A 55,762-nucleotide genomic window follows, 5' to 3' on the forward strand; every position below is an offset into this window, starting at 1 on the left:
GTCGGGATGTGCCGGTTGGCCAGGGCGCCGAAGCCGGTGGAGATGCCGTAGGCGGGGGTCTCGCTGTGCGCGAGGCCGTCGATGTGGGCGCGGACCTTCGCGACGGCGTCGAGGGCGTCCTGGGCGATGGTCACCTGGGCGTCGTGGCGGGCGACGGCGACGACGTCCTCCGGGGTGACGCCGCTGGAGCCGAGGGTGACGGTGAGCGGCGAGTGGGTGGTGAGAGTCATTGCGGTGTTCCTAAATCTGGGGTCTGAGCCGGGCTCCCCCGTCGATTGCTCCGTAACGGCCCTTTTCAGGGCTCAAAACGGCGTTTACGGAGCAATCGACGGGGATTTCGGGGTCTTGGCTAGCGGGTTTCCGTCATGGGGATGCGGACGCCGCGTTCCTTGGCGACCTCGACGGCGCGTTCGTAGCCGGCGTCGGCGTGGCGGATGACGCCCATGCCGGGGTCGTTGGTGAGCAGGCGTTCGAGCTTCTGCGCCGCGAGGTCCGTGCCGTCCGCGACCGAGACCTGGCCGGCGTGGATGGAGCGGCCGATGCCGACGCCGCCGCCGTGGTGCAGGGAGACCCAGGTGGCGCCGGAGGCGGTGTTGAGCAGGGCGTTGAGCAGCGGCCAGTCGGCGATCGCGTCGGAGCCGTCGGCCATCGCCTCGGTCTCGCGGTACGGGGAGGCGACGGAGCCGGAGTCGAGGTGGTCGCGGCCGATCACGATGGGCGCCTTGACCTTGCCCTCCTTGACGAGCTGGTTGAACAGCAGGCCGGCCTTGGCGCGTTCGCCGTAGCCCAGCCAGCAGATCCGCGCCGGCAGGCCCTCGAATTCGACGCGCTCGGCGGCGGCGTCGATCCAGCGGTGCAGGTGCTTGTTCTCCGGGAAAAGCTCCTTGATGGCCGCATCCGTGACCGCGATGTCCTCCGGGTCACCGGACAGGGCCACCCAGCGGAACGGGCCCAGGCCCTCGCAGAACAGCGGCCGGATGTACGCCGGGACGAAGCCGGGGAACTCGAAGGCGCGCTCGTAACCGCCCTTGCGGGCCTCGTCGCGGATGGAGTTGCCGTAGTCGAAGACCTCGGCGCCCGCGTCCTGGAACTCGACCATGGCCTGGACGTGCTTGGCCATCGAGGCCTGGGCCTTCTTGGTGAAGCCTTCCGGGTCGGCCTCGGCTTCGCGGTGCCATTCCTGCACCGTGATGCCCTCCGGCAGGTAGCTCAGGGGGTCGTGGGCGGAGGTCTGGTCCGTGACGATGTCCACGGTGAGCTCGCCGGCGTTGTGGCGGCGGAGGATCTCCGGGAAGACCTCGGCGGCGTTGCCGACGTAGCCCACGGACCAGCCGCGGCGCTCCTCCTTGGCCTTCAGGACCTTGGCGATGGCGGCGTCGAGGTCGGTCTCGACCTCGTCGAGGTAGCGCTTGCCGGCGCGGCGGCGCAGCCGGGTCTCGTCGACGTCGACGATCAGGCAGGCGCCGTCGTTGAGGGTCACGGCGAGCGGCTGAGCGCCGCCCATGCCGCCGCAGCCGCCGGTGAGGGTCAGGGTGCCGGCGAGGGTGCCGTTCTCGTCCCCGGTGAGCTTGCGGGCGATCGCGGCGAAGGTCTCGAAGGTGCCCTGCAGGATGCCCTGGGTGCCGATGTAGATCCAGGACCCGGCGGTCATCTGGCCGTACATCATCAGGCCCTCGGCCTCGAGCCGGCGGAATTCGGGCCAGTTGGCCCAGTCACCGACGAGGTTGGAGTTGGCCAGCAGCACGCGCGGCGCCCACTCGTTGGTGCGGAAGACGCCCACCGGCTTGCCGGACTGGACCAGCAGGGTTTCGTCCTTTTCCATGGTTTCCAGGGTGCGGGTGATGGCGTCAAACGCGGCCCAGGACCGGACGGCGCGGCCGGTGCCGCCGTAGACCACCAGGTCGTCCGGGCGTTCGGCGACCTCGGGATCCAGATTGTTCATCAGCATGCGCAGCGGGGCTTCGGTCTGCCAGCTCTTGGCGGTGAGCTCGGTGCCGCGGGCTGCTTTGACCGGGCGGGCACCGGTGGTGAAATCGGCGGGTGCCATGGTGGCTCCTTCGTTGTCTTGGATGGTTCGCGGGAAGAGGTTCTGTATCAACTAAAGCCTGTCCGGAGCCCCGGATACAGAGGGTTTTGGAGGGCACTGTCCGGGATGCCAGACCCAACTGACTGGCAATAGTTGTCGCTTTGGAGCCCCAAAACGACAACTATTGCTAGCTAGTTGGGCTGGGGCGTCCGTAGATCCGGACCGAGAGATCGTCGGCGACCTTCTTGACCCTCGCGGCCAGCACCGGCCACTGGTCCGCGGGCAGTTTGTCCTCCAGGAATGTCACGGCGACGGCGGCCGTCGGCCAGCCCGCGTGGTCCGTGACGGCGGCCGCGATCGAGCCGAAGCCCGGCGTCACCTCGCCGTGTTCGGTGGCGTAACCGCGCTGCCGGACCTGGTCCAGGTGCGCAGAGAGCGTGGAGTACTTGGTGATCGGCGACTCAGTCTCATGCCGGGCGCTGAAAGCCGCGGCGTTCGGGTAGAGGGCCCGGACCTGGGACTTCGGCAGTGCGGCCAGGATCGCCCGGCCACTCGCCGTGAGGTGGCTGGGCAGCCGGACGCCGACGTCGGTCACGAGCGAGGGGCGGTTCTTGGCCCGCTCCTCGACGATGTAGAGCACGTCCCGGCCGTGCAGCACGGCCAGGTGGGCGCTCTCGCCGATCACGTCCACGAGCGTGGCGAGCATCGGCCGGCCGAGCCGGGACAGCGGTTCCTGGCGGGAATAGGCGGAGCTGAGCTCGAAGGCGCTGATGCCGAGCCCGTAGCGCTGCTCCTCATGCAGGTGCAGCACAAAGCCGTTCGCTTCCATGACGCCGAGCAGGTGGTAGACGCTGGAGCGCGGCAGGCCAAGCGAAGTGGCAATGTTCGACGCCGCCATGGGCCCGCGCTTGGACGCCAGCAGTTTCAGGATGCGCAGCGTGTTCTCCGCCGCCGGCACCTTGGAGGCCGGCCTGCCGGCTGCCGGTTTGGCGGCGGCGGGCTTGGCGGAGACGGGCTTGGCGGCGGCGGCCGGAGCCGCCTGCGGGACGGCAGGGCTGGCTCCCGCGGGCGGGGTGATGGTGCTGGCGGCTGGCATGTGTTCCTCTTCGTGTCGGGGGTGTCCGGTATCCCGTACTTAAGCATGCGCCCGGCGTTCGGGGTCCGGGGCCGCCCGTCAGTGCCCGATGTCTGGAATACCAGACATTAATGCCAAGTGCCGCGCGGGACTTCCGCCCCTAGCCCGGCCGTAGCGGCGGTGTTTCGCTGAATGAAGCCGTCGGAACACCAGGAGGACCGCCGTGCGCTGGATCGCAGGACTCTTCTTGATCGCCCACGGCCTGGTGCACCTCGCGATCTGGCTGCCGCGGCCGGACGCGAAGGCACCGTTCGACGTCGGCCGGTCCCCCTTTGCCGGGGAGGTGCGCCGGCTGGCTGTTGGGCTGGCCCTCGCCGCCGCCGCGGTGCTAGGGCTGGCCGGCCTGGGACTCTTGGTGGCGGCGCCATGGTGGGTGCCGGTAACCGTAGCCGGTGCAGGGATCTCGGCCGCCCTGCTGGTGCTCACCTTCAACCTGTGGTGGCTGATCGGGCTGGGCATCAACGCAGCCATCGTCGTCCTCGCCGTGCAGCAGACCGGGTGAGGGGCGTGGATACCCGGCGTCCGAACCTTCAGGGGGCGGGCCTGAAAGCGGTCAAGGCGGTCCATACCCTGGCGTGGTTCACGATCGAGGCGGCCATGGTCTACGTCCTCTACTCCGGCCTCCGGGGTCGCTCGGACCGGAGGGCGGCCGCCGCCGGGGCCGTGGTCTTCGCAGAAACCGCGGTCTTTGCGGGCAACGGCTTCCATTGCCCTCTGACTGCGGTGGCTCAACGGCTGGGAGACAGCACCGGCTCCGTCACGGACATCTACTTGCCGAAGTGGTTTGCCCACAACCTCCCGGCAATCCACGTCCCGCTGATTGCGCTGGCGGTGGCAGTCCACTGGCGAAACCTCCGCGGCCACGTCCGGCGCAGCCGGACGGGTTCAGCCGGGCAGCCGCTGACCGGGTATCCCCGCCAGCCATCCAAGTGGTTCCCGGCGAGGATGGGGTAAGTGTTACTCGTGTTGCTAGTGGGATGAGTTCGTAGAGTGGGCGGACGGGGGCGCCGGAACGAAGACGGTAAGGCTGGGGAGGCCGTCCACCGCGTTCCGGTCCCCCGCGAATAATCGTCGTTCGTAGGCAAGGATTCGCAGGCAAGGAGCAGCCCGATGCGCATTTCTCCAGCACAACCCATCGGCGCACAGCCCGCGCACCGGCAGCCGGCGCACCGAATTGCCCGGGTTTTGCGGCAGGCCGCACATCGCATCTACGAGGGACGCGTCCCGTTCCGGATCGGCCAGCTTGTGGTGGGCGACGACCCGTTCAACGGGCGGCGGGAGGGGACGGTCGAAGTCATCCGGGCCCCGTTCGTCGGGCTGCGCATCCCGGGAACGCCCGCCGGGACGCTGATGTTCTTCGACCACCGGAACGTACGGCACCCCGAATAGATCCGGGTTCGGACGGCCGGCAACAGGCGCCGGAACGCCGGCCCGAGCCCCGGCGCGGCTCATGCCTCCCGTTCGTCCCTCGGCCGGAAGTCGCCCGGCCAGTCGGACCTCCGGATCCGGCCGAGCTCCTGAACCGGCCCCAGATGCCCCCACTCGTCCCGGCCGAGCCGGGCCAGCGGCCCCAGCAGGTCAACCCGCGGGTGGCTGCCCTCCAGGACCTCGGCAGAGATTGCGGCGTGGGTGACTTCGCCGAACACCAGGACGCAGTCGCCGATCTCCAGCACGGAATGCAGCCGGCACTCCAGGGCCGCCGGCGACTCCGCCACCCGCGGCACGCTGACCGTCAGTCCGGCCTCCCGGGTGACGTGGGCGGCGTCGAACTCGCTGACGTCCGGCGGGAAATTGGTGCCGGTGGCGTTGACCTCGGAGAGGAAATCGGCTGGCGCAAGATTGACCACAAATTCGCCCCGCTCCGAGATGTTCCGCAACGTGTCCTTCCGGCCCACGGAGGTGAACTGGATGATCGGCGGGGTCACCGACGCGACTGTGAAGAAGGAATGCGGGGCGAGGTTGTCCACCCCGTCGGCGGAAGTGCTGGACACCCAGGCAATGGGACGGGGGACGACGACGGCGGTCAGCAGCCGATAAAACTCTGCGGAGGGCAATTCGGCGGGGCTGAAATCCTTGCGCATGCCCCCAGCCTAGTGGCACGCTCGGGCGGCCTCCCGGCGGCGCTAACGACTGACCCGCCCCGGACAGTCGAGTCCGGGGCGGGTCAGTGGTCTGACGGTCAGTCGTCAGCAGGCGGGCCGGCGGCCTAGCGGGCGGACCAGCCGCCGTCCATGGTGTAGCTGGCGCCGGTGACCATGCCGGCGTCGTTCGAGGCGAGCCACGCCACCAGCGAGGCCACCTCCTCGGGCTCGACAAGGCGCTTCACAGCCGCCTCGGTGAGCATGATCTTCGCCAGCACCTCGGACTCCGGGATGCCGTGCACCTTGGCCTGGTCCGCAATCTGCGATTCGACCAGCGGGGTACGGACATAGCCGGGGTTGATGCAGTTGGACGTGACACCGTGGGCACCGCCCTCCAGCGCCGTCACCTTGCTCAGCCCTTCCAGGCCGTGCTTGGCGGAGACGTAGGCGCTCTTGAACGGCGAGGCGCGGAGCCCGTGAACCGAGGACAGGTTGATGATCCGGCCGAAGCCGTTGGCGTACATGTGCGGCAGCGCGGCCCGGATCAGCAGGAACGGGGCCTCCAGCATGAGCGTGACAATGCGCCGGAAATCTGCCGGATCAAAGTCCTCGATCGGGCTGATCCGCTGGATCCCGGCGTTATTGACCAGAATGTCGCAATCCAGGCTGAGCGTCTGCAGCGCTTCGACGTCGAGTAGGTTCACCGCCCACGCGGTGCCCCCGACCTCGTCGGCCAGGGCGGTGGCGGCGGCTTCGTCGACGTCGGCAACCACCACCTTCGCACCCCGCGCGGCGAGGGCGCGGACGCTGGCTGCGCCGATCCCGCCCGCACCGCCGGTGACCAGTGCCTTGCGGCCGTTGAGCGTATTTTCCATTTCCCAGCCCTCCAGTTCAGAAATTCACGGTGATCAGATTCAAGCAGGTCGGAGCCGGATCAGCGCCCGGCCACAACCAGGCCCTCACGCTCGGCGTCGGCCCGGTCCACTTCCTCGAGGGCGATGCCCTTGGTTTCCTTGAGGCTGAGCACTGCCACCGTGGTGATGGCGCAGGCCACCACGAGGTAGATGGCGGTGGGCAGCCAGGAACCGGTGTCCTTGAGCCAGGCGGTGGCGAGCAGGGGCGCGAGGGAGCCGGCGAAAATCGAGGTGACCTGCGAGCCCAGCGAGACACCGGCGTAACGCATCCGGGTCGGGAACAGCTCCGACATCAGGGCCGGCTGGCCGGCGTACATGAACGCGTGCAGGCACAGGCCGATCGTCACGGCGAGCACGATGACCACCGGGTTGCGGGTGTCGAACATCGGGAAGGCGAAGAACGGCCAGGTGGCGCCGGTGATGGCGCCAACCAGGTAAACCGGCTTGCGGCCCCAGCTGTCCACGAGCCGACCCACCTGCGGGATGACCAGGAAGTGGATGAGGTGCGCGATCAGCAGGGCCAGCAGCAGGGAGGAAGTGTCGTACTTCTGGACGCTCTTGAGGTAGACAATCGCGAAGCTCACCACGAGGTAGTACATGATGTTTTCGGCGAAGCGGAGGCCCATTGCCTGCAGGATGCCCTTGGGGTACTTGCGGATGACTTCGCGGACGCCGTAGCTGGCGGCCTGCTCCTGCTCCAGCTGTGCCTTGGCTTCGAGGAAGATCGGGGACTCGGAGACGTTGGTGCGGATGTAGTAGCCGACGAACACGATCACGGCGGAGAGCCAGAACGCCACGCGCCAGCCCCAGCCGAGGAAATCCGCGGCGCTGAGCACGTTGGACATGATGAACAGGACGAGGGTGGCCAGCAGGTTGCCGACCGGAACGGCGGCCTGGGGCCAGCTGGACCAGAAGCCGCGGGACTCGTTCGGGCTGTGTTCGGCAACGAGCAGCACGGCGCCGCCCCATTCACCGCCCAGCGCGAAGCCCTGGATGAAGCGCAGCGCAACCAGCAGGGCCGGCGCGAGGTAGCCGAGGTCGGCGAAGCCCGGGAGGCAGCCCATCAGGAAGGTGGACACGCCGATGATGACGATGGTCAGCTGCAGGGTGGGCTTGCGGCCCAGCTTGTCGCCGATCTGGCCGAAGACGATGCCGCCGAGCGGGCGGGCGACGAAGCCCACGGCGTAGGTCAGGAACGCCTGGATGATGCCGTCCAGATCGTTGCCGGTGGCGGGGAAGAAGTACTTGCCGAACACCAGGGTGGCGGCGGTGGCGTAGAGGAAGAATTCGTACCACTCTACGACGGTGCCGACCATTGAAGCGGCGACGATTTTCTTGAGGCCTGCACCCTTGGTGGCTGCGGCGGGGGGTGTTGCGGAGCGTTGGTCTACGCTCATTTAGATCTCCTTAGTGTCCACGATGACACGCGCTGTGATGCACGGCACTGAAAATGGGCCTCATCGAGTATTGCCGCACATTTTGCGGGGTTCAATGGCCAAAGCGGCACGATGTATGTGCAGAATTGCAGATATGAATGCAAACCCCGATGACCTTCTAGTGCTGCTGGCGGTCTCGCGCTCGGCCAAATTCACGACGGCGGCCCAGGTCCTGGGCTTGAACCACACCACGGTTTCCCGCCGGATCGCGGCCTTGGAGAAGGCCCTCGGCGGCCGCGTGCTGTCCCGGGCCTCGGGCGGCTGGGAACTGACGGAACTTGGCGCCGCGGCGGTCGCCGTCGCCGAGCAGGTGGAGGGTGCGGTGCGCTCGCTCGAAAAGCCAGGGACGACGCCGGATCCCGTCACCGGCGTGGTGCGGATGACGGCCACCGACGGCTTCAGCGCCTACATCGCGGCCCCTGCGGTAGCCCGGCTGCGCCGCGACCACCCCGGGCTCAGCGTGGAGATCATCACGGTGACCCGGCGGGCTCTGCAGCAGCGCTCGGGGCTGGACATCGAGGTGGTGGTGGGCGAGCCGCAGGTCCACCGGGCCGAGGCGGCACGGCTCGGCGACTACATGCTGGGCATGTACGCCTCCCGGAGCTACCTGGCCGAGTACGGGACCCCGCAGTCGGTGGATGAACTGAAGGAGCATCCGCTGGTCTACTTCGTGGACTCCATGCTCCAGGTTGATGACCTCGACGCGCCCCGCCGGCTGGTTCCGACCATGCGGGACGGGCTGAGCTCCACCAACGTCTTTGTGCACGTGGAGGCCACCCGCGCGGGGGCCGGAATCGGCTTCCTGCCCTGCTTCGCCGCGGACCTGCATCCGGACCTGGTCAGGCTGCTGCCGGGTGAGTTTGCCGAACTGCTCCCCTACTGGATGGTCCTGCGGCCGGACTCGATGCGCCGGCCCGCCGTCGCCGCCGTCGTACAGGCCCTGCGTGAGCAGACCGACGCGCACCGCGAGGCACTCATGGGCCGAGCCGGCTACGCATCGGTTGCTCCGTAGACGCCGTTTTGGGCCCGCAAAAGGGCGTCTACGGAGCAGCCGACGGCGATGGGGCGTCCGGCGACGTTGGGGCGTCCGGCGCAGGCGGGTCGTGGCGGACCGCGGCGCCGGCCGCGAAGGCCCGCACCTTGGAGTCATGCCAGATGTGGGCCGGCACCGCACCACCCAGCAGGCGCCGCGCGAGGCCGGGGTCGTCCTCGAACGGAACGTCGCTGCCGGCGATGATCATGTTGCCGTAGCGCCGGCCTTTGAGCATGGCCGGGTCGGCGATGATCACGGTGTGCGCGAAGGCCGCCGCAATGGTGGCCGCATCCTCGCGCGCGTTGGCCAGGGCGGGGGCGTCGCCGGAGTTCACCAAGTAGATCCCGCCGTCCGCCAGGACCCGCTTGGCGTGGGCGGTGAACTCGGCGGTGGTCAGCGGCCGCGGGGTGACGGATCCGGCGAAGACGTCCCGGATGATGAGGTCCCGCGTCTGCGGCGTGAGGCTCTCGGTGACCTCGCGGGCCTCCCCCACCCGCAGGCGCAGCAGCGGCGCCTTGGGCAGGTCGAACCAGCCGCGGACGTACTCGGCGAGTTTGCCGTCCAGCTCCACCACCACCTGGCGGGCGTCCGGATAGGCAGCGTGGAAGTAGCGCGCCAGCGAGCAGGCCCCGCCGCCAAGGTGCAGGGCGCGCAGCTTGGGCCCGGCCGCGGGCGGCCAACGGGACTCCACCAGCGCGGCGATCCAGCGCATGTACTCAAAGTCGAGGAAGAGCGGGTCTGCGAGGTCGATGTGGGAGCTCATGACGCCGTTGATCCGCAGCAGCCAGCCGGTCGAATTGTCCTGGTCGGGGATCAGCTCGCAGTCGCCGGTGTCGATGTAGTACACGCCTGCGGCAGGGCCGTCGGGGCGGCTGCCCTTCGGCACTTCCACCACTCCGGGCGCTGCATTCGCGGCATTTCGGCCTGCCGCCCTGCCCCGCTTTGCCATCAGCCGTCCGCCGTTCCGCTCATGCTTCAACCCTAGCGGGGCGCCGGCGATCGGATTTCAGAATCTCCTTGCAATCAATTTGGAAGCGTGCTTAGTATCGGATAGTAATCATGCTTACTATTCGCGTTCGGCGCGGCTGGTTTTACTTACCGGCCGCAGATCTACAAGGAAAGAGAGCGACGATGACAGAGAACCAGTGGCCCCAGGACGGCAGCTACGGTACCCCGACGGCGACGCAGCGCACCGCGTACGACGCAGAGCCGGAACTGCGCCAGAGCTCGACGTTCCCGCCCGCGTCCACCGAGGCGCCCTCGAAGACGGATGCCGCCAAGGGCGAAGCCGTCGAAGTCAAGCAGCAGGCCGCGGAATCGGCCCAGAACGTCACCGAGACCGCGAAGGCCGAAGCGGCCAACGTGGCCGGCGAGGTCAAGAGCAACGCCAGGGATCTCCTGCACCAGGCACGCACCGACCTCACCGCGCAGGCCGGCACGCAGCAGCAGAAGGCTGCCGAAGGCCTGCGTTCGATCTCCAGCGAGCTGCACACCATGGCGGCCGCCTCGGATCAGCCGGGCGTCGCGACGGATCTGATCCGGCAGGCCGCCGAGCGCTCCTCCTCCGTGGCGACCTGGCTCGATAACCGCGACCCCGGATCCCTGCTCAACGAGGTCAAGTCCTTTGCCCGCCAGCGCCCCGGCACCTTCCTGCTGGCCGCTGCCGGCGCCGGCATCCTGGCCGGCCGCCTCAGCCGCAGCCTTAGCGCCGGGGCACCGGAGACGACGTCCACCGGTTCCGCCGTCACCGCCGGGACACCCGCGCAGTACACGCCCCCGGTGACCCGGGTGCCCGATGCCGGCGTCGCGGTCCCCCCGCCGCCGGTCACCTACCCGGAGACCACGACGGCGGGTGTTGCGGACACGTACCCGCCCAGCCCCCTGGAGGGTTCCGGTGTCCAGGCCGACCCGTGGTCCAACGATCCGCTCGCAGCCGGCTCATTCACGGACGAACCGGCAGCCAACGACCCGCTCGCGGCCGACCCGTACCGCATTGACCCGGCCATCGACCCCGACCGTAAGGATCCGTTCGACGGAGGCCGTCGATGAGCAACGAGATGCCCATGGGCGCCCCGATGCCTCCCACCGAGGCCCATGTGAAAGCCGAGACCAACTCCCTGGGCGACCTGCTCGGCGACGTCACGCGGGACATGTCCACCCTGATGCGTCAGGAAGTGGAGCTCGCCAAGGCCGAACTGAAGCAGACCGCCGGCCGGGCCGGCAAGGGCAGCGGAATGTTCGCTGGCGCCGGCGTCGCGGGCCACTTCGTCCTGCTGTTCCTCTCCCTCGCCCTCTGGTGGGGCCTCGGAACCCTGATGGGACTGGGCTGGTCCGGCGTCGTCGTCGCGATCCTCTGGGGCATCATCGGCGCCGTCCTGGCCTCGATGGGCCGCAAGGAACTCAAGGCTGTCAAGGGCATGCCGCAGACCGCGGAAACCCTTCAGGAAATCCCCCCGACCCTCAAGCCCAGCCACTAGAGCGAGGAAAACACAATGAGTGAAAACCCGGATGCCATCCGCGCCGACATTGAAGCAACCCGCGCCAGGCTCGGCACGAACGTCGACGCCGTGGCCGACAAGGTGACCCCGTCGCACATCGTCCAGCGCCAGACTGACAAAGTGAAAGACGCCGTCTTCGGAGTGAAGGAGAAAGTTATGGGAGCAGCCGACCACACCGCCGGCAACGTCCATTCCGCCGGCGGCAGCGCCGCCTCGCACCTGAACGACGCCGGCTCCGCCGTCGCCGACGCACCGCACCTGGCCAAGACCAAAACGCAGGGCAACCCGCTCGCCGCGGGCCTGATCGCCTTCGGCGCGGGCCTGCTGGTGTCCTCGCTGATCCCGGCGAGCACCAAGGAACGGGAAGCAGCGGACGCCCTGAAGTCAGCTGCCGAGCCGCTCACCACCGAGCTCACCGACGCCGCCAAGCACGTGGCCGAGGGACTCAAGGAGCCGGCCCAGGAAGCCATGGAGAACGTCAAGGCCACGGCCACCGACGCCGCCCAGAACGTCAAGGGCGAAGGCCAGAGCGCCGTCGCCGATGTGAAGGACCGTGCGGCCGACGCCAAGGACAACGTCCAGCAGGCCTAGCCCCACCCGCAAGACGGCCGGTTGCCCTCGCTGACGCGCTGGGCGGCCGGCCGCTGCGCTTAACCACGAAAGAAGATTCCGATGGCCAAGAACCTCACCCGGGCGGAAACTGGCTCCATGGACGACGCCGAAACCCCCGAGAGCAGCACTGCCAAGGCCCGCACCGCGCCCGCCTCTGACGACGCACGCAAGCCGGACCGCCCCACCGATGTCACCAAACCTTCCTGGAAATACATCGCCAAGAAGACCGTGCGGGAATTCACCAAGGACCAGTGCCCCGACCTCGCCGCGTCGCTGACCTACTACGCCGTGCTCTCAATCTTCCCCGCACTGCTGGCGCTGGTGTCCCTGCTGGGTATCTTCGGGGACGCCCAAAAGACCACCTCCGCCCTGCTCGACGTCGTCAAGGGGTTCGCCCCGGGCGACACCGTCAAGACCATCGGCCCGGTGGTTAGCGAACTGGCAAGCTCTTCGGCTGCCGGCATCACGCTGGTCATCGGCCTCCTCACCGCCCTCTGGTCGGCATCCGGCTACGTGGGCGCCTTCGGTCGGGCCATGAACCGGGTGTACGAGATCGACGAGGGCCGGCCCTTCCTTAAGCTCCGCGGCACCATGCTCGGCGTTACGGTCGTCAACCTGCTGATCGTCGTCGTACTGGCCGCGATGCTCGTGCTGAGTGGCCCGGTAGCGGAGTCGGTCGGAAACATCATCGGCCTCGGCGGAGCGTTCCTGGCTGTCTGGAACATCGCCAAATGGCCGGTCATGCTAGCGCTCGTCATTGTGGCGATTGCGGTCCTCTACTACGCCACCCCCAACGTCAAGCAGCCCAAGTTCCGCTGGATGAGCATGGGATCGGCCATCGCCCTGGTGGTCTTCCTGCTGGCTTCCCTCGCCTTTGGCTTCTACGTGGCCAACTACAGCAGCTACAACAAGACCTACGGTGCGATCGGCGGCGTCATCATCGCGCTGCTCTGGCTGTGGATCCTGAACATGTCGCTGCTGTTCGGCGCCGAGTTCGACGCCGAGACCGAGCGCGGACGCCAGCTCCAGGCCGGCATCGAGGCCGAGGAAACCATCCAGCTGCCGCCGCGCGACACGAAGAAAAGCGACAAACTGCAGGCCAAGGAAGAAGAGGACATCCGCCGCGGACGGGAGCTACGGGAAGAACACGCCGCAGCCGAGCGGGCAGGGGACCAAAGCCCCTAGCCGTCCCGACCCCCACCGGCTCTACTGGGGGGACGCACCGCTGGGGGGTGCTACGTCCGCCTAACCGGGAGGATCCATGCCGGCACCCGCAGCAGGTTCCGGGAGCGCCGCAGTCGCAGTGGGCTACGACGGCTCCGAGGCCTCTCAACTCGCCGTCCGCTGGGCCGCCGACCATGCCGCCATCCGGGGCCTCCCCCTGCGGGTGGTCCACGCCTGGGTCTGGCCGATGTTCACCAAGGACCTGGGACCGGTCAGGGGTGTGGCCGGCAGCGGGCTGCGGCATTCCGCCGAGACCATCCTCGCCGAGGGCGTGGGGCTGGTGCACGGCGTCGACCCCGGACTCGCCGTCGACGGCGTCATGGAAGCCGGCCTGCCCGCACAGGTCCTGCGCCAGGCCGCCGCGGGTGCCTCCCTGCTCGTGGTGGGGAGCCGCGGCATCGGCGGCGTGCTCGGGCATCTGGCCGGGTCGGTCTGCCTGGACCTGGCCGGCGCCGCCCCGTGCCCGCTCATGGTGGTCCGCCGCCCGCATCTGCCCGGCCGGCCCGTCGTCGTCGGCGTCGACGCCGCAACGCCCACCTCGTCGCTGCTCGCGGACGCCGCCCGCCTCGCCGCCGCGGTGGAGGCGGAGCTGCAACTGGTCCACGTGGATCCGGACCCCGGCGGGAGCCCGGCGGAGCATGGACGGCATGCACCGCTCCACGGAGCGGAACTGTTGGAATACCTCCTCGGCGAGGCAGCCAGGCTCGCGCCCGGGCTGGCACTCTCCGGCACCTTGAAGGAGGGCCGTGCAGCGGCCAAGGAACTGGTGGATGCCGCCGAAGACGCGGATGTGCTGGTGCTCGGCACCCACAACCGCGGCGGAGGCATCGGCAATACCGTCTCCGCGGTGCTGCACAAGGCGGCCTGCAACGTCATGATCACGCGCTGATTCCGACCCGGGGATCGCTGCCTCCACGGCCCGGTCCGGAAGAGCAGCCAGAAAGGGGGCTCCGTGCGAGCCTGGTGGGTAGCGCATCCGGGGCCAATCGCGTCAGGCCCGCTGGTGTCCGGCGAGCGCCCGGCCCCCGTCCCCGGCCGCGGCGAAATCCTGCTCCGGGTGCGGGTGTGCGGGGTATGCCGCACGGACCTGCACCTGGCCGAAGGAGAGCTGGCACCCCGGCGGTCCGGCGTCGTTCCCGGGCACGAAGTTATCGGCGAGGTGATCAGCGCGGGCCAGGGCGCGGACCGCTTCCGCCCCGGCGAGCGGGCCGGGGTGGCGTGGCTCGGCGGCACCTGCCGCTCCTGCCGGTTCTGCCTGCGCGGGCAGGAAAACCTGTGCCTGTCGCCCACCTTCACTGGCTGGGACCGCGACGGCGGCTATGCCGAACTCATTACCGTCGCCGAGGACTTCGCCTACCGGGTTCCCGAGGTCTTCTCGGATGAGCAGGCGGCCCCCCTGCTTTGTGCCGGCATCATCGGCTACCGGGCACTCCTTCGAGCGGAACTGCCCATCGGCGGCCGGCTGGGCATCTACGGCTTCGGCGCCTCGGCCCACCTCGCCGCGCAGCTTGCGCTCTACCAGGGCGCCCGGGTCTACGTCATGACGCGGTCGCCGGAAGCACGCCGCCTCGCCCTGGAGCTCGGGGCCACCTTTGCCGGCGGCGCGGACGAGGAGCCACCGGACCCGCTCGACGCCGCCATCCTTTTCGCCCCCGCCGGGGAGCTGGTTCCGCCGGCGCTGAGGGCCCTGGACCGGGGCGGGACCCTCGCCGTCGCCGGCATCCACCTCAGCGACATCCCGCCCCTGAACTACGCCGCCGAGCTTTTCCAGGAACGCCAGCTGCGCAGCGTCACCGCCAACACCAGGGCCGACGGGGAGGAATTCTTCCGCCTCGCCGCGGAGATCCCCCTCCGCCCGACCACCGTGGCCTACCCCTTCGACGCCGCTGACCAGGCGCTGCGGGACCTGGCCGGGGACCGGGTGACCGGCGCCGCCGTCATCCGCGTGGCCCCCTAGGCAGTCCCCGCCCAACTGGCTCGCAGTTGTTGTCGTTTTGAGGGCGCAAAACGACAACAAGTGCCAGCTAGTTGGGTGCGGAATCGGCGCGGCGGAACTCGTGCTGCTCGCCGGCCCGCAGCAGCACCTTCCGGGTGCCCACCCGGACCAGCACGGGGGCTGCGTCCCCGGGGGCCGCGGAGACCAGCAGCCGGTCCGTCTCCAGATGCACCGCCAGCAACTGGTCGCGATAGCGGACCTGGAAGTCGACCCGGCGGAGTTCGGCCGGGAGCCGGGGCGTGAAGTCGAGGGCATCCCGGGTGATCCGCAGGCCGGCGAAGCTGCGCTGGACGACGTCGATCGAACCGGCCATGGCGCCGAGGTGGATGCCCGAGCTCGTGGTGCCGCCCTGGGTGTCGTCCAGGTCCGCGTCCAGGGCTTCGCGGAACGTAGCCCAGGCCTGCTCCGGGTCCCGCTGCGCGAGCACCGAGGCGTGCGCCACCCGGCTGAGCGTGGAGCCGTGGGCGGTCCGGGCCAGGTAGAAGTCCACGGTCGCGGCCATCTGGGCTGCGGTGACGGTGTAGCCCATCCGGCCCAGGAACCCCAGGAGCTGGTCCTCGCCCAGGACGTAGAGCAGCATCAGGACGTCGGCCTGTTTGGCCAGCCGGTAGTGGTTGGTGCTGTCGCCTTCGGCTTCCAGGATGAGGTCCAGCCGCTCGATGTTGCGGTAGCTGCGGCGGTAGTGGTTCCAGTCCAGTTCCCGGAGCGCGCCGTAGCCGGCGAACTGGCTGATGATCCCGTCCCCGTGGAAAGGCACGAACATGCGCCGGCTCAGCCGCGCCCAGCCGGCGATCTCCGCGGCCGTGATGCCGAGCCGGGCCCGGAGATCCTCCATGTCGAACCCCTGGACGGACTGCATGATCCATTCGGCCTGGTCGAACACCCAGGCGGCCATGATGTTGGTGTAGGCGTTGTCGTCCAGGCCGCCGCCCGGGTTGGCCTGGGTTCCGGTGTGATACTCGTCCGGGCCCATGACGCCCCTGAGGTGGAACCGGTCGTCGGTGGGGTCGTAGTCCGCCATCGAGGCGAACAGGCGCGCGACGTCGACAATGAGTTCCGCGCCGTGCTGGGTCAGCCAGCCGCGGTCCTGCGTGGCCTCGAAGTACTGCCAGGCGTTGTAGGCCACGGCCAGGCCGACGTGGCGCTGGAGGTGGGAGTAGTCCGGCATCCAGTGGCCGGAGAGCTTGTTGTAAAGCAGTTTGGGCGTCTGCTCCGTGCCGTCGCTGCCGCTCTGCCAGGGGAACAGCGCGCCCCGCAGACCCGCAGCCCGCGCGGCGTCGCGGGCGGTGCCGAGCCGTCGCCAGCGGTAGTCGATCAGCTCCCGGGCCAGCGAGGGCAGCCGGGAGTTCAGCACCGGCAGCACGAACAGCTCATCCCAGAAGACGTGCCCCCGGTAGCCCTCCCCGTGCAGTCCGCGGGCCGGTACGCCCGCGTCCAGCTCCGCGGTGTGCGTGGTCAGCGTCTGCAGCAGGTGGAAGACGTGCAGGTTCAGGATCAGCTGCGCCTGCGACGGCGCGTCGGATTCGATGATGAACGGTGCCAGCAGCAAGGCCCAGGCCTTCTCGTGCCCCGCCAGCAACGTCTCGAAGCTGCCCGTACGCGCGAGCACCGCTTCCGCCCCCGTCAGCGGGGAGGAGACGGCGTGGTCACGCGAGCTGGCGACCCCCACGGTCTTGGTCACGGTGATCGCCGTCCCGTCCGCCGCCGGCACGTCGAAGCGGTGCGTGTACAGGCCGCCGAGCTGCTCGAAGACGGAGTTGGCCGGGCCGGACACGTCGGTGCGCAGCGCCAGGGCGATGCCGATCCGGCTCTGGCTGGTCTGCACCTGGACCTTGAGCACGACGGCGTCTTGGCCGCCGGCGTCTTGCCCGCCGGCGGACTCGGTCACCCGCACCGCCGTCAGGTGCCGGCTGGATAACTGTGCGTCCTCCGGGACGTTGGAATTGGTCACGTCGGTGTCGCAGCCGCTGCGGACGCTGATGCTGCCGCTCCAGCCGTCGGCGGTCAGCACCGTTTCCAGCGCGGCGAGGTGCGGCTCCGCCATCGAAACGAGCCGGCGCTGCACCAGCTTCAGCCGCCGCCCGGCGTCGTCCTCCAGCAAGGCCTCCCGGGTGAGCAGGGCGCGTTTGAGGTCCAGCGTGCGGCGTTCCTGCCGGAGCGCCAGGCCGCCGTCGGACCACCAGGCGCCGTCCTCGATCCGCAAGTCCAGGTGCAGCCAGTCCGGGATATTGACCATGTGCTCGTCCACCGTCGCTTGCCCCTCGACAACGCTGGCCAGCCTGTTGTAGACCCCCGCCAGGTAGCTTCCGGGATAGTGGATTTCGCCGCCGCGGTGTTCCGGAGCCGCACCCCGGGTGGCCATGTATCCATTGCCCAGCGTGGTGAGGGCTTCGCGGTGGCCTTCATGGGCCGGGTCGAAACCCTCGTAGACGAGCAGCCAGGGGTGGGTGATGACTAGGCCGATGTCCAGTTCGCTGACGTCTTCGACCACAATGTCCGCGCCGGCAGCCTCCAATTCGGCCCGCCGGCCGGTCCGGTCGATCCCGACGACCAGCCCGAAGCCGCCACGGCTGCCCGCTTCCACCCCGGCGACCGTCCCTTCGATGACCATGGCCCGGCCGGGCGGGATGTCCAGCCGCCGGACCGCTTCCAAGGCCAGGGCCGGTGACGGCTTACCGGGAATGGCCTGCCGCAGTGCCGCCTGCCCGTCCGCGACATGGTCGAAAAAGTCTTCCAGTCCGACGGTGGCGAGCAGCGCGGCCGCGTTTGGGGCGGACGTAGCCAGCAGCACCGGAATCCGGCCGGCCCGGAGCCGTTCCAGCAGGGCCAGGGTCCCCGGGAAGGCCCGCGGCGGTTGGCCGCGCAGCAGTTGCCTGAACAGTTCGTCCTGGCGTTTCCCGAGGCCGAACGCCGTCCAGTCGTCCGGACCGTCGGCGGGCGAACCGGGCGGAAGCGGCACGCCTCGCGAGGCCAGGAACGCCGAGGCACCGTCGTCGGCTGTCCGGCCTTCGATGTACCGCCGGTAGTCGGCGTCGGTGAGCGGGGCCCGGCGGGCGCGCGGCGGCAGCCGGTGGTCCCGGAAGACATCCTCGAGGAGCCGCTTCCAGGCGGCGGCGCGGAGCTCGGCGGTGTCGAGCACCACCCCGTCCAGTTCGAAGACCACCGCGTCGACGGGCGCCAGCGCAGCTGCAACTGTGGGCGACTCCGTCATGCGTCATTCGTACCAGTCATCCCGGTCCCAGAACAGTGGCGCCCGGCCCGGTTTCCGGCGATCAGCCAAGGAGCGCGTCGAGGGTCGTGAAGCCGTAGCCAGCCTGGCGGATCCGGTTGATGAGTTGCGGCAGCGCGTCGGCGTCCAGGGTGCTGCCGTCGTCGGGGTTGGAGCCGATATGCATCAGGACGATCTCCCCCGGTTGCAGCCCGGCGAGCGTGCGGTCGATGACGAGCTGTGCCGTGACGCCGCCGCTGGTGCCTTTCCAGCCGAGCGTGTCCACGGTCCAGCGGACCGCCAGATAGCCCCGCGCGTTCACGGCCGCGATGGTCCGTGCGTCGCGTTCGCCGAACGGGAAGCGGAACAGCGGCCGGGAATCCGCTCCCCCGGCAGCGATGGCGGCCTGCGCTCCGGAGAGTTGCTGGGCGATCTGGGCATCGCTAAGGGTGGTGAACCCCGGATGCGTCATCGAGTGGTTGCCCACCCGGTGGCCCGCCGCCACGATCGAGGCGACGCCCGCGGGGTTGGCGCTGGCCCAGTTGCCGGTGAGGAAGAAGGTTGCCCGCACTCCGGTGTTGCCGAGGGTGCGCAGGATGCTGGGCAGGCCCGCCGAGTTGGCCCCGGCGTCGAAAGTCAGGGCAACCACGGGTCCGGCGCCGGGGATGACCTCGACGTCGGCGCCCCTCAGGGAGGCGGGGAACGGGGCCGGTGGCGGTACGGGTGGCGGGGCTGGCGGTGGCACCGGGACCACGGGCGCCGTCGTGGCCGGCGGCGGGGCGGGAGCCGCGCTCGACGACGGGAGCGGCGTGGACGGCCTGGCGGGCGTGGTGCTGCGCGTAGCGCTGGGCGAGGGACGCGGCGTGGTGCTTGGCGCCGTTGTTGCCGTAGCTGGGGTGGAGGCGCTGGCAGCGGGAGTCGTAGGCGGAGCGGCGCCCGGCGGTTCCCGGGACAGGAGCAGCGCGGTCACGACGGCGGCGGCCAGCAGCAGCGCCGCCGCCAGCAGCACCGCCAGCCGGCGCCGGTCACCGGCGAAGATCGACCACATGCTTCACCGTGGCACCACAGGTCCCAGCGGGGTAGGGCTGAAAGACCCCGCGGACGACCTTCCCTGGCGCGAACGGACTTGGCGCCGTAACTCCGCGGGGCGGGACTCGCAAGGGCCCGTTGGGCCCCGGGGAGCGGCGGGCTGCGCAGTAGGATGCAAGTAGTCGCAGACGACAGGTCCTGCGCGAGGAACGAGGCGGGACAGCCGTGAAAATTGCGCTCCGGTATCCGCTTGTCGCGGGCACGGTGGTTGCCCTCCTGGCGGTGGTATTGCTGCTTGCCGCCGGGCAGGAAGATGTCGCGCGGATCGCCGCCAGCATCTACGCGCTGGCTGTGGCGGCGTACCTCGCCTTCGGCATGGTCCGTCGGCTGCTCGGCGGCCAGTGGGGCATCGACATCCTGGCCGTCACCGCCATTGTCAGCACCGTGCTGGTGGGCGAATTTGTCGCCTCCATGATCATCGTGCTCATGATGGCCGGCGGCACCGCCCTCGAGGACTACGCCGCCGGCCGGGCCAAGAAGGAACTGACGTCCCTTCTGGAACGCGTCCCGCAGACGGCCCACCGGGAGCGCAACGGCGACGCCGCCGGGACCCGCGCCGCCGACACCGATGGCCAGCACGAGGACGTGGCGGCCACCGACGTCGAGGTCGGCGACATCCTGCTGGTGCGCCCCGGCGAGGTAGTGCCGCTGGACGGCATCCTGCTCTCCGAGTCCGGGACTTTCGACGAATCCTCGCTTACCGGGGAGAGCCTGCCGGTGGAGCGCGCCGCCGGGGAGGGCCTGATGAGCGGGGCCCTGAACGGCGAAGCGGCCATCCGGATGCAGGTCACAGCGCGGATGGAGGATTCGCAGTACAGCCGGATCGTCGCGCTGGTGAAGGAGGCGGCCGAGAGCAAGGCTCCGATGGTCCGGCTGGCCGACCGCTATGCCGTCCCGTTCACCGCCCTCGCCTACCTGCTGGGAGCCCTGGGCTGGATCATCAGCGGCAGCCCGGTCCGCTTCGCCGAGGTGCTGGTGGTGGCAACGCCCTGCCCGCTGCTGATCGCCGCGCCGGTGGCCTTCCTCGGCGGCATGAGCCGCGCCGCGCGTGGCGGCATCATCGTCAAATACGCCGGCGTCCTGGAGCAGCTGAGCCGGATCAAAACGGTCGCCTTCGACAAGACCGGCACCCTCACCCACGGCCGGCCGTCCCTCGTGGCGGTCCGGACCGCGGGCTCCTTCACCGAGGCCGGCGTCCTTGGGCTGGCCGCGTCCGCCGAACAATATTCCTCCCACGTGCTGGCCGCCTCCGTTATGGACGCGGCCCGGGCCCGCGGGCTGGTCTTCGAGACCGCCACGGAGGCCAACGAATTCGCCACCCACGGCGTCCGGGCGCGCTTCGACGGCCGGGACGTCGTGGTCGGGAAACCCAATTTCGTGGCGGAATCGGCCTCCGGCGTCCTGGAAACCGAGCTGGCCAGCGGCGAACTCGCCATCTACGTGGGCGTGGCCGGGGAGTTCGCGGGTGCCCTCGTGATGAGCGATCCGATCCGCGGCGAAACCCGCCGCACCCTGGCCGAGCTCCGGGACCTCGGCGTCACCGAGACGGTAATGCTGACCGGCGACGCCCTCGCCACCGCCGAGCACATCGCGGCCGAAGCCGGGCTGACCGATATCCGGGCCGAGTGCCTGCCGCCGGACAAGGTCGAGGCGGTGCGCGCCCTCCCCCTCCGTCCGGTCATGATGGTCGGCGACGGCGTCAACGACGCCCCCGTCCTGGCCGTCGCCGACGTCGGGATCGCGATGGGGGCGCGGGGATCGACGGCGGCCGGCGAGTCAGCCGACATCGTGATCATCCTGGACGACCTGTCCAAGGTGGCGTCGGCCGTGCGGATCGGCCAGCGCACGGTGAAGGTGGCGCTGCAGAGCATCTGGATCGGCATCGCACTGAGCGTGGCGCTGATGCTGGCGGCCGCCGCGGGGTATGTCCCTGCCATCGCCGGCGCCCTCTCCCAGGAAGTGGTGGACCTCGCCACCATCCTGAATGCGCTCCGAGCCCTGCGCTCCGGGGCGCCAAGGGGCGCGGGCCGGGCAGCCGGGGCTATCCCCCGGACGCCAGCCTCTCGGCTTCCGCGATCCGCGGGACGGTCCTGAGGTAGCTGTCCGGGTTCAGCGAGATCGAGTCGATACCCTCGCCCACCAGGAACGCCGCGAACTCCGGGTGGTTGCTGGGGCCCTGGCCGCAGATGCCAATCTTGATCCCGGCCGCGTGCGCCTTCCGGATCGCCTCGCTGATCATCGCCATCACGGCCTCGTCGCGTTCGTCGAACAACGCTGCCAGCTGCGCCGAATCCCGGTCCACGCCGAGGACCAGCTGGGTGAGGTCGTTTGAGCCGATCGAGAAGCCATCGAAGCGGGTGGCAAACCGCTCGGCCAGAACCACGTTGGAGGGGATCTCGCACATCATGTAGACCTGCAGGCCGTTTTCGCCGCGGACCAGGCCGTTTTCCGCCATCACGGCCAGCACCTTGTCCGCCTCCTGCGGTGTCCGGCAGAACGGGACCATCACGATGATGTTGCTGAAGCCGAGCCGCTCCCGGACCCGTTTCAGGGCCATGCATTCGAGCGCGAAGCCCTCGCGGTACCGCTCGTCGTAGTACCGGGAGGCGCCGCGGAAGCCGAGCATCGGGTTCTCCTCGGCCTCCTCGAAGGCGGCGCCGCCGATCAGGTGCGCGTACTCGTTGGTCTTGAAGTCGCTGAGCCGCACGATCACCGGGTGCGGGTGGTAGGGCGCGGCGATCTTCGCAATGCCCAGTGCCAGGGTGTCCACGAAATAGTCCTTCGGATCGGCGTAGCCGGCCGTGAGTTCGCTGATCTGCGCGGCCTCCTGCGGATCCGTGACACGGTCCGGGTGCACGAGCGCCATCGGATGGACCCGAATCAGGGCGCTGATAATGAATTCCATCCGGGCCAGCCCGACGCCGTCCGCCGGCAGCCGCCACCACTGGAAGGCGGCCGCGGGGCTGGCGATGTTGACCATGACTTTGGTGCGCGTCTCCGGCAGGTTCCCCAGGTCCACGTCCTCGGTTTCGAACGCGAGGCTGCCGGCATAGACGCGGCCCGTATCGCCCTCGGCGCAGGACAGGGTGACGGCCTGGTCCTCGGCCAGGACACCGGTGGCGTTGCCCGTCCCGACGACGGCGGGCACCCCCAGTTCCCGGCTCACGATTGCCGCGTGGCTGGTGGGGCCGCCGTGGTCGGTGACGATCCCGGCCGCCCGCTTCATGATGGGCACCCAGTCCGGATCAGTCATTTCGGTGACCAGGATGGCGCCGTCACGGAACTTGTCGATGTCGGCGGCGCTGCGGATCACGCAGGCGCTCCCCTGCGCGATCGAGTCGCCGATCGCCGCCCCGCTCACCAGCACCGTTCCGGTTTCCAGCAGGTGGTGCAGGGTGAAGCGGGAACCGGTCTTCTGAGACTGCACCGTCTCCGGCCGCGCCTGGACCATGAAGAGTTCGCCGGTCTCGCCGTCCTTGGCCCATTCCATGTCCATCGGCCGGCGGTAGTGCTCCTCGACGCTGACGGCCCAGCGCGCCAGGGTGAGGATCTCGGCGTCGGCGAGGACGAAGGCACGGCGTTCCGCGGCCGAGGTGTCGACGGTGCGGGTGCGGGCGTGGCCGCCGCGGCTGTAGACCATCTTCTGCGCCTTGGAGCCAAGGCTCTTCTCGATGATCGGGCTGACTTCCGCCGCTGGTGCCGCTTCTCCCGTCGCTTCCGTCGCCTCAGCCAGGAGAGGCTTGAAGACGAGGTATTTGTCCGGGTTGATCGTGCCTTGGACCACGGTCTCGCCGAGGCCCCAGGCCGCGCTGATCACGGCCGCGCGCGGGAAGCCGGAGTCCGTGTCGATCGAGAACATCACCCCGGAGGCGCCGACGTCGGAGCGCACCATCCGCTGGACCCCGATGGAGAGCGCGACGTCGAGGTGGTCGAAGCCCTTGACCTCCCGGTAGCTGATCGCCCGGTCCGTAAACAGCGAGGCGTAGCAGCGCCGGCAGGCGTCCAGCAGTTCCCGCTCGCCGGCGACGTTCAAGAAAGTCTCCTGCTGCCCGGCGAAGCTGGCATCGGGCAGGTCCTCGGCGGTGGCGCTGCTGCGTACCGCGACGGACAGCCGCTCGGACCCGGCGCGCTGGCCCAGCTCATGGTAGTGCGAGCGGATGGAGTCGGCGATGTCCCGGGGAAAATCGCTGGCCAGGAACAGTTCCCGGATGGCCTCCCCGGTTTCGCGCAGCGTCGCGTCGCCGGAGCGGTAGGCCAGGATCCGCGAGCGCATCGCCGGTTCAATCCCGTTCGCCGCGACGAAGGTCCGGTATGCCGCGGCGGTGGTGGCGAAGCCGTCCGGGACCCGGACGCCCCGGGCCTTGAGGGACTGGATGAGTTCGCCCAATGACGCGTTCTTGCCGCCGACCTGCGGGACGTCGCCCATGCCGATCTCTTCAAACCACTTCACGTGTTCGGGCATGCGGGGCTCCTTGGTCGTTTGTCTACCAATGCCCTGATCCTGCGTCCCGGCGGCGTGCGGGGTCAGAGGCTTTGGACCTTTAGGCGGTGCGTTGGGCGGAAGGGGCGGACTTGCGGTGCCGGGCCAGCTTGTAGAGCCAGTCGGCGAGCAGCACCGCCGGGATGGCGGCAAGGGCCACGGCCAGTCCGCCGGGCGTCGGAGGGGCATGGCCCAGCAGGGCGGCGAGCGGGCCGAGGAACAGGAAGACCGAGAGCAGGCCCAGCTCTGCCAGCACGGCCCACAGCAGCAGCCGGTTGGTGAACCAGCCCAGCCGCCAGGGCGGGGAGGTGGCGCTGCGGCAGGCGAAGGCGTTGGCGAGTTGCGCCAGCACCACGGTGCTGAACGCGGCGCCCGAGGCTGCCATCAGCGCATCCGACGGCGGCAGTTCGGCCCCGGGGGTCCAGCCGGCGTCCAGGAGCACGGCCGTGTAGGCGGTCATCTCCATCAGCGCCTCCACCGGGCCCAGCAGCCCGAAGACCCGGAACATCAGGGCCCGGTCCATCAGGTGCCGGCGCTCCGGCGGACGTTTCAGGGCCCCCTTGCTGGGCGCTTCGCTGCCGAGCGCCAAGGCCGGCAGCAGGTCGGTGCCAATGTCCAGGGCGAGGATCTGCAGCACGCTCAGCGCCAGCGGGAACCGGCCGCCGGACAGGGCCCAGAACACGAATGGCGTCAGTTCCGCGACGTTGTCCGTGAGATGGTAGGTCAGGAAGCGGCGGATGTTCGCGTAGGTGGCGCGGCCCTGCTCCACCGCCGCGATGATCGTCGCGAAGTCGTCATCGAGCAGCACCAGGTCCGCCGCTTCGCGGGCCACATCGGTGCCGCTGAGGCCCATCGCGACGCCGATGTCCGCCTGCTGCAGCGCAGGCCCGTCGTTGACGCCGTCGCCGGTCATGGCCAGCACGTGGCCGCGGTGCTGCAGCAACCGGGCCACCCGGAGCTTTTGTTCGGGCGTCACGCGGCTGACCACGACGCCGTCGCGGTCCAGCAGCGCCGCCAGCACCTCGTCGTCCTCCGGCAGGGTGTGGCCCTCCAGCACCAGCTCCGGGGAGCCGATCAGACCGGTTTCCCGGGCAATGGCTGCGGCCGTGAAGGCGTGGTCGCCGGTGACCATGCCCACCTTGATGCCGGCGTCGCGGGCCGCCTGCAGCGAGAGCCGCACCTCGGCGCGGGGCGGATCGTGCAGGCCGATCAGCCCCAGCAGCGTCAGCCCGGTCTCAACCTCCTCGAGCTTAAAGCGGGCGCCGGGCAGTCCCGGCAGGCTCCGCTGCGCGACCGCGAGGACCCTGAGCCCGTGCGAGGCCATCTCGTCCACCATCTGCAGGGCACGGTCGTCGCCGTCCTCGCCGCTGCCGTCGCCTTCCTCGCCGCCGCCCCGGCATAAGGGGATCACGGACTCCGGGGCGCCTTTGACGAAGAGCGTGGTGCCGACGATGGCGGACTCGCGCAGCCGGCGGGGATCGAAGGCAAACCGGTGCGACGGCGTCGACTCCTCCGGCCGGCCGCCGGGGCCGGCCAGCCGGGTGGCCAGCGCGTCGATGGCGGCTTCCATCGGGTCTCCCTCGGCGATCCACTGCCCGTCGTGCGGCACCGCCCGGCCCACCGAGGCGGCACGGGCGGCGGCGCTGAGCCGCTGCCCCGCCCGGAAAGCCTCTGCCCCGGCGTCCGCGCCGCCCTCACGGGTGACCTGAGCTTCCGGCCCATAGCCCGCGCCGGTGATGCCCAGCAGTCCGGAGGGCGTCCAGACCTCGACGGCGTTCATCCGGTTCTGCGTGAGGGTTCCTGTCTTGTCGGTGCAGATGAAAGTCGTTGAGCCGAGCGTCTCGACCGCCTGCAGGTTCCGCACCAGGGCGTTGCGCGCTGCCATCCGCTGGGCTCCGATGGCGAGCGAGAGGGTGACGGTGGGGAGCAGGCCCTCGGGCACCAGCGCCACCGCCACGCCGATCGCGAAGAGGAACGCGTCCCGCCACGAGATGCCCACCAGCAGCGAGAGGACGAAAAACAAGGCGCCGATGCCGAGGGCCACGCCGGCCACAATCCGGACAATCCGCTGCAACTCCAGGGCCAGCGGGCTCGGCGGTGCCTCGACCTTGCCGGTCAACGACGCGATCTCCGCCAGCCTGGTCTGTCCCCCGGTGCTGGCCACCACGCCTTCGGCCGTGCCGACGACCAGGAAGGTTCCGCCGAAGACGGTGTCGCCGGCGGCCTTGCTGACCGCCTCGCTTTCGCCGGTGAGCATCGATTCGTCCACCGTGCAGCCCGCAGCCCGCGCCAGCCGGAGATCCGCCGGGACCCGGTCGCCGGCCACCAGTACGACGGCGTCGCCGGGCACCAGCTCGGTGGTGTGCACCTTGACGATGCGGTTGTCCCGGCGGACGGAGACCATGGCGGGCAGCAGCTCCCGTAGCTTGGCGGCCGCGTGCTGAGCGCGCTCCTGCTGGATGTAGGCGAATACCCCGTTGACTACGATCACCACGACGATGGCGACGCCCAGTTGCGGCATGCCGGCGACGAAGGCGAGGGCGGCCGCCACCCAGAGCATGACGGCAAAAAAGTGGGTCAGCTCTGCCAGCAGCCGCCGCCAGCCCGGCACTGTGCGGGCCTCGGGCAGCCGGTTCGGCCCGGCACGCGCCAGCCGCAGGGCAGCCTCCGCCGAGCTCAGTCCGGAGAGCACGGACAGCGGCCCGGCCGCGGCAGGGTTCACCCTCCGCCGCCCGTCATGCGCAGCACCTAACCCCGGCACTGCCCAGGTCCATCATGCTTCCGAGGATGCTCCGGCGCGGCACCCCGGGTTAGGGCCAAAGGTCACCCGGGGTTGCGCGCGGCTACGTCGCTCCGGGGCTTCGAGGGTCGCGGCCTGGAGGCATCGCCTCGGCGAACGCGCCGGCCCCTTAGCTGCCGGTTGCCGCGGGAGGCCGCTGCCGTCCCAGCGAGCGCAGGTAGGCGCCGAAGCCTTGCGGAGCGCGTGCATGGATCCGGCCGGAGGTCAGCACCCGCATGCTGTCCGTGGCGAGGACGGTGAAGGCGAGGCTGCGCAGGCTGTGCACCAGGGTGCGGTCCTCGTGCGTTTCCAGGTGGGAGAAGCCGCCCGCAGCCAGGTAGGCGGAGGCCCGGACGCCGAAGTTGGCGCCGTAGATGTGCGGGTGGTTTTCCTCGAAGGGGTGGCGGTCCAGCCAGCGGCGCAGCAGTTCCGGGTCCATCCCCACGGGGTCCGGTTCCACCGAGCCCAGTACCGCGTCGGCGCCGGCCTCGGCGAATTCGAGCTGCCGGACCAGCCAGTTCACCGGGACCTGCGAGTCGGCGTCGGTGTTCGCCAGCCAGGTCCGTCCCGGCCACGGCAGCGGAGTGGAGCGGTGGCCCGGGGCGCGCCGGTGCGGACCGAGCACCGCAGCGCGGACGCCTGCCGCCCGGCTCGCGCCGGCGCTGTGCAGCCTGACCTCCAGCGCACTGAAGCGCGGGTCGGCGTCAACGTACCCCGCGGCGATCTCGGCGGAGCGGTCGGTGCAGCTGTCCAGGACCACTTTCACCCGGACAGCGACGCCGGGCCTCTGCCGCTGGAGCTCGTCTGCGGCGCGCTGCACGGCCCGCAGGGCCCGGTCGAGGTGCTGGTCCTCGTTGTGGGCCGGCATCACGACGGCGATGGCGTCGATGCCGGGGCGTCCTTGCGGGGGCCGGGCGGGGGCTGCCGCAGTGCTCACGCGAGCGGCTCCGGGGCGCGGAGGATCTCCAGGACGAAGTCGCGCTCCCGGTAGAGGCCTGCGTCGGTCCAGCGGAGCTGGCTGCGGGCGGCGGCGTGGACGGCGTCGCCGTCGAGCTCCCAACCATCGATCGGGTGACGCCAGTGGCAGAGCGCCAGCGTGCCGCCGGGCAACAGCGTGGCCTCGACGCGTTCAAACAGTGCCGCCAGCTCCTCCGGCGAGAGGTAGTAGCCCACCTCCGACACCACGATCAGGTCGAAGGCGCCTTCCGGCCAGTCCTGCGGGACCGTGAGGTGGCGGGTCTGCGCGGCCGGCAGGTGCGAAAGCCGCCGGGCGGCGTGGGCCAGCGCCGCGCTGCTCGCATCGACGGCCAGGAAGGTGCCGCAGCGCTCCGCGAGTTCTACGCTCAGGGTTCCGATGGAACAGCCGATTTCCAGGCCGGCGGTGTAGTTCCGGCCGGGGAGCGCCGCGAGGGTCAGCGCGCGTTTGCGGTGTTCGTACCAGCTGCTGGTGTAATCCCACGGATCTTCGCTCCGGGCGTGGACGGTGTCGAAGAGCCCTTCCGCGTCCGCCGCGGCGTAGGGCGCGTCGGCGCCGGTTGCCGCCGCTCCGGCCGTTCCGGCCGGCGCGGCGGGCCGCTGCCACGCGAAGGTCTCCCAGTGCCGGGAGAAATGCTGCAGGAAGGCCGGCGGGAGCAGCACTTCGTCCCCCGGCTGCTCCGAGAGCGCCCGGACCTGCGAGGTGTGCGCCGCCATGGCCTGGGCCTTGGCCAGTTCCTCGGCCGGCGTCAACGGGAGGCGCAGCCAGGACTGCCAGGCCGGGTCCTCCGGGCCGGCCCAAAGCCAGTACCAGACCGGGTATTCCAGCAGCCCGTGGCCCGACGCGGCGGCCGCCTCGGCGGCGACAGAGCCGAGGGTGTCATGGTCGGTGTGGCCGTCGTTCCGGTAGGGCGCCACGAGCACGATGCGGTCGCCCGTCCGCCCGGTGGCGGCCGCGGCCTCGCCGATCGCGGCCAGGATTTGGTCCCGGTGGGCGGCGAGCTTCCCGTCCGGCAGCCCGAGATACCGCCAGCCTGCGGCCGGAACGAGCCGCCCGAGCGCGCCGGCAAACTCCCGCAGCCGCAGGCCGGCAAGCTGTTCCGGTGTGGTGCTGGGCGAGCCGGGGTGGGAGGCCTCCCCGGCCGTGCACAGCAGGACCTGGACCTGCGCGCCAAGTCCGTGCAGCCGGGCCATCAGGCCGCCGGCACCCAGCGATTCGTCGTCAGGGTGCGCGGCCAGGACGATGAACGCCGTGCCGGCCAGCGCCTCGGCGTCGAGCGGGAGTTCCGGCAGGGTGGCGACGCCGCTGCGCGCCCAGTCCTCTTCGCTGGTCCCGGCGTCGTTGTGCGTGAAGCTCACCATGGGTGGTCCCCCTTGAACGTCAGGGCGCCGAGTTGCGCGTCGTCGCGCATGGCGTGGTGCTGCCGGATATAGAGCGAGAGATCGGCCATCCGTTTGCCGTAGCGTGCGTCGAAAGCCAGCGGGGCGGGCCCCAGGTTTTGGCCTACCAGCGACTGGATGCGTTCCACGGCCGCGGCCACGCTGCCGCGGACGCGCAGCGCCTCGCTCCACGCGCCGGGTCCGGATAGCTCCCCGGCGTCGATCCGGGCCGCGGTCCGGGCGAGGTATTGGACGAGGCCGGTCAGGGTGCGGTCGATTTCGCCGAGGTGGGCGAGGGCCAGCTGGTCCGGTTCGCGGCCGCCGTCGGCCGCTTTCTGCAGGGAGTCCACGTAGCTGCGGGCCACGGCGACAGCGCCGCCGAACCAGCAGGCGGCAACCCCCATGCCGCCCCAGGCGAAGCCGGGGCGCTGGTAGTACCAGCCGGCTGCGCCCAGCGGCACGGCCGGAACAGCGTCGAAGTGCACGGTGCCGCTGGGAACTTCCCGCAGGCCCAGGCTGGTCCATTCCGGGTCCGCGAAGCTAACCCCGGCGGCGTGCAGGTCGACGGCGAACGCCGCGCGGCCGCCGCCCTCGAGATGCGCGGTCAGCACGGCGTGATCCAGTTGCGCGGCGATGGAGCACCAAGGCTTCGAGCCGTTCAGTACGACGCCGCCGCCGGCCGCGTCCTTGGCTTCCAGCCGCTGACCGGGGGCTTCTGCGGCGAAGACGCCCCAGGCGCCGTCGAAGGGGACGCCTGCCAGGGCGCCGGCGGGGTCGGCCGCGCCGGCCTGGCCGAGGATAGCGGCAGCGTCGAGGTGGGGTTCCAGGATGCGCCCGGCGGCGACGTCGACGGCGGTGACCGAGGCGAGGATCTCCCAGAGGAAGGCGGTGTTGCCCTCGCCGGGCCTCGGGGCGGCCTCCCCCAAGTCCTTGGCGAGTGACAGCAGGGCCGGGACGTCCCCGACGCCGGCCGCGGCGGCGTCCAACAGCGGTGCGATTCCGGCGAGTTCGCCCGGCGTGGAGCTGATCCGCACGGGCTGGGGAGGGCGGGCTTCCTGGGTCGCGTTCATTGCCTCGTCCGTGTCCTTTGCGATGTGCGCCTGGTGTTGTCCGTGCCTGTAGCGGCCGGCCGAAGCCGCCGCTGGGTAAATCTAAGCATACTTAGTACTTCGCTTGCCCGTGTCAGGGACCGCGCCGGCGTCGGCCGTGCGCCCCTGCACCGCCCTGCTCTCCCGCACAGCGCGCACCGCTACCGCACGAGGGCCAGCGCGAAGCCGTCCCAGCCCTTCGACCCCACCGTCTGGATCACCGTGGCGTCCAGCCGCGGGTCCTCCCCCATCATCTGCAGCGCCGCGACGATGCCCGGGGCGTTGACGGGATCCAGGTCGGGGTCCAGCACGGCCCCTTCCCACACCACGTTGTCCATCACCACCGTGGTGCCGGGCCGGCCGAGCCGGATGGCCCAGTCCAGGTAGTGCGGGTTGTTTTCCTTGTCCGCGTCGATGAAGACGAAGTCGAAGGGCCCTGCACCCTCGCTCTCCAGCGCGGGGAGCGTGTCCAGTGCCGCGCCCACCCGGATCTCGACGAGGTGGCCCAGCCCGGCCTGATCGAGGTTGGCGCGCGCCACCTCGGCGTGCCGGGGCAGGTATTCGCAGGAGACAAGCGTGCCGCCCTCCGGCAGGCCCTGCGCCATCCAGATGGTGCTGAAACCGGCCAGGGTCCCGATCTCAAGGACCCTCCGGGCGCCGGACAACTGGACCAGCAGCTTCAAGAGCTTGCCGGCATTCGGGGCCACCTCGATGGCCGGCATCCCGGCGGCCGCGGCGGCTTCCACCGCATGCCGCAGTGATTGATCGGGCCGGACCACAACCCCGGAGAGGTACTCCTCGACGGCGATCCAGCGGGACGTGGGCTGATGCTCGACCATGCGGCCCAGTCTTACAGCTTGGGCCGGCCGGAGGCTAGGGCCACCGGCCACAGCTCGGTCCGCCGGAGTCGCCCCGGGCTAGTCGCCCAGGGCCTGCTCCAGTCGTTCGAGTTTGCCCGTCAGTTCGCCGGTGTAGCCCGGGCGGATGTCGGCCTTGATCACGAGGGAGACGCGGCTGCCGTAGCGGCCCACCGCCTCCGTGGCGCGCTTGACGACGTCGAACACCTCGTCCCATTCGCCCTCGATCGTGGTGAACATCGAGTCCGTGTGGTTCGGCAGCCCGGATTCGCGCACGATCCGCACCGCCTCGGCGACGGCGTGGTGGACCGAGGCGTCGTCCGGATCGGAGCCGGCGGGAGCGCCAGCGGGACGGCCGGAGGGTGCGACAGAAAATGCAAGCAACATGGCTCCAGTCTGCCACGCGGCTACGCGCATGCCGGGGCGCGGAATGTCCGGCCGACACGTCATAATCAGGCGTACCCACCGGTAACAGGTTTCCTCCACCTCCTCGTTGCTACCCTGAGCAAATGAACCGGGCAGTAGACCGCCGGCCGCTCCGTGCGGACGCAGCACGCAACGTCAACAAGATCATTGCCGCGGCCCGCCAGTGCTTCCGGGAGCACGGCCCCGAAGTCCCGCTGCAGACCATCGCCGTCACCGCCGGAGTGGGCCCCGCGACGCTGTTCCGGAACTTCGCCGATAAGGAAGAGCTCGTGCTGGCGGCGCTGCACCAGCAGTTGAAGCTGCTGGTCAATCCGGTCATTGAAGAGGCGCTGGCCGGCAAGGACGCTGCGGAGGGCCTGTTCCGGGTGATCGACGCCCTGATGGGTGTGGCCAGCGACGAAGCCAACCTCCTCGGCGCCGTGGCCGGCCGCCGCGGCGTGCTGACCGGAATCACAGGCGACCTGATCGAATCGGTCGCCGTGCTGCTGGGCCGCGGCCAGGGCCAGGGCACCCTCCGCAGCGACATCTCGATGGCAGACATGATCCGGCTGCTGGCCATGCTGATCGGCGTGGTGGACACCATGGAGGCCGGGTCAGACGCCTGGCGCCGTCCGGCCGCCCTGCTCGAGGACGCCATCCGCGCAGAACGGCCGGACCGTCCGCTGCCGCCCCAATCGCTGACACCGGGAACCACGTATGGCACCGCGTTCAGTGTCGGGTTCGGGTCCACCCACGGAACCCCGTACCGTTGACCCCATGACGTGGGAAACCGTCGCCGGCGTGCTCGGCGGCCAGTTGCTGGTGTATGCCGCATTGCTGGTGCTGATCTGGGGCTACGCGCGGCGGCACCCGGAAACGGTCACCATGAAGGACGCCCTGCGGCTGCTGCCGGACCTGCTCCGGCTGATCCGGCGCCTGCTTGCGGACCGCACCGTCGCGGTGGGCGTGCGCGTCCGGCTGGCACTGCTCCTGGTGTACCTGCTCTCGCCGATCGACCTGGTCCCGGACTTCCTGCCGGTGATCGGATACGCGGACGACGTCGTCATCGTTGCCCTGGTGCTGCGCTCCGTGGTGGCCCGGGCCGGGGCGGACGCCGTGGAGCGGCACTGGCCCGGCACGCCTGAGGGCCTGCAGCTGATGCTCAAACTGGCAGGACTTGGCACCGCCCGGTGAGCTGACACACTTCTTGGCGGCACGCGGAATAGCGCCCCGGAAGCAGCCGTTGAAGCCTGCATGAAGGCAATAACTTACAGCGAATATGGCAATCCGGATGTCCTTGAGTTGGCCGAGCGCCCAATGCCCAAGGTCGGTCCGGGCATGGTCCTGGTCAAGGTCAAGGCAGCGTCGGTAAATCCGGTCGACTGGAAGATCATGGCCGGCTACCTGGACGAAGTCATGGACCTGCAGTTCCCGGCAATCCCGGGGTGGGACGTGGCTGGCGTCGTGGAGTCGGTCGGCATCGACGTCCAGCATTTCCAGGCCGGCGACGAAGTCATTTCCTACGGCCGGAAAGACTACGTCCATGGCGGAAGCTTCGCTGAATATATCGCCCTGCCGGAACGGCTTCTAGCCCGCAAACCCGCCTCGCTGGATTGGAATGAGTCCGCTGGCCTTCCCTTGGCGGGCCTGACGGCTTTCCAGGTCCTCAACCGGCTGGGCCTCAAGGCCGGCGAGACCGTGCTGATCCATGGCGGCGCCGGCGGCGTTGGTTCCCTTGGAATCCAGATCGCCGCCGCGCTCGGGGCCCGGGTGATCGCGACCGCGTCAGAAAAGAACCACGACTTCCTGCGCTCCCTCGGGGCCGAGCCTGTCAGCTATGGCGAAGGCCTCGCGGACCGGGTGCGGGCGCTTCGCCCCGACGGGGTCGAGGTCGTGGCGGACTTCGCAGGTGGGAACCTCGACGCCACCCTGGCGGTGCTGGCCGACGGCGGCCGGCACGCCTCCATCGCGGACAGCGAGGTCGAGCAGCATGGCGGCACCTGGATGTGGGTAAATCCCGTGGGCGCCGAGCTACAGGAACTCGCGGAGCTGGTCGACGAGGGCAAGCTCAAGGTTGAGGTGGCCAAAACCTTCCCGCTGGCGGAGTCGGCGGATGCGTTCCGGCTCAGCATGGAAGGGCACACCCGCGGCAAGATCGTCGTCACGGTCGACGGCGCTTAGGCCCGGGCGCCCCGGGCCAGGTCCGGGGGTTGTCTGCCCGGGCGGGGCGGGTTAGCATCGCGGATGTTCCAGCCGGGAGTTGATCCACGCGGAGGAGAAGCGCAGACATGGCCGAAGTACTCCTGTACCACCACATCCAGGGCCTGACCGCGGGGGTGCGGGAGTTTGCCGACGAGTTGCGGGAGGCCGGGCACACCGTGCATGTCCCCGACCTGTTCGACGGCCATACCTTCGCGAGCATCGAGGAGGGCTTCGGCTACGCGGGCCGGACCGGCTTCGACGTCATCCGGGCCCGCGGCGCCGCCGCTGCCGACGAGCTCGGCCCGGGGCTCGTCTACGCCGGGTTCTCCTTTGGCGTAACCATCGCCCAACGGCTGGCACAGACGCGGCCCGGCGCCCGCGGTGCCCTGCTGATGTATTCCTGCCTGCCGGTCACCGAGTTTGGGGACGCGTGGCCGCCGGACGTGCCGGTGCAGATCCACGGCAAGCAGGAGGATGAGTTCTTCGACGAGGACCTGCCGGCCGCACGTGAACTTGCCGGGTCCGCAGCGGCCGCGGAGCTCTTCGTTTATCCCGGCACCCAGCACCTCTTCGCAGACTCCTCGCTCGACGCCTTCGACCCGGAGGCGTCAGCGCTGCTGAAGGACCGGGTGCTGTCGTTCCTCGCCACCGTCTGAGCTGCCCCGCGCGGCCGGCGGCGCCCGCCGGCACCGGGCCGACTGCGGTGGCGGGTCAGTTCGCAGGGGGCGTTTCCTGGTCAGGTTTGTCCGCCTGCTGCTCCTCGGTGGACTTCCCCGGCGCCGGCTTTTCCCTGTCATCGTGCAATCGATGCGCTTCCTGCAGGTGGTGCTGCAGTTTTTCCTCGGCCTCGCGCCGGCGTCGGGCCATTTCGCGCAGTTCCCGGGTGGACTCGGCCCCGGGCGAGACGAAGTGCTCGTGCACTTTGGCCGGCTTGGCTTCGGGGATGTCAGGGCCGGGGGCAGCGGCAGGCTGAGCGTCGTTGTCGGTCATGCTCGAATGCTCCCACCGGGGCCCGGTCACAACAAGGGGCTAAAGACCGCCCGGGCGCCTACCCCCAGCCGAGCAGCCGCAGCCCGGCAGCGGCGCCGGCACCGGCCAGGACCACCACGAGGAACGGCGCCCGCAGCCACAGGGCAAGCGCAGCCGCGGCGAGGGCCCCGAGCCGTGCGTCCAGCGCCAGCGACTGCCCGGACGCCACCGTGTTCACGACCGTCAGCGAAGCCAGCAGGCCGATTGTCATGGTCCCGGCGATCCGGGACATTCGCGGATTGCGCAGCAGGCTGGCCGGCACCAGGTACCCCACGAGTTTCCAGGCGTAGGCCAGCACGCAGGAAAGCAGGAGCCAGAGCCACAGCGTCATGAGGTCTCCCCCTGGCCGTGTACGGCACGCCGGGCCGCCTCATGCTCCTCGGCGTACGGGTCGACGTCGGGCTCGAGCCCCTCGTCGCTGCGGCCGTGACTGAACCAGCCGAACACCGCCGCCACGAAGGCGGCCACAAGGATGGGCACCCCCGCCGGGACGAACGGCACGGCCAGTACTGTCGCCACGGCGCAGACGACGGCGATCGCGACGGGTTCGCGGCCCTTGAGCCGGGGCCAGAGCAGTCCCAGGAACGCCGCGACCGCGGCGCCGTCGAGGCCCCACTGCTTGGGGTCGCCCAGGGCGCCTCCGGCCAGCGCCCCCACGGCCGTGAACACGTTCCACAGCACGAAGATGCCCAGGCCCGCCGTCCAGAAACCCCGGCGCTGCTCCGCGGGGTCGGTCTGGCCGGTGCTGGTGGCGGTCGATTCGTCGATAGTGACATGGGCGGCGGCGAACCGGCGCCAGCCGCGTGGTTGCAGCAGGGCGTTGAGCTGCATGCCGTAGATTCCGTTGCGCATGCCCAACAGGGTGGCTGCACTCATTGCAGCGACGCCGGAACCGCCGCCGGCCACGACGCCGATGAAGGCGAACTGCGAGCCGCCGCTGAAGAGCAGCAGGCTCAGCGCCATGGTTTGCCAGAAATCGAGCCCCGACGTCACGGACAGGGCACCGAACGAAACCCCGTAGAGTCCGGTGGCGATGCTGATCGAGAGCCCGACACGGACGGCCGGGGATTGCGCGAGCTTCACCGCCGCCGCCGTTTCGGGACCGGCTTCGACAGGCTCCACGCCCACGCGATGAGGGGCGCCTGCAGCGGCAGCCGCAGGCTGTGGATCCGGCGTTGCGCCGGCGTCCCCTCCGGCCCGTACGCCGTGCGGAGCGCGTCCAGGTGTCCGGCAAGGAAGGCCGTGAACATGGCAGTGACGCACACGGCGGCCCCGCGCCGGACCGGTGGGACCAGCAGTCCGACGGCGGCGCCGGCCTCCAGCAGCCCGCTCGCGGCCACCCACTCCTCCTGGGACAGCACGGCGAGGGGCCCGTTACGCCGGCTGCCGGTGTCATCGCGGCAAAGGAACTCCGGGATCACCGGTGCGAAGAAGGCCGGATCGCGGAAGTGTTTGGCCGCGCTGGCCAGCAGCAGCCCGCTCAGGGCCACCGCGGAAAGCGTCTGGGTTGCCCCGGGGGACCAGCGGAAAGGCATGGAACCATGCAACCACAGCCGCGCGACGCCCGGTAACCGGAGCCGTAACCTGCGCCGGGGCGCAGGTTACCGTGCACTGTTCGGGCGCAGTTCCGGCGCAGTTCCGGCGATTCGGGCCGGGACCTCCGGCGCTGCGGACCCTCCCGGTGCCGCCGCCAAGGCAGGACTTTCCGCAGGGGTCCGGGGAGGACAGCCGGGAGTACCTTGTTGACTATGAGCAGTGTCGTGCAGATGAGCGGCGTCGTTAAGCGCTTCGGGGCCGTGACGGCCCTCAACGGCCTGGACTTTGAAGTGGCCGCCGGCGAAGTACATGGCTTCCTCGGTCCCAACGGGTCCGGCAAATCCACCACCTTGCGGCTGCTGCTGGGCATGCTGCGGTCCAACGCCGGATCCATCCGGGTGCTGGGACTGGATCCCTGGCGCGACGTCGCGACGCTGCACCGCCGGCTGGCCTACGTTCCCGGTGACGTGGCCCTGTGGCCCAACCTGACCGGCGGCGAGGTGATCCAGCTCTTGGGCAAACTGCAGGGCGGGCAGGACCGGGCGCGGCGGGACTCGCTGCTGGAACTGTTCGAGCTGGATCCGACCAAGAAGGCCCGCACCTACTCCAAGGGCAACCGGCAGAAGGTCGCCCTCGTCGCCGCTTTGGCCTCGGACGCCGAATTGTTCCTGCTGGACGAACCCACGAGCGGACTGGATCCGCTGATGGAGGACGCCTTCCGCGGCTGCGTCCGCGAACTCCGAAACCAGGGACGCACCGTACTGCTGAGCAGCCACATCCTCAGCGAGGCCGAAGCCCTTTCCGACCGGGTCAGCATCATCCGCGCGGGACGGGTGGTGGAGACCGGTCCGCTCGAGCAGTTGCGGCACCTGACCCGGACCGCCGTCACCGCCGACGTCGTCGCGGTGCCGCCGGGGCTGGAACTGCTGCCGGGCGTGCACGATGTGGTGGTGGCCAACCACCGGGTCAGCGCGCAGCTGGACCCGGCCGGACTCGCCCCGTTCCTGCAGGCCCTGACCGCCGCCGGGCTGCGGACGCTGACCAGCCAGCCGCCGACGCTGGAGGACCTGTTCCTGCGGCACTACGGTTCCGGGAACGGCGGCTCCGAGAGGGGTTCCGGCAGGGGTTCCGGGACCGGGCCGGGCCCGCGGGACCCCGGGTCCGACGCCGCGGGCACCCCCGCTGCGGGCTCTGCTGCGACCGGCTCTGCCGGGACGGGGCTCGGCAATGCCTGAGACCCTGGCGGGCACCGGGACCCTGCTTCGGCTGGGGCTCCGGCGGGACCGCTGGCTGCTGCCGATCTGGGTGCTTGGATTCGCCGTCGTCGCGTATTCGACGGCGGTGGCCGGCTCGGACCTCTACCCGGACGTGCGGAGCCGCGTCGAAGCGGCCAATGCCTTGAATGCCACCGCCTCGATGGTGGCGATGTTCGGGCGCATCTACGATCCTGCGTCCCTCGGGGCGCTCTCGCTGATCAAGTACACCGCGTTCATGACCGCCATCCTCGCGGTCCTGATGGCCATCCTGATCATCCGCCACACCCGGGCCGACGAGGAGAGCGGGCGCCTCGAACTGCTCGGCGGCGGCCGGCTGGGACGCGACGCCGCGCTGGCTGCCGCCCTGATCATTGGCCTCGGTGCCAGCCTGGGCGTGGGGCTGCTGTCCGCCGCCGCCCTGGCCGCCGGGGGCCTGCCTGCTGCAGGTTCGCTGGCCTTCGGACTCGGCTGGGCTGCCACCGGGATGGCGTTCAGCGCCGTTGCCGGCGTCGCCGCGCAGCTGACCGCGAGCGCCCGGGCCGCCACCGGCCTGAGCGTGGGCGTCATCGCCGTCACTTACGGCCTACGCGCAGTCGGGGACCTCGCCGAACCGGGGCCGTCATTCCTTTCCTGGCTTTCGCCGATCGGCTGGAACCAGCAGATCAGGGCTTTCGCCGGGGACCGGTGGTGGGTGCTGGCGCTGCCGGTGGCGCTCTGCGTTCTCCTCGTCCCGGTCGCCTTTGTCCTCCGGGCGCGCCGGGACCTGGGCGCGGGGCTGCGCGACGAACGCCCCGGCCCCGCCGTCGGCTCGCTTACCGGGGTCTGGGCCCTGGCCGTGCGCCTGCAGCACCGGGTGTGGCTGGCCTGGGCCGCGGCGTTCGTCGTTTTCGGCGTCGTCATCGGATCCCTGGTCAGCAACGTCGAGCAGATGCTGAGTTCCCCGAACGCCCAGGACCTGATCAAACTCATCGGCGGCGCCCCTGCCTTGCGGGATGCCTTCCTGGCAGCGGAGATCAGCATCATGGGCCTGCTCGCGGCGGCCTACGGCGTTTCGGCAGCCAACCACTTGCGCTCCGAGGAGTCCGCGGGGCACGCCGAAGCCCTGCTCGGGACGGCCACCACCCGCAGCCGCTGGGCGAGCAGCCACTACCTCTTCGCGCTGGCCGGGGTCGCGGTGCTGATGGCGCTGGCCGGCGTCTCAATCGGCGTCGGAGCCTCCCTCGCCGTCGAAGACGCCGGACTGGTGGGCCGCGCTACGGTCGGCTCGCTCGCCCAGATTCCTGCCGCCTGGTTGCTGACCAGTGTGGCCCTGCTGGTCTTTGGCTGGACGCCCCGGCTGGCCGGGGCGGTGTGGGGCGTCCTCCTTGGCTTCGTGGCGCTCGGAGAGTTCGGCGTGCTCTGGAACGCCCCCGAATGGCTGATGGACCTCTCGCCGTTCCGGCACTCGCCGCTGCTGCCGGTTGGTGCGGACGCGGTGCCCGCGCTGGTGGCCCTCACCGCCGTCGCCGCCGGGCTGGGGGCGCTCGGCTACCTCGGCTGGCGACGGCGGGACCTGGCCGCCTAGCCGGAAGCGGTGCCGCTGAGCGGCTCCACTCGTGAGTAACGGGACAGTGCCTAGAGCCTGGCCAGCAGCTGGGCCCGGACCTCGGCGGGCCGGTTGGTGGTGATCTCCTGGATGCCCAGTTCCCGGCAGAGCGCCACGTCCTCCGCCGAATCCACAGTCCAGACCCGGAAGCGGCGGCCCGAGTCGAGCCAGCGCTGAACGGTCCGGGAATGCCCGCGGACGTAGCCGATCCCCGGCCCGGCGAGCCCCACCTCGCAGTCGTCCAGGATGCGCTCCCCCTCGGTCTGCGCCGCTTTCATGACGTTGGCGAGGGCGCCGCCGGTGACGGGGCCCAGGCCCAGTTCCTCGCGGATCTCCTCAACGTTCACATCGTCCACCAGTTGGCAGATGGCCGCGGCGGGCACGGACCGAAGCAGGTGCTTGACCGAGTCCGGGCTGAAACTCATGAACGAGATCCGGATGTTTTCCAGCATCGAGGTGGCACGGTCCCAGCCCTCGGCTTCCAGGACCTCCAGGACCCGGTCCTCGAGCTTGAGCTGGTAGGGGCTGGGGTGCTTGAGCTCGATCGCCAGCCCGATTTCGCGGCCGGCCAGGCGCAGGATGTCCAGCAGTTCCGGCAGCGTGAGGAACTGCTCGGACCGGGCGCCGTACTCCTCCGGGATCCGCGCGCCCTTCCAGGAGCAGAAGTCCAGCTCCCGGAGCTCCGCCAGGGTGCGGTCCGCGACCGGGCCGGTGCCATCGGAGGTGCGGTCCAGGTTGGCGTCGTGGAGCAGGACCGCGTGCTGGTCGCGGGTGAGGTGGATGTCGCACTCGACGCCGTCGGCGCCGTCGGCGATCGCTTGCAGGTAGGCGGCACGGGTGTGCTCGGCAAACGCTTCGCTGGCGCCCCGGTGGGCATAGACCAGCGGGCGGGCGGCGGCGGACTCCTCGGTAATCATGCTGACACGTTAGCGGACGTCGGTGACGGATGCGCGGCTAGGCTGGGCACATGCAGGTGAACACTGAACGACCAGCCCGTACCGCCGTCCCCCCGGCCGGCGTCGAACACCGGCTCTCTCCCGCGGACGCCGAAAAGGCCGCGGCGCTGCGCAAGATGAAGCTGCTGGCCGTGTCGTTGCTGATCGGCATGGCCATCATCTTCGTCATCGCCTTCGCCCTGCAGAAACAGTACCCGTGGCTCGAGTACGTCCGGGCCGCGGCGGAGGGTGGCATGGTGGGCGCACTCGCGGACTGGTTCGCCGTCACCGCGCTGTTCAAATACCCGCTGGGTTTGAAAATCCCGCACACCGCGATCATCCCGCGCCGCAAGGACCAGATCGGGGCGTCGCTGGGCGAATTCGTGGAAACCAACTTCCTCTCCGAACAAGTGGTGAAGGAGAAACTGGCCAGCGTGGACATCGCGCGGAAGGTCGGTGGCTGGCTGTCCGGCCCGGGTGGCGCCGACCGGGTGGCCAAGGAGGGTGCAGCCGTGATCCGCGGCGCCTTCACGGTGCTCAATGACGACGACGTCCAGGCCGTCATCGAGGCCATGGTCCGGAAGCATCTGCTGGCGCCGCCGTGGGGACCGCCGGTGGGACGGCTCGCCCAGCGCGTGTTCGACGACGGCCACCACCACGCGCTCGTGGACCTGCTCGTGGACCGGACGGTGGACTGGGTGCGCGACAACCACGAGACGGTGAACCGGCTGGTCACGGACCGCTCCCCCACCTGGGTGCCCACGTTCGTGGACGGACTCGTCGGCGACAAGGTCTACGTCGAGATCCTGAAATTCACCCGGGCCGTGCAGTCGGATCCGCAGCACCAGGTCCGTCTCTCGATCGATACCTATCTGAAGTCGCTGGCGCATGACCTGCAGCACGACCCGGTCATGATTGCCCGCGCCGAGGGCGTCAAGGCGCAGGTACTCGGCGACCCGGAGGTCCGTGAACTCGCGTCGCGCACCTGGGGCACGGTCAAGGCCGCGTTGCTGGCCGCCGTCGACGATCCGCACAGCGAGCTGAGCGTCAAGTTCAAGGCTGCCGTGCACGATTTCGGCACCCGGCTGGTGGTCGACCCCGAACTGGCAGGCAAGGTGAACACCTGGATCGGCGACGCCGCGGGGTACCTTGTGAACAACTACCGTTCCGACATCGCCGGCGTCATCACCGATACCGTGGCCCGCTGGGATGCAGAGGAGACCTCGCAGAAGATTGAACTCCAGGTCGGCAAGGACCTGCAGTTCATCCGGATCAACGGCACCGTGGTGGGCGCCCTCGCCGGGCTCGCCATCTTCACCTTGGCCAACCTGGTCTTCGGCTGACCCGGATGGACCCGGCACGGGCATCCCACCAGGACGCCGTCCTCGAAACCGTGCGGCTGCGGCTGAGGCCATGGCGCGTGTCCGACGCCGCGGTTCAGCGCCAGCTCTGGACCGAGCGGGATCCTCGTGTCCCGCCGCATCGACGAATCAGTCCCGACGGCCACCCCACGCTGGACGAGATCGCCGACGGGATCCTTCGTGAGGCCGCGCATCCCTTCCCGGGGCTGCTCGCTGCGGAGCAGAAGAGTTCCGGGCAGTTCATCGGTTACTGCGGGCTGATTCCCAACCGGCACGGCCAGGACGGGGAGCCCGAACTTGCGTTCGAGTTCCTTCGAAAGGTCTGGGGTCAGGGGTTGGCGACTGAAGCCGCCTGGGCCGTCCTGCAACTGGCCGAAGCGTCCGGCTACAGTCGCATTTGGGCCACCGTCCGTGACTGGAACGCGCCGTCCCGCCGTGTGCTGGAAAAACTTGGATTCAGCGAAACCGGCAGAGTGGACCTGGACGAGGTACACGGCGACTCCCTCTTCACCCTAAAAACGCTCTGACCGCCAACTGTTTGTTGCGCCCCGACCCACCACGGCGTGCCCTCGGACTGGCTCAAAGACTGAATCAGCTGGCTATTGGGTGGAGAATGCCGCGATTTGGGGCTCAGGCGGGGTCGGGGGTGCTTATGGTGACTGGCATGGAATCTGCTCTGAGTTTCGGGCGGCGCTGGGCCGCCCCCGCCGCCGCCGTCGTCTTTTTCTCCCTGTGGTGCGTGGGCGAGGCCGGACGGATGGGCGGGTCCTGGCTTTCATGGTCAGGGAACTGGCCGCTGGTACTGATGACGCTGGCGGTCGCGACGGCTGCCTGGCGGCCCGTCGTTTCGCTGGCATTCACGACTGCGCTGCTTGCCGGTCAACTGACCCACGCCCTGCCGCCGATGCACTCCACCCACTGGGCCATCTATCTGGGCTCATTCGTCGCTCTTGGATTCATCATGTGGACCGCCCCGCGACGGCTGCGCTACGTCGCGGCGGCAGCCAACGTGCTCGCCGCCGCCCTTATGAGCTTCCTTATGCTGTCCTGGAGGTACGGTGACGGCGTCGGCTGGTTTCCCCCGGCCTATGCCGGCGACCGCTGGAGACTGCAGGACTATGGCTGGCAGCTATTCGCCCTCCTCCTGCTGATCGCCGGGGCCTGCGCCGCGGCCGGTCTCCTGCTGGCCCTCTTTCAGGAACGGGGCAGCCTGTTCCGGTCCCGTGAACTGGCGCAGAGCAGCCTCAGGGAGGCCGAGATCGACCTGATCGTGGAGCAGGAACGGACACGCATTGCCCGCGACCTGCATGACGTCCTCGCCCACTCGCTTGCCGTCATCGCTGCCCAGGCGGACGGGGCCCGGTACCTGAGCAAGGACCAGCCCAATGCCGTGCTCACCTCCCTGGACACCATCGCCCGGTCGGCGCGCAGCGCCCTGGTGGATGCCCAGCGTGTGATCGAGGGGGTTCGCGAAGACGGCATGGCGACCCCGCAGCCCTTGCTTAGGGACATTCCCGCGCTCATCGAGGGGATGCAGCGCGGCAGCCTCAAGGTCCACACGAGCGAGTCCGGATCCGCCGTGGACCTCTCGCCCGGACAGCAGTTGGCCGTCTTCCGGATCATCCAGGAGTGCCTGACTAATGCGCTAAAACATGGCGGCCGCGGCACGGATGTCCGGCTCCACTATGACTGGAGCGGGCCGGGCCTGACGCTTCACCTCGCCTCTGCCCTTGTTCCGGCGGCCAACGAGGAAGCCTCGGGTCCGGCTTCGCCGCGAGCCGGAAGGGGACTGCCCGGCATGCGTGAACGAGCCCATCTCGCCGGCGGCTGGCTGACGGCGGGCCCCGACGGCGAACACTTCCGCGTGACGGTCTTCCTTCCCTACGGAACCCTGCCGGGCAGCGCAGCTGACGGGACAGCCGACACTGACAGCGGCGATGCCTTCGGTGCGGTTTCCGGGACGGGGGCCCCGCCCGCCCCGGCCGCGGCGGCTGTTCTCCTGCCGGCGGCCGCCTCGCCGGAAGCAGGCCACCGTGGCTGATGCCGGGGCGCGCATCACCGTGGCGCTGGTGGATGACCAGCCCTTATTCCGGGCCGGTATCCGCATGTTGCTCGAGAGCCAGGACGATTTGGAACTCGCAGGGGAAGCCGGTGACGGGAATGAGGCCGTGGCCCTGGCCTTTGAACGGCGACCGGACGTCATGCTGATGGACCTGCGGATGCCGGCCATGGACGGCGTCGAAGCGACCCGGCAGATCGTGCAGCACGCGACGGCGGCCGGAACGGACAAGCCCAGGATTATCGCGCTCACCACGTTCAACAGGGACCAGGCCGTGGTGCAGGCCGTGCAGGCGGGAGCCAGCGGGTACCTGCTCAAGAGCGCGGAACCGGAATTCCTGCTGGCCGCGATCCGGACGGTGCACTCCGGGTACTCCGTCATCGCGCCCGGGTCCATCCATTCCCTCTTCGAGCACGCTGCCCGCAATGTGCCGGCGGCAGGCCCGGACCTCTCCGTGCTCAACGTGCTGTCCGTGCGGGAACGGGAAGTTTTCCTCCTCGCCGCCAAGGGCCTCAGCAATGGCGAAATGGCGGGGAGCCTGTTCGTCTCCGAAGCCACCGTCAAAACCCACCTGCGCAGCGTGCTGGACAAGCTGGAGCTCCGCAGCAGGCTCCAACTGGTGGCATTCGCCCACGAACGGCGGCTACTGGGTACGTAGTCCCGCGGCGCCCCGCCGGCCCGTCAGGCGGGCGCGACCGTGGCCTTGGGCCGGCCGCGCATGGCGAAGCCCGTGAACGCCAGCGCCACCAGCGCCGTGACCACCAGCAGCATTAGCCCGATCGAGTAACTGCGGGACGCGGCGTCGTAGGTAGCACCCATGATCAGGGGCGGAAAATAGCCGCCCAGGCCGCCGGCGGCGCTGACCACCCCGGACACGCTGCCCACCTTCCCGTGCGGGGCCAGCACACCGACCCAGGCAAACACGCCGCCGGTGCCCAGGCCCAGGGCGGCAGCCATCGCCACGAACGTCAGGCCGGCGGGCACATCGCCGTCGGGCTGCAGGTTCACCACCCAAGCGAGCACGGCGACGCCGGCGAGCGAGACCACCACGACGGGCTTGGGACCGAACCGGTCCGCGAGCACTCCCCCGACGGGCCGGGCCAGCACGGCGGCCAGGGCGAAGCCGGCGGTGCGCGCGCCGGCGGCACTCGGGTCGAAGCTGTAGATGTCCCGCAGGTACGTCGGCAGGTAGGTCGCGAAGGACACGAAGCCGCCAAAGACGACGGCGTAGAGGAAGCACATCTTCCACGTCACCGGAGTTTTTGCGGCGTCGAGCAGCTTGGGCATGACCGGCGCGTTCTGGCGGCTCCACGCCGGGGACTCCTTCATCAGGAACCAGACCAGCGCGGCCATGACGGCCAGGACCGCGGCGATCAGCAGGTGCGTGGGGAAGTAGCCGATCCAGGCCACCAGCCGCGGGTTCAGGAACGCGGCCAGGGCGGTACCGCCCATCCCGGCACCGAACACCCCGGTGGCGAAGCCGCGCCGCGACGGGTCGTACCAGGCGCTGACGAAGGGGATGCCGACGGCGAACACGGTGCCGGCTACCCCAAGCAGCAGCCCGGCGCCGAGCACCAGGGGGAAGGAACGGATGCTGCCGCCCACGGCCACGGCCAGGATCGGCTCGATGGCGGCGAGCAGGACGAAGCTGAACATGGCCCGGCCGCCGTACTTGTCCGTCAGGGCGCCGACGACGATCCTGCCCAGCGATCCGACGAAGACCGGCATGGCGACGAGGATCCCCGTGGTGGCGGGGGTGAGCTGGAGGTTCTGGGTGTAGAACGCCCCGAGGGTGGCCACCGAATTCCAGGCCCAGAACCCCGCCACCGAGGCTGCAGTGGCGAGCACCAGGTTGAGCGTCTGTCCTGCCTGTCCGGTCGCCGTCGTCGCCGTCGCTGGCGGGGTCAATTCGGCCATGGTGGTCTCCTCTCGGCGCGGCGGCAGGCTCCCGGTGCCGCCGGCGGGTCAGCGGTTGCGGGTGTCACGGTCGCGGGTTCCGACCGCGGACCAGCCGGGCCGGGCCGCCGAGGACGGGGTGCGGGTTGCCGCCCCCGTCTGGACCCCGCCTCGTTTGCCGCCCCGTTTGCCGTTCCGGTCCCGGTCGCGGGAGCGGTACACGATGTACGGCCGGAAGAGGTAGTGGAACGGCGCCGTGAACGCGTGGACCAGCCGGGTGAACGGCCAGATCACGAACAGCGCCATGCCCACCAGGGTGTGCAGATGGAAGGAAAACGGGGCCTCCGCCATCGCCGCGATGTCCGGCTGGAAGATGAACAGCGAACGGAACCACGGCGCCACGGTCTCGCGGTAGTTGTGCCCGTGCTCGCCCTCGAACACGCTCGCCAGGGTGGTCCAGAGCCCGAAGACGATCGCGGCGGTGAGGACGACGTACATGGTCTTGTCGTTCTTGGTGGTGGCCATGAAAACCGGCCCGGTGGTGCGTCGCCGGTAGATCAGCAGGATGATTCCACCCAGCGTCCCGACCCCGGCAATGCCGCCCACCAGGAGGGCATTGAAGTGGTAGAACTCCTGGCTCATCCCCACGGCCTGGGTCCACGCCATCGGAACGACCAGACCGAAGAAGTGCCCGGCGATCACGGCGAGCAGGCCGAAGTGGAACAGCGGCGACGCGATCCGCAGCAGCCGGGATTCGTAGAGCTGGGAAGACCGGGTGGTCCAGCCGAACTGGTCGTACTTATAGCGCCAAACGAGACCGCCGACCAGGACCACCACCATGACGTAGGGCAGCACACCCCAGAGCAGGATATCGAGCACCGACAGCTCCATTTCAGGCCCCCTTCACGGGCAGCAGGCGCGGGTCGTACGGGTCCAGGCCCACGGCCTCGGTGGGCGGACCGTAGCCGGCCATCCGCATCACGGCCTGCTCATCCGCGGGTGACTTCCCCGGCAGGGTGGCGCAGACGGCCTGCAGGATCCGGGCATGCGGCAGCGCGTCCCGGAGCAGGCCAAAGCGCAGCATCTCCAGGCTGGCCCGGTACCGGCCCAGCAATGCGCGGCCGGCCGCGAGGTCCACCCGGGCGGCGTATTCCAGCACCATCGGGAGGTAGTCCGGCAGTTCCCCCTGAGTGTCCACCAGGACGTCGCTTTGCCGGTAAGCCGCCTTGAAGCTGCCGAGCACTTCGCCGCGCCGCCGGGTGTCCCCGTCCGTCCAGTACGACAGGTGCAGGGCGTGGCGCCTGCCGAGGTCGAACTCGCGAACGTAGCTGGCCTGGCTTTCCATCAGCGGCGTGGCCTCCAGGGCGGCCAGCGCCTCTTCGAAGTCGGCGACGGCGTTGGGGTACTCCGCGAGCGCGGCGCGCATCAGGGGCACCTTGCCGAGCAGGTCCTCGTCCGGGTAGGACAGGCACCACGCGGCGGCGAGGTAGACGACCTGGTCGCGGCGGCTCATGGCTGGACGGCTCATGGTTGGTCCTCCGCCGCGGCCAGGGTGCCCGGTTCCGGCCCCTTCTCGGGGAAGAGCCCGGGCGACGCGCCGCGGCCGTCCCAGTTCAGCAGGTTCACCCGGCCCCTCAGGCTGGTCCCCTCCTCGAGGCCGCCGGAGGTCTGCCGGTCCTTCAGCGCGTTGAAGGTCTCCACGGCCACCGGAACCGGCCGGCCGCTGGCCTCGCCGAACGGTGAGGTGTCCTGCATGCCGGGGCCGCCGTCGAAGTCCAGCGAGCAGCCCATCTCTTCCAGGTCGTGGGCCTGTTCCACATGGGCTTTGGGGATGACGTAGCGTTCCTCGTATTTCGCGATCGCCATCAGCCGGTACATCTCGTCCATGCTCTGGCTGTCCATGCCGACCGCTTCGGGGATGGAGTCGTCCGGGTCGTTGCCGAGGCTGATGCCGCGCATGAAGGAGCGCATTGCTGCGAGCTTCAGCAGCACCGCGGTGACCCGGTCCGTGTCCCCGGCGGTGAAGAGTTCGGCGAGGTATTCCACCGGAATGCGCAGCGCGTCGATGGCGCCGAACAGGTTGCCGGCGTCCTCGCCGTCGTGCCCCTGATCGCGCAGCAGGTCCACCACCGGGGAAAGCGGCGGGACGTACCAGACCATCGGCATGGTGCGGTATTCGGGGTGCAGCGGCAGGGCCACCTTGTAGACCTTGGCCAGGGCGTAGACCGGCGAGCGCCGGGCCGCGTCGATCCAGTCCTCCGGGATGCCCTGGGCGCGGGCCTCGGCCTGCACGGCGGGGTCGTTCGGGTCCAGCAGCACGTCCATCTGGGCGTCGTAGAGCTCCTGCGGGTCCGTCACGGCGGCCGCCGCGGTGACGGCGTCGGCGTCGTACAGAAACAGCCCGAGGTACCGCAGCCGGCCCACGCAGGTCTCCGAGCAGACCGTGGGGAGCCCCACCTCCACCCGTGGATAGCAGAAGGTGCACTTCTCGGCCTTGCCGGTCTTGTGGTTGAAGTAGATCTTCTTGTAGGGGCAGCCGGTGACGCATTGCCGCCAGCCGCGGCACTTGTCCTGGTCCACCAGCACAATCCCGTCCTCCACCCGCTTGTAGATCGCGCCGGAGGGGCAGGAGGCCATGCAGGACGGGTTCAGGCAGTGCTCGCAGATCCGCGGCAGGTAGAACATGAAGGTCTGCTCGTAGGCGAACTTGATCTTGTCCTCGGATTCGCGCCGGACTTTTTCCACGATCGGGTCCAGGTGCCCGTGCTCGGCGGATCCGCCCAGGTCATCGTCCCAGTTCGCAGACCAGGTGATCTTGGTGTCCTCGCCGGTGATCAGGGACTTTGGCCGCGCCACCGGAAAGTCGTCGCCCAGCGGCGCGTCCACAAGGGTCTTGTAGTCGTAGGTCCACGGCTCGTAGTAGTCCTTGAGCTCGGGCTGGACCGGGCTGGCGAAGATCCCCAGCAGCTTCTTCACCCGGCCGCCGGCCTTGAGCACGAGCTTGCCGCGTTTGTTCAGCACCCAGCCGCCGTGCCAGCGTTCCTGGTCCTCGTAGCGGCGCGGGTACCCCTGCCCGGGGCGGGTTTCGACATTGTTGAACCAGACGTATTCGGTGCCCGCACGGTTCGTCCAGGCCTGCTTGCAGGTCACCGAACAGGTGTGGCAGCCGATGCATTTGTCCAGGTTCATCACCATGCCCATTTGGGCCATCACGCGCATCAGTACTGCACCTCCTGGGAACGACGGCGGACGGTGGCCACCATGTCACGCTGGTTTCCGGTGGGGCCAAGGTAGTTGAACGCGTAGGCCAGTTGGGCGTACCCGCCGATCAGGTGCGAGGGCTTGACCAGCAGCCGGGTGACGGAGTTGTGGATGCCGCCGCGCCGGCCGGTGGCCTCGGACTTGGGGACGTCGATGGTGCGTTCCTGGGCGTGGTGGACGTACACGACGCCGGCGGGCATCCGGTGGCTGACGATCGCCCGGGCCACCAGGACGCCGTTGGTGTTCACGCACTCCACCCAGTCGTTGTCCTTGACCTCGATGGCGTCCGCGTCGGCCGGGCTCATCCAGACCGTGGGTCCGCCGCGGGAGAGCGAGAGCATCAGCAGGTTGTCCTGGTATTCGGAGTGGATGGACCATTTCGAGTGCGGCGTCAGGTACCGGACCACCACCTCCATGGACCCGTCCCGGCCGAGTTTGGGTTCGCCGAAAAGCCGGTGCATGTCCAGCGGCGGCCGGTAGATCGGCAGGGCCTCGCCGATGTCCCGGATCCAGTCGTGGTCGAGGAAGAAGTGCATCCGGCCGGTGAGGGTGTGCCACGGCTTGAGCCGCTCGATGTTGATGGTGAACGGTGCGTAGCGCCGGCCGCCGGTCTCGGAGCCGGACCATTCCGGCGAGGTGATCACCGGGACCGGGCCGGCCTGCGTCTGGGCGAAGGTGATGAACTTTTCCTCGGACCCCTCCGACAGGTCCGCCAGCTTCCGGCCTGTGCGCACTTCCAGGTCTTTGAAGCCCTGGACGGACAGGGCGCCGTTGGTGGTGCCGGAGAAGGCCAGGATCGCCTCGGCCAGTTTGGCGTCGGTGTCGATCGCGGGGCGGCCGTCCGCGGCGCCGCCGAGCATCACGCCGTTGGAGCGGCCCAGCCGCTCCAACGGGCCCGTGAGCCGGTAGGTGACGTTCTTGACCGTGAAGCCCAGTTTGTCGGCCAAGGGCCCGACGGCGGCGAGCTTGTCCGCGATGGCGGTGTAGTCCCGCTCAACGACGGAGAAATTGGGCATGTTCTGTCCCGGAACGGCGGGGATGGACGCGTCCTGCCAGTCCCGCACGGTTCCGCCGGGCTGCGCGAGCTGGCCGGGGGTGTCGTGCTGCAGCGGCACGCTGACCAGGTCCTTGCGGACACCCAGGTGGGTCTTGGCCTGCCGGGAAAACTCCTGGGCCAGCAGGTGGAAGGTGTCGAAGTCCGTCTTGGTCTCCCACGGCGGGTCGATCGCCGGGGTGAAGGCGTGCACGAACGGGTGCATGTCGGTGGAGGACAGATCGTGCTTCTCGTACCAGGTGGCGGCCGGGAACACGACGTCGGAGAGCAGCGTGGTGGAGGTCATCCGGAAGTCCGCGGAAACCAGCAGGTCCAGCTTTCCCTCCGGTGCCTGCTCGTGCCATTTCACGTCCCGTGGCTTGAGGCCTTCGGCGTGGTCCTTTCCGATGACGTTGTTGTGGGTTCCCAGCAGGTTGCGGAGGAAGTACTCGTTGCCCTTAGCCGAGGAGCCGAACAGGTTGGAGCGCCACAGCACGAGGGTCCGCGGCCAGTTCTCCGGGGCGTCCACGTCTTCGATGGCCGGGTTCAAGGTGCGGTTCTTCAGCGCGTCGGCGATGTAGCCGGGGGTGTCCGTCGCCGTGCCGGCGGCGACGGCGGCCTCCGCCGCGTCCGCGATGTCCAGCGGGTTGCGGTCGAACTGCGGGTAGAAGGGCATCCAGCCGAGCCGGGCGGACTGGGCCATGGCGTCCGCGGTGTGCATCCCGTCCAGCGCCCCGGTGGAGAGCGGGGACTTCAGGGCGTCGGCCGAATAGCCGTCCTGCCGCCATTGGTCGGTGTGCATGTACCAGTAGCCGGTGCCGATCATGGTCCGCGGCGGCCGGGCCCAGTCCAGCGCGTTCGCGAGCGACACCCAGCCGGTGGCCGGCCGGGTCTTTTCCTGGCCCACGTAGTGCGCCCAGCCGCCGCCGTTGCGGCCCATGCAGCCGGTCAGCATGACCAGGGCCAACACCGCGCGGTAGGTGGCGTCGCCGTGGAACCACTGGCAGATGCCGGCACCCATGATGATCATGGACCGGCCCTTGGAATCTTCGGCGTTCCGGGCGAACTCGCGGGCCACCCGGATGCAGGCCTGAGCGGGAACGGAGGTGATCTCCTCCTGCCACGCCGGGGTGTAGGGCGTCGCTGGGTCGTCGTAGCCGGCGGCCCACTCCCCCGGCAGCCCTTCGCGGCCCACACCGTACTGGGCCAGCATCAGGTCGAACACGGTGGTGACCAGTTGCCCCTCCACTTCGAGGACCGGGACCCCGCGCCGGAGCACGCTGCCGTTCCCGCCGGCGTCCTCGAAGCACGGCAGCAGGATTTCGGCGCTTTCACCGGATACCTCGCGCAGCGACAGCGCCGGTTCGATGCCTTCCAGGTCCAGGTTCCATTTGCCTTCCCCGCTGCCGGAGTAGCGGAACCCCATGGAGCCGTTGGGCACGGCCGGGCGGCTGGCCTTCTTGTCGAACAGCACGGTCCGGAACGCGGCGTCTTCGGCCAGGGATTCGGCCGGAATGTCCTTGGCGGTGAGGAACTTGGAGGGGGTGAGGGTGCCGTCGTCGCGCCGTTCCAGGGTGACCAGGAAGGGGAGGTCGGTGTACTGCCGGACGTAGTCCGCGAAGAACGGCACCTCGCGCTCGACGAAGAACTCCTTGAGCATGACGTGCCCCATCGCCATGGCCAGCGCGGCGTCGGTGCCGGCCTGCGCGGGGAGCCATTCGTCGGCGAATTTCGTGTTGTCCGCGTAGTCCGGGCTGACCGTGACCACCTTGGTGCCGCGGTAGCGCACCTCGGCCATCCAGTGCGCGTCCGGGGTGCGGGTCACGGGGACGTTGGAGCCCCACATCATCAGGTAGCGGGCGTCCCACCAGTCGCCGGATTCCGGGACGTCGGTCTGGTCGCCGAAGACCTGCGGGCTGGCCACCGGCAGGTCCGCGTACCAGTCGTAGAAGGATGTCATCACCCCGCCGATCAGCTGGATGAAGCGGGTGCCGACAGCGTGCGAGACCATCGACATGGCCGGGATCGGCGAGAACCCGGCGCAGCGGTCCGGACCGTAGGCCTTGATCGTGTTGACGTGCGCGGCGGCGGCGATTTCGATTGCCTCCTGCCAGGAGACGCGGACCAGGCCTCCCTTGCCGCGGGCCTGCTGGTAGCGGTGGCGCTTTTCCGGGTCCCCGGCGACGTCGGCGAAGGCCAGCACCGGGTCGCCCAGCCGGGCCTTGGCCTCACGGTACATCTCCACCAGCACACCGCGCGCATAGGGAAAGCGCACCCGGGTGGGCGAATAGGTGTACCAGGAGAAGGCGGCCCCGCGCGGGCAACCGCGGGGCTCGTATTCCGGGCTGTCAGGTCCCACCGAGGGGTAGTCGGTCTGCTGGGACTCCCAGGTGATGATGCCGTCCTTGACGTACACCTTCCAGGAGCACGAGCCGGTGCAGTTCACCCCGTGCGTGGAGCGGACCACCTTGTCGTGGCTCCAGCGGTCCCGGTAGAAGATATCGCCCTTGCGGCCGCCCTCCCGGAACACCGCCCTGCCGTCCTCGGTCTGGTCCCATTTCGTGAAGAATCGGCCCAGCTTCAACATTGCATCCGAGGCGGGTCCGTCCAACCCCGCGGAGCCTCCGGCAGTCATGCCCCCAAAGCTATGGGGCACCCAAGTCCCCCGATAGGGCCCTACGGCACTAGTGTCACAGTCGTCACTTCAGTCGCACGGCGGAACGCGACGCGGACCTCAGGCGAAGGGCTGCAGCTCGACGCCGGCCTGTTCCAGCGCGGCGCGGACGGCGGCGGCCACCGCCACGGAGCCCGGAGTGTCGCCGTGCAGGCACAGCGAGTGCGGGGTGAGCGTGACGAGCGTGCCGTCGACAGCCAGGACTTCGCCCTTGAGCGCCAGCCGGAGCGCCCGCTCGACGATCTCCTGGGGGTTTTCGATCACAGAGTCCTCCTCCAGCCGCGGCACCAGGGAGCCGTCCGGGAGGTAGGCGCGGTCGGCGAAGGCCTCGTGGAACACCGGGTTGCCGGCCTCGCGGGCAATCCTCAGCAAGGCTGAACCTTCCAGGCCCAGAATCGGAAGCCCCGGGTCGTAGGCCTGGATCGCGGCGAAGACGGCGGAGGCCTGTTCGTCGTCGTGCATGGTCCGGTCGTAGAGGCCGCCGTGGACCTTGACGTAATCCACCGAGGCGCCCACCGCATGGGCCACGCCGTCGAGCGCGCCGAGCTGGTAGAGAACCGCGCCGAACAGGTCGTCGAAGGTCATGTCCATGGCGCGCAGGCCGAAGCCGGCCAGATCGGGGTAGCCCAGGTGGGCGCCCACCCTGACGTCCAGCTCGTAGGCCGAACGGCAGGTGTCCAGCATGGTCACCGGGTCCCCGGCATGCATGCCGCAAGCCACGCTGGCGCTGGTGACGAGCGGGAACATCGCGGCGTCGTCGCCCATGGTCCAGGAGCCGAAGGACTCCCCGAGGTCAGCGTTCAGATCCAACGGTTCCGCCTTCCAGATCCGGGGCGGCGTCCGCCGCGCCTGTCTTCAGTTCGCCGGGGATGGTCACCGGCATGGGGCCGAAGGCCTCCTTGGCGTTTTCGACGACGGCGCGTCCCATCATCCGGTTGCCGACGCCGCCCACCACGGCGCCGACGCCGAAGGGCAGCGCACGGCCCAGCAGCGCGGTGCCCTGGCGCTTGAGCAGGTTGCGCAGGAAGGCCCGCTGGATCCGCTCCCGCACCGAGCCGAAGCCGATCATCGGTGCGCGGCGCGCGAAGAGCGTGCCCCAGGCCTGCGTCGGCCCCGCGCCCTGTCCGGCGGCGTGGCCGCTCAGCGAGCTCAGCAGCGCCGTGCCCTCTTCGCCGAGCATGATGGCCATGACCAGCGTGCTGGCCCGCTCCGGATCGACCATCCGCACCCCGTGCAGTTCGGCCAGCGAGGTGGCGAACAGTGCGGTGGCCTCCAGGAAACCGACGGTCGCGGCGGCGGAGAGTCCCAGCGCGGCCACGGTTCCGACGCCGGGGATGACGGCCGAGCCGCCCACGAGGGCACCGCCGCCGGTGACAGCGGTCAAGTAGTTGCGTTCCAGGATCGCGGCGAGCTGCGCCGCGGTGGCCTGCGGGTGCTTCCGCTGCAGCCGGCGCAGGTTCGCCAGGACCAGCGGCCGCTGGATTTCCACTGCACGCAGGAGCATGTTGTGGACGCCGGGCTTGGGCTTGCCATCGGCGTCGAACATGGCATTGTGGGCGGTCTTCTGGGCAATTTTCATTGCCGGGTTGCTGCGCTTGGCCATCATCGCCTCTCCGTGAACCATAAGGGTGCTGAACATCGTCCAGCCTCAAGACTAGGCCAAAGACCGTCCGGCCGCCTTGGCGCCCCTTCCCCGCTGCCGCCGGGCCGCCGACGTCGGGCAGTGCGCTAAAGCACCCAGGATTCGGCGAGGGCGATGAACGCCGAGGAGGACGGTCCCAACGGGCCTGGATAGACAGTCGGCGCGCCGGGCCACTCCACCCCGAACTCCGCGAGCCGTCCGGTGCTGCAGGGCAGATAAACGTTGCTCAGGGCGGCGTTTGCCTCGCCGAGCTGGAAGTTGGGCGCGGTGAACTGCCTCCGGTCCAGGACCCCGCTGATGGCCAGCTCCGCTTTGTGGCCGGTGGCGCGGAACCCTGTCGCCGGGTCTGTCCGCACCGTGAATTCGTCGTGCGTGTGCCCGATCCCGGTCAACGGGAATCGCGCCGCCTCCGGGAAGTGCCGGGTAAGTTCGGTGGCCAGGGTTTCCGCGAGGGCTTCATCGGTGCCGTAGCTGCGCCAGCCCTGGAGGGTGGCCACCAGCAAAGCGCTCCCGGAACCCCACCGGGACCAGTCGGCCTGCCAGAACGAGGCAAAGCAGCTGGCCGGCTCGCCCGGGACCAGGGCTCCCCGCGAGTCCGCCGGGTGCAACGCCAGGCCCGCGTTGACACCCACGAATGCCAGGCTGCGCCGCAACGGGGCGGTGGCCGTTTTCTCCATAGCAGGAGCCTAACGGGACGGCAACGGCCGCGGCCGGAAGGTCTTCACCTCCGGCCGCGGCCGTGTCCTGGCGGGGTTTCCGGACTGGGCCGGTCCCGCTTAGCGCGGGGTGCCCAGCGCCGTCCCGCTTAGCGCGGGGTGCGGATCAGCTTCTTGTTCACGAACTCGTCCATCCCGAACCGGCCCAGCTCGCGCCCGACGCCGGAGCGCTTGACGCCGCCGAAGGGCATGTCCGCCTGGGTCTGGGCCACCGAGTTGATGAACACCATGCCGGTGTCCAGCTGGTCGGCGACGTCCTGGGCCTTCGCGGGATCGGCGCTGAATACCGATCCGCCCAGGCCGTAGGGCGAGCCGTTGGCGAGGTCGATTGCTTCCTCCACGCTGGCCACCTTGTAGATGACGGCGGCGGGTCCGAACAGTTCCTCGGAGAACGCGCGCATCTCCGGGGTGACATCGGTGAGGACGGTGGGCTCCACGTAGGCGCCGGGTCCGTCCACCTTGTGGCCGCCGGTGCGCAGGGTGGCTCCCTTGTCCACGGCGTCCTGGATCTGCTCGACCAGGCCGTCCGCGGCGCTCTGGGAGGACAGCGGACCGAACCGGGTGTCTTCCTGCTGGGGATCGCCGGGCTTGATCCGGGCCATCCGCTCGGTGAACTTCTCCACGAAGGGCTCGTAGAGGTCTTCGAGGACGATGAACCGCTTGGACGCGGTGCAGGCCTGGCCGGCGTTGCCCATCCGGCCCCCGACGGCGGCCTTGACGGTGGCGTCCAGGTCATCGGAGTCGAGCACAATGAAGGGGTCGCTGCCGCCCAGTTCCAGGACGTACTTCTTGAGGTTGCGCCCGGCCACCTCGGCCACGGCCGCACCGGCCCGCTCGCTGCCGGTCAGGGAGACACCCTGGACGCGGGAGTCCGCGATGATCTCCGCCACCTGGTCGTTGTCCAGGAACAGGTTGGTGTAGGCGCCCTTCGGCAGGCCGGCGTCGTGGAAGATTTCTTCGATCGCAAGGGCCGACTGCGGGCAGCTGCCGGCGTGCTTGAGCAGGATGGTGTTGCCCAGGACCAGGTTGGGCGCGGCGAAGCGGGCCACCTGGTAGTAGGGGTAGTTCCACGGCATGATGCCCAGCAGCGGGCCGATCGGGGTGGAGCGCACCAGGGCGTCGCCGCCGCCCTTGACCTCCAGCGGCTCGTCCTTGAGGAATTCCGGGCCCTCGGTGGCGTAGTAGTCGTAAATCGAGGCGACCAGCTTGACCTCGCCGCGGGCCTCGACCACGGGCTTGCCCATCTCCTTGGCGATCAGGCGCGCCAGTTCATCCTGGCGTTCCCGGTACAGCTCGGCGACCCGGGCGATGACCTTGGTGCGCTCCTCCACGGGCGCCTTGCGCCACTCGAGGAAAGCCTG

At 69.8% G+C, this 55,762-nt stretch carries 51 protein-coding genes (2 of these 51 only partly in view); 21 read left to right on the top strand and 30 right to left on the bottom strand.

All coding sequences use genetic code 11. From position 1 onward, the window contains the following. The 3 genes from hutH to AC1DNC_RS03700 form a co-directional block, all read right to left on the bottom strand. Positions 1-230, bottom strand: the start of a protein-coding gene (gene hutH / locus AC1DNC_RS03690; protein ID WP_476861205.1) for a histidine ammonia-lyase. The gene continues 1,363 nt to the left of window position 1, outside the view; the window shows 230 of its 1,593 coding nt (coding positions 1-230); its start codon is at positions 228-230; its stop codon lies off the left edge, out of view. A 119-nt stretch (positions 231-349) separates the two neighbouring features. Beyond that, positions 350-2,047 (bottom strand): urocanate hydratase, encoded by a 1,698-nt coding sequence (locus AC1DNC_RS03695; protein ID WP_476861206.1) that lies wholly within the window; start codon positions 2,045-2,047, stop codon positions 350-352. A gap of 166 nt (positions 2,048-2,213) precedes the next feature. Further along, complete coding sequence (locus tag AC1DNC_RS03700; RefSeq protein WP_476861207.1) at positions 2,214-3,122, bottom strand: IclR family transcriptional regulator; 909 nt, start codon at positions 3,120-3,122, stop codon at positions 2,214-2,216. Between the two features lie 202 nt (positions 3,123-3,324). Here AC1DNC_RS03700 and AC1DNC_RS03705 point away from each other — a divergent pair, with 202 nt between their 5' ends. From AC1DNC_RS03705 to AC1DNC_RS03715, 3 genes are all read left to right on the top strand, one after another. After that, positions 3,325-3,663 (top strand): hypothetical protein, encoded by a 339-nt coding sequence (locus AC1DNC_RS03705; protein WP_476861208.1) that lies wholly within the window; start codon positions 3,325-3,327, stop codon positions 3,661-3,663. A 5-nt stretch (positions 3,664-3,668) separates the two neighbouring features. Continuing rightward, entirely contained in the window at positions 3,669-4,115 is a 447-nt protein-coding gene (locus tag AC1DNC_RS03710; protein ID WP_476861209.1) for a hypothetical protein, read from the top strand. A gap of 156 nt (positions 4,116-4,271) precedes the next feature. Next, entirely contained in the window at positions 4,272-4,550 is a 279-nt protein-coding gene (locus AC1DNC_RS03715) for a hypothetical protein (protein ID WP_476861210.1), read from the top strand. Positions 4,551-4,609: 59 nt separating this feature from the next. On the opposite strand, the gene AC1DNC_RS03720 is transcribed toward AC1DNC_RS03715, so the two are convergent. The 3 genes from AC1DNC_RS03720 to AC1DNC_RS03730 all read right to left on the bottom strand — a co-directional run bounded on the left by AC1DNC_RS03720 (position 4,610) and on the right by AC1DNC_RS03730 (position 7,553). Then, positions 4,610-5,242: a flavin reductase family protein gene (locus AC1DNC_RS03720; RefSeq protein ID WP_476861211.1), complete on the bottom strand. Its 633-nt coding sequence runs from the start codon at positions 5,240-5,242 to the stop codon at positions 4,610-4,612. Positions 5,243-5,367: 125 nt separating this feature from the next. Next, positions 5,368-6,117, bottom strand: a complete 750-nt coding sequence (locus AC1DNC_RS03725) for a 3-hydroxybutyrate dehydrogenase (RefSeq protein WP_175322546.1) — start codon at positions 6,115-6,117, stop codon at positions 5,368-5,370. 59 nt (positions 6,118-6,176) lie between these two features. Next, the gene (locus tag AC1DNC_RS03730) at positions 6,177-7,553 is read right to left on the bottom strand and encodes an MFS transporter (protein WP_476861212.1); all 1,377 of its coding nucleotides are present in this window, start codon (positions 7,551-7,553) and stop codon (positions 6,177-6,179) included. A 133-nt stretch (positions 7,554-7,686) separates the two neighbouring features. On the opposite strand from AC1DNC_RS03730, the gene AC1DNC_RS03735 reads away from it, so the two are divergent. Beyond that, positions 7,687-8,604, top strand: coding sequence for a LysR family transcriptional regulator (locus AC1DNC_RS03735; RefSeq protein ID WP_476861213.1), 918 nt, complete (start codon positions 7,687-7,689; stop codon positions 8,602-8,604). 28 nt (positions 8,605-8,632) lie between these two features. Here the strand turns inward: AC1DNC_RS03735 and AC1DNC_RS03740 are convergent, their stop codons facing one another. After that, a complete protein-coding gene (locus AC1DNC_RS03740; protein WP_476861214.1) occupies positions 8,633-9,574 on the bottom strand; it encodes a spermidine synthase in 942 nt (313 codons plus the stop codon). 182 nt (positions 9,575-9,756) lie between these two features. On the opposite strand from AC1DNC_RS03740, the gene AC1DNC_RS03745 reads away from it, so the two are divergent. The 6 genes from AC1DNC_RS03745 (at position 9,757) to AC1DNC_RS03770 (ending at position 14,916) form a co-directional block, all read left to right on the top strand. Next, positions 9,757-10,674 carry a hypothetical protein gene (locus AC1DNC_RS03745; protein WP_476861215.1) on the top strand — a complete coding sequence of 306 codons (918 nt, stop codon included), beginning with the start codon at positions 9,757-9,759 and terminating at the stop codon, positions 10,672-10,674. Then, the gene (locus AC1DNC_RS03750) at positions 10,671-11,102 is read left to right on the top strand and encodes a phage holin family protein (protein WP_476861216.1); all 432 of its coding nucleotides are present in this window, start codon (positions 10,671-10,673) and stop codon (positions 11,100-11,102) included. Before AC1DNC_RS03745 ends, AC1DNC_RS03750 begins: the two co-directional genes overlap by 4 nt. Before the next feature lie 15 nt (positions 11,103-11,117). Next, on the top strand, positions 11,118-11,714 hold the full coding sequence (locus AC1DNC_RS03755) for a DUF3618 domain-containing protein (RefSeq protein ID WP_476861217.1): 597 nt from the start codon (positions 11,118-11,120) through the stop codon (positions 11,712-11,714). An 81-nt stretch (positions 11,715-11,795) separates the two neighbouring features. After that, positions 11,796-12,920, top strand: a complete 1,125-nt coding sequence (locus AC1DNC_RS03760) for a YihY/virulence factor BrkB family protein (RefSeq protein WP_476861218.1) — start codon at positions 11,796-11,798, stop codon at positions 12,918-12,920. A 76-nt stretch (positions 12,921-12,996) separates the two neighbouring features. Then, entirely contained in the window at positions 12,997-13,848 is an 852-nt protein-coding gene (locus AC1DNC_RS03765) for a universal stress protein (RefSeq protein ID WP_476861219.1), read from the top strand. Positions 13,849-13,911: 63 nt separating this feature from the next. Beyond that, on the top strand, positions 13,912-14,916 hold the full coding sequence (locus AC1DNC_RS03770) for a zinc-dependent alcohol dehydrogenase family protein (RefSeq protein WP_476861220.1): 1,005 nt from the start codon (positions 13,912-13,914) through the stop codon (positions 14,914-14,916). Between the two features lie 67 nt (positions 14,917-14,983). Here AC1DNC_RS03770 and AC1DNC_RS03775 read toward each other — a convergent pair whose 3' ends face one another. Together AC1DNC_RS03775 and AC1DNC_RS03780 are read right to left on the bottom strand one after the other, a co-directional pair. Then, positions 14,984-18,166 carry an HAD family hydrolase gene (locus tag AC1DNC_RS03775; protein WP_476861221.1) on the bottom strand — a complete coding sequence of 1,061 codons (3,183 nt, stop codon included), beginning with the start codon at positions 18,164-18,166 and terminating at the stop codon, positions 14,984-14,986. 61 nt (positions 18,167-18,227) lie between these two features. Further along, positions 18,228-19,211 carry a polysaccharide deacetylase family protein gene (locus AC1DNC_RS03780; protein ID WP_476861222.1) on the bottom strand — a complete coding sequence of 328 codons (984 nt, stop codon included), beginning with the start codon at positions 19,209-19,211 and terminating at the stop codon, positions 18,228-18,230. A 206-nt stretch (positions 19,212-19,417) separates the two neighbouring features. Between AC1DNC_RS03780 and AC1DNC_RS03785 the strand changes: the two genes are divergently transcribed. Beyond that, positions 19,418-21,346 carry a heavy metal translocating P-type ATPase gene (locus AC1DNC_RS03785; RefSeq protein WP_476861223.1) on the top strand — a complete coding sequence of 643 codons (1,929 nt, stop codon included), beginning with the start codon at positions 19,418-19,420 and terminating at the stop codon, positions 21,344-21,346. Here the strand turns inward: AC1DNC_RS03785 and ppsA are convergent. From ppsA to AC1DNC_RS03820, 7 genes are all read right to left on the bottom strand, one after another. After that, positions 21,294-23,714, bottom strand: a complete 2,421-nt coding sequence (gene ppsA / locus AC1DNC_RS03790) for a phosphoenolpyruvate synthase (RefSeq protein ID WP_476861224.1) — start codon at positions 23,712-23,714, stop codon at positions 21,294-21,296. The genes AC1DNC_RS03785 and ppsA overlap by 53 nt on opposite strands. Before the next feature lie 79 nt (positions 23,715-23,793). Beyond that, on the bottom strand, positions 23,794-26,454 hold the full coding sequence (locus AC1DNC_RS03795; RefSeq protein ID WP_476861225.1) for a cation-translocating P-type ATPase: 2,661 nt from the start codon (positions 26,452-26,454) through the stop codon (positions 23,794-23,796). A gap of 187 nt (positions 26,455-26,641) precedes the next feature. Further along, positions 26,642-27,379 (bottom strand): glycosyltransferase family 2 protein, encoded by a 738-nt coding sequence (locus AC1DNC_RS03800; protein WP_476861584.1) that lies wholly within the window; start codon positions 27,377-27,379, stop codon positions 26,642-26,644. Between the two features lie 65 nt (positions 27,380-27,444). Next, positions 27,445-28,848, bottom strand: a complete 1,404-nt coding sequence (locus tag AC1DNC_RS03805) for a PIG-L family deacetylase (RefSeq protein ID WP_476861226.1) — start codon at positions 28,846-28,848, stop codon at positions 27,445-27,447. Next, complete coding sequence (locus tag AC1DNC_RS03810; RefSeq protein ID WP_476861227.1) at positions 28,842-29,936, bottom strand: acyl-CoA dehydrogenase family protein; 1,095 nt, start codon at positions 29,934-29,936, stop codon at positions 28,842-28,844. Before AC1DNC_RS03810 ends, AC1DNC_RS03805 begins: the two co-directional genes overlap by 7 nt. A gap of 179 nt (positions 29,937-30,115) precedes the next feature. Further along, the gene (locus AC1DNC_RS03815; RefSeq protein ID WP_476861228.1) at positions 30,116-30,793 is read right to left on the bottom strand and encodes an O-methyltransferase; all 678 of its coding nucleotides are present in this window, start codon (positions 30,791-30,793) and stop codon (positions 30,116-30,118) included. 78 nt (positions 30,794-30,871) lie between these two features. Further along, positions 30,872-31,198 (bottom strand): thiamine-binding protein, encoded by a 327-nt coding sequence (locus tag AC1DNC_RS03820; protein ID WP_476861229.1) that lies wholly within the window; start codon positions 31,196-31,198, stop codon positions 30,872-30,874. Positions 31,199-31,320: 122 nt separating this feature from the next. On the opposite strand from AC1DNC_RS03820, the gene AC1DNC_RS03825 reads away from it, so the two are divergent. From AC1DNC_RS03825 to AC1DNC_RS03840, 4 genes are all read left to right on the top strand, one after another. Beyond that, on the top strand, positions 31,321-31,989 hold the full coding sequence (locus AC1DNC_RS03825) for a TetR/AcrR family transcriptional regulator (protein ID WP_476861230.1): 669 nt from the start codon (positions 31,321-31,323) through the stop codon (positions 31,987-31,989). 4 nt (positions 31,990-31,993) lie between these two features. Then, the gene (locus AC1DNC_RS03830) at positions 31,994-32,410 is read left to right on the top strand and encodes a YkvA family protein (protein WP_476861231.1); all 417 of its coding nucleotides are present in this window, start codon (positions 31,994-31,996) and stop codon (positions 32,408-32,410) included. Positions 32,411-32,470: 60 nt separating this feature from the next. After that, positions 32,471-33,397, top strand: coding sequence for an NADP-dependent oxidoreductase (locus AC1DNC_RS03835; protein WP_476861232.1), 927 nt, complete (start codon positions 32,471-32,473; stop codon positions 33,395-33,397). 107 nt (positions 33,398-33,504) lie between these two features. Further along, complete coding sequence (locus AC1DNC_RS03840) at positions 33,505-34,074, top strand: dienelactone hydrolase family protein (protein ID WP_476861233.1); 570 nt, start codon at positions 33,505-33,507, stop codon at positions 34,072-34,074. 55 nt (positions 34,075-34,129) lie between these two features. On the opposite strand, the gene AC1DNC_RS03845 is transcribed toward AC1DNC_RS03840, so the two are convergent. Genes AC1DNC_RS03845 through AC1DNC_RS03860 form a run of 4 tightly spaced genes read right to left on the bottom strand, consistent with a single transcriptional unit; the run spans position 34,130 to position 35,982 of the window. Continuing rightward, the gene (locus tag AC1DNC_RS03845) at positions 34,130-34,408 is read right to left on the bottom strand and encodes a hypothetical protein (protein WP_476861234.1); all 279 of its coding nucleotides are present in this window, start codon (positions 34,406-34,408) and stop codon (positions 34,130-34,132) included. A gap of 58 nt (positions 34,409-34,466) precedes the next feature. Continuing rightward, entirely contained in the window at positions 34,467-34,778 is a 312-nt protein-coding gene (locus AC1DNC_RS03850; RefSeq protein WP_476861235.1) for an AzlD domain-containing protein, read from the bottom strand. Further along, positions 34,775-35,530: an AzlC family ABC transporter permease gene (locus tag AC1DNC_RS03855; RefSeq protein WP_476861585.1), complete on the bottom strand. Its 756-nt coding sequence runs from the start codon at positions 35,528-35,530 to the stop codon at positions 34,775-34,777. Before AC1DNC_RS03855 ends, AC1DNC_RS03850 begins: the two co-directional genes overlap by 4 nt. Continuing rightward, positions 35,527-35,982, bottom strand: coding sequence for a DoxX family protein (locus AC1DNC_RS03860; protein ID WP_476861236.1), 456 nt, complete (start codon positions 35,980-35,982; stop codon positions 35,527-35,529). Before AC1DNC_RS03860 ends, AC1DNC_RS03855 begins: the two co-directional genes overlap by 4 nt. A 213-nt stretch (positions 35,983-36,195) precedes the next feature. Between AC1DNC_RS03860 and AC1DNC_RS03865 the strand changes: the two genes are divergently transcribed. Continuing rightward, on the top strand, positions 36,196-37,218 hold the full coding sequence (locus tag AC1DNC_RS03865; RefSeq protein WP_476861237.1) for an ABC transporter ATP-binding protein: 1,023 nt from the start codon (positions 36,196-36,198) through the stop codon (positions 37,216-37,218). Next, positions 37,211-38,803: an ABC transporter permease gene (locus AC1DNC_RS03870; protein WP_476861238.1), complete on the top strand. Its 1,593-nt coding sequence runs from the start codon at positions 37,211-37,213 to the stop codon at positions 38,801-38,803. Before AC1DNC_RS03865 ends, AC1DNC_RS03870 begins: the two co-directional genes overlap by 8 nt. Positions 38,804-38,853: 50 nt before the next feature. On the opposite strand, the gene AC1DNC_RS03875 is transcribed toward AC1DNC_RS03870, so the two are convergent. Continuing rightward, positions 38,854-39,741, bottom strand: a complete 888-nt coding sequence (locus AC1DNC_RS03875; RefSeq protein ID WP_476861239.1) for a glycerophosphodiester phosphodiesterase — start codon at positions 39,739-39,741, stop codon at positions 38,854-38,856. 50 nt (positions 39,742-39,791) lie between these two features. Between AC1DNC_RS03875 and AC1DNC_RS03880 the strand changes: the two genes are divergently transcribed. The 4 genes from AC1DNC_RS03880 (at position 39,792) to AC1DNC_RS03895 (ending at position 43,837) form a co-directional block, all read left to right on the top strand. Beyond that, on the top strand, positions 39,792-41,102 hold the full coding sequence (locus AC1DNC_RS03880; RefSeq protein WP_476861240.1) for a DUF445 domain-containing protein: 1,311 nt from the start codon (positions 39,792-39,794) through the stop codon (positions 41,100-41,102). A gap of 5 nt (positions 41,103-41,107) precedes the next feature. Then, positions 41,108-41,647 (top strand): GNAT family N-acetyltransferase, encoded by a 540-nt coding sequence (locus AC1DNC_RS03885; RefSeq protein ID WP_476861241.1) that lies wholly within the window; start codon positions 41,108-41,110, stop codon positions 41,645-41,647. 137 nt (positions 41,648-41,784) lie between these two features. Next, complete coding sequence (locus tag AC1DNC_RS03890) at positions 41,785-43,161, top strand: sensor histidine kinase (RefSeq protein ID WP_476861242.1); 1,377 nt, start codon at positions 41,785-41,787, stop codon at positions 43,159-43,161. Continuing rightward, the gene (locus AC1DNC_RS03895) at positions 43,154-43,837 is read left to right on the top strand and encodes a response regulator (protein WP_476861243.1); all 684 of its coding nucleotides are present in this window, start codon (positions 43,154-43,156) and stop codon (positions 43,835-43,837) included. The genes AC1DNC_RS03890 and AC1DNC_RS03895 overlap by 8 nt, the downstream gene beginning before the upstream one ends. 23 nt (positions 43,838-43,860) lie before the next feature. On the opposite strand, the gene AC1DNC_RS03900 is transcribed toward AC1DNC_RS03895, so the two are convergent. The 9 genes from AC1DNC_RS03900 to AC1DNC_RS03940 all read right to left on the bottom strand — a co-directional run. Then, the gene (locus AC1DNC_RS03900) at positions 43,861-45,096 is read right to left on the bottom strand and encodes an MFS transporter (protein WP_476861244.1); all 1,236 of its coding nucleotides are present in this window, start codon (positions 45,094-45,096) and stop codon (positions 43,861-43,863) included. Positions 45,097-45,144: 48 nt separating this feature from the next. Continuing rightward, the gene (narI, locus tag AC1DNC_RS03905) at positions 45,145-45,966 is read right to left on the bottom strand and encodes a respiratory nitrate reductase subunit gamma (protein WP_476861245.1); all 822 of its coding nucleotides are present in this window, start codon (positions 45,964-45,966) and stop codon (positions 45,145-45,147) included. A 1-nt stretch (position 45,967) separates the two neighbouring features. Further along, the gene (gene narJ, locus AC1DNC_RS03910) at positions 45,968-46,588 is read right to left on the bottom strand and encodes a nitrate reductase molybdenum cofactor assembly chaperone (RefSeq protein ID WP_476861586.1); all 621 of its coding nucleotides are present in this window, start codon (positions 46,586-46,588) and stop codon (positions 45,968-45,970) included. Positions 46,589-46,599: 11 nt separating this feature from the next. Then, positions 46,600-48,294 (bottom strand): nitrate reductase subunit beta, encoded by a 1,695-nt coding sequence (gene narH, locus AC1DNC_RS03915; protein WP_476861246.1) that lies wholly within the window; start codon positions 48,292-48,294, stop codon positions 46,600-46,602. After that, positions 48,294-52,004 carry a nitrate reductase subunit alpha gene (locus AC1DNC_RS03920; RefSeq protein ID WP_476861247.1) on the bottom strand — a complete coding sequence of 1,237 codons (3,711 nt, stop codon included), beginning with the start codon at positions 52,002-52,004 and terminating at the stop codon, positions 48,294-48,296. Before AC1DNC_RS03920 ends, narH begins: the two co-directional genes overlap by 1 nt. 99 nt (positions 52,005-52,103) lie before the next feature. Beyond that, positions 52,104-52,853, bottom strand: coding sequence for a LamB/YcsF family protein (locus tag AC1DNC_RS03925; RefSeq protein WP_476861248.1), 750 nt, complete (start codon positions 52,851-52,853; stop codon positions 52,104-52,106). Next, complete coding sequence (locus tag AC1DNC_RS03930; RefSeq protein ID WP_476861587.1) at positions 52,837-53,646, bottom strand: hypothetical protein; 810 nt, start codon at positions 53,644-53,646, stop codon at positions 52,837-52,839. Before AC1DNC_RS03930 ends, AC1DNC_RS03925 begins: the two co-directional genes overlap by 17 nt. A 125-nt stretch (positions 53,647-53,771) precedes the next feature. Further along, positions 53,772-54,362 carry a hypothetical protein gene (locus AC1DNC_RS03935; RefSeq protein ID WP_476861249.1) on the bottom strand — a complete coding sequence of 197 codons (591 nt, stop codon included), beginning with the start codon at positions 54,360-54,362 and terminating at the stop codon, positions 53,772-53,774. Positions 54,363-54,490: 128 nt separating this feature from the next. After that, on the bottom strand, positions 54,491-55,762 hold the 3' portion of the coding sequence (locus tag AC1DNC_RS03940) for an NAD-dependent succinate-semialdehyde dehydrogenase (protein ID WP_476861250.1). It continues 102 nt past the right edge of the window; only the last 1,272 of its 1,374 coding nucleotides appear in the window; its start codon lies off the right edge, out of view; it ends in the stop codon at positions 54,491-54,493.

The organism is Arthrobacter sp. 01N442, assembly GCF_056399345.1.

What these genes read in the sequence shown, in the direction of transcription:
- AC1DNC_RS03865 (WP_476861237.1), top strand. Translation starts at nt 36,196, where the DNA reads ATGAGCAGTGTCGTGCAGATGAGCGGCGTCGTTAAGCGCTTCGGGGCC.
- AC1DNC_RS03930 (WP_476861587.1), bottom strand. Translation starts at nt 53,646, where the DNA reads ATGGCCAAGCGCAGCAACCCGGCAATGAAAATTGCCCAGAAGACCGCC.
- AC1DNC_RS03815 (WP_476861228.1), bottom strand. Translation starts at nt 30,793, where the DNA reads ATGGTCGAGCATCAGCCCACGTCCCGCTGGATCGCCGTCGAGGAGTAC.
- AC1DNC_RS03890 (WP_476861242.1), top strand. Translation starts at nt 41,785, where the DNA reads ATGGAATCTGCTCTGAGTTTCGGGCGGCGCTGGGCCGCCCCCGCCGCC.
- AC1DNC_RS03820 (WP_476861229.1), bottom strand. Translation starts at nt 31,198, where the DNA reads ATGTTGCTTGCATTTTCTGTCGCACCCTCCGGCCGTCCCGCTGGCGCT.
- AC1DNC_RS03735 (WP_476861213.1), top strand. Translation starts at nt 7,687, where the DNA reads ATGAATGCAAACCCCGATGACCTTCTAGTGCTGCTGGCGGTCTCGCGC.
- AC1DNC_RS03800 (WP_476861584.1), bottom strand. Translation starts at nt 27,379, where the DNA reads ATGCCGGCCCACAACGAGGACCAGCACCTCGACCGGGCCCTGCGGGCC.
- AC1DNC_RS03760 (WP_476861218.1), top strand. Translation starts at nt 11,796, where the DNA reads ATGGCCAAGAACCTCACCCGGGCGGAAACTGGCTCCATGGACGACGCC.
- AC1DNC_RS03725 (WP_175322546.1), bottom strand. Translation starts at nt 6,117, where the DNA reads ATGGAAAATACGCTCAACGGCCGCAAGGCACTGGTCACCGGCGGTGCG.
- AC1DNC_RS03745 (WP_476861215.1), top strand. Translation starts at nt 9,757, where the DNA reads ATGACAGAGAACCAGTGGCCCCAGGACGGCAGCTACGGTACCCCGACG.
- AC1DNC_RS03860 (WP_476861236.1), bottom strand. Translation starts at nt 35,982, where the DNA reads ATGCCTTTCCGCTGGTCCCCCGGGGCAACCCAGACGCTTTCCGCGGTG.
- AC1DNC_RS03835 (WP_476861232.1), top strand. Translation starts at nt 32,471, where the DNA reads ATGAAGGCAATAACTTACAGCGAATATGGCAATCCGGATGTCCTTGAG.
- AC1DNC_RS03900 (WP_476861244.1), bottom strand. Translation starts at nt 45,096, where the DNA reads ATGGCCGAATTGACCCCGCCAGCGACGGCGACGACGGCGACCGGACAG.
- AC1DNC_RS03885 (WP_476861241.1), top strand. Translation starts at nt 41,108, where the DNA reads ATGGACCCGGCACGGGCATCCCACCAGGACGCCGTCCTCGAAACCGTG.
- AC1DNC_RS03810 (WP_476861227.1), bottom strand. Translation starts at nt 29,936, where the DNA reads ATGAACGCGACCCAGGAAGCCCGCCCTCCCCAGCCCGTGCGGATCAGC.
- AC1DNC_RS03720 (WP_476861211.1), bottom strand. Translation starts at nt 5,242, where the DNA reads ATGCGCAAGGATTTCAGCCCCGCCGAATTGCCCTCCGCAGAGTTTTAT.
- narI (WP_476861245.1), bottom strand. Translation starts at nt 45,966, where the DNA reads ATGGAGCTGTCGGTGCTCGATATCCTGCTCTGGGGTGTGCTGCCCTAC.
- AC1DNC_RS03715 (WP_476861210.1), top strand. Translation starts at nt 4,272, where the DNA reads ATGCGCATTTCTCCAGCACAACCCATCGGCGCACAGCCCGCGCACCGG.
- AC1DNC_RS03765 (WP_476861219.1), top strand. Translation starts at nt 12,997, where the DNA reads ATGCCGGCACCCGCAGCAGGTTCCGGGAGCGCCGCAGTCGCAGTGGGC.
- narH (WP_476861246.1), bottom strand. Translation starts at nt 48,294, where the DNA reads ATGCGCGTGATGGCCCAAATGGGCATGGTGATGAACCTGGACAAATGC.
- AC1DNC_RS03830 (WP_476861231.1), top strand. Translation starts at nt 31,994, where the DNA reads ATGACGTGGGAAACCGTCGCCGGCGTGCTCGGCGGCCAGTTGCTGGTG.
- ppsA (WP_476861224.1), bottom strand. Translation starts at nt 23,714, where the DNA reads ATGCCCGAACACGTGAAGTGGTTTGAAGAGATCGGCATGGGCGACGTC.
- AC1DNC_RS03920 (WP_476861247.1), bottom strand. Translation starts at nt 52,004, where the DNA reads ATGACTGCCGGAGGCTCCGCGGGGTTGGACGGACCCGCCTCGGATGCA.
- AC1DNC_RS03700 (WP_476861207.1), bottom strand. Translation starts at nt 3,122, where the DNA reads ATGCCAGCCGCCAGCACCATCACCCCGCCCGCGGGAGCCAGCCCTGCC.
- AC1DNC_RS03740 (WP_476861214.1), bottom strand. Translation starts at nt 9,574, where the DNA reads ATGGCAAAGCGGGGCAGGGCGGCAGGCCGAAATGCCGCGAATGCAGCG.
- AC1DNC_RS03775 (WP_476861221.1), bottom strand. Translation starts at nt 18,166, where the DNA reads ATGACGGAGTCGCCCACAGTTGCAGCTGCGCTGGCGCCCGTCGACGCG.
- AC1DNC_RS03750 (WP_476861216.1), top strand. Translation starts at nt 10,671, where the DNA reads ATGAGCAACGAGATGCCCATGGGCGCCCCGATGCCTCCCACCGAGGCC.
- AC1DNC_RS03840 (WP_476861233.1), top strand. Translation starts at nt 33,505, where the DNA reads ATGGCCGAAGTACTCCTGTACCACCACATCCAGGGCCTGACCGCGGGG.
- AC1DNC_RS03880 (WP_476861240.1), top strand. Translation starts at nt 39,792, where the DNA reads ATGCAGGTGAACACTGAACGACCAGCCCGTACCGCCGTCCCCCCGGCC.
- AC1DNC_RS03875 (WP_476861239.1), bottom strand. Translation starts at nt 39,741, where the DNA reads ATGATTACCGAGGAGTCCGCCGCCGCCCGCCCGCTGGTCTATGCCCAC.
- AC1DNC_RS03870 (WP_476861238.1), top strand. Translation starts at nt 37,211, where the DNA reads ATGCCTGAGACCCTGGCGGGCACCGGGACCCTGCTTCGGCTGGGGCTC.
- AC1DNC_RS03695 (WP_476861206.1), bottom strand. Translation starts at nt 2,047, where the DNA reads ATGGCACCCGCCGATTTCACCACCGGTGCCCGCCCGGTCAAAGCAGCC.
- AC1DNC_RS03935 (WP_476861249.1), bottom strand. Translation starts at nt 54,362, where the DNA reads ATGGAGAAAACGGCCACCGCCCCGTTGCGGCGCAGCCTGGCATTCGTG.
- AC1DNC_RS03730 (WP_476861212.1), bottom strand. Translation starts at nt 7,553, where the DNA reads ATGAGCGTAGACCAACGCTCCGCAACACCCCCCGCCGCAGCCACCAAG.
- AC1DNC_RS03850 (WP_476861235.1), bottom strand. Translation starts at nt 34,778, where the DNA reads ATGACGCTGTGGCTCTGGCTCCTGCTTTCCTGCGTGCTGGCCTACGCC.
- AC1DNC_RS03780 (WP_476861222.1), bottom strand. Translation starts at nt 19,211, where the DNA reads ATGTGGTCGATCTTCGCCGGTGACCGGCGCCGGCTGGCGGTGCTGCTG.
- AC1DNC_RS03755 (WP_476861217.1), top strand. Translation starts at nt 11,118, where the DNA reads ATGAGTGAAAACCCGGATGCCATCCGCGCCGACATTGAAGCAACCCGC.
- AC1DNC_RS03805 (WP_476861226.1), bottom strand. Translation starts at nt 28,848, where the DNA reads ATGGTGAGCTTCACGCACAACGACGCCGGGACCAGCGAAGAGGACTGG.
- narJ (WP_476861586.1), bottom strand. Translation starts at nt 46,588, where the DNA reads ATGAGCCGCCGCGACCAGGTCGTCTACCTCGCCGCCGCGTGGTGCCTG.
- AC1DNC_RS03825 (WP_476861230.1), top strand. Translation starts at nt 31,321, where the DNA reads ATGAACCGGGCAGTAGACCGCCGGCCGCTCCGTGCGGACGCAGCACGC.
- AC1DNC_RS03845 (WP_476861234.1), bottom strand. Translation starts at nt 34,408, where the DNA reads ATGACCGACAACGACGCTCAGCCTGCCGCTGCCCCCGGCCCTGACATC.